This window comes from Lentibacillus sp. L22, from assembly GCF_040812445.1.
Lineage (GTDB): Bacteria > Bacillota > Bacilli > Bacillales > Amphibacillaceae > Lentibacillus_C > Lentibacillus_C daqui.
Genome location: NZ_JBFNXI010000030.1, coordinates 1 through 41,912, shown reverse-complemented (window position 1 = coordinate 41,912; position 41,912 = coordinate 1). Strand labels below are relative to the sequence as shown.

Below are 41,912 nucleotides of genomic sequence, written 5' to 3'. Positions count from 1 at the left end.
AGTGCAACCGTGAATTAGCATAGTTGCACCTAGTGTGTCAACCATTGATTTTGGTGAAGAGCCACTTTTGATGCAATTTTTTTGTAAAGAAATATTAATATAAATGAAACCTTTTCTTTTATTTTTCCATATGGTAATGTTGTAGACAAATAGAATTAGAAAGGTGGATAAATTTGAAAAAATGGTTTTTAATACTCGTAGCTGGAGTTATGGCACTAGTTCTAGCAGCATGTAATGAAACGGCCGAACCAACAGAAGGTGCGAGTAAGGAAAAAGAAAGCAAGCTGACAGCGGAGGAAGTATATCAAAAGGCTTTGGATGCCTCCGAGGACATGAAGAGTGCAGAAGTCACGATGGATTTGCAGCAACATATTGAAGCAAGTGGCGATGAGCCCGTTGCCATGGACACAAACAGCAATTATGATACAAAAATGACAATGGATCCTATGGCTATGTATATGAAAGGCGTAACCAAAATGGAAATGGATGGAACCGATGAAGAACTTCCGGACATGGATATGGAAATTTACATGGTTGACGACGGCATGTACCTATACAGTGATCAAATCGGTGACTGGGTTAAAATGGATGGTGCTTCCATGGATATGGTTGAACAAATGGCCGGCCAGCAGCCAGACCCGTCCGAGCAATTAAAAATGATAAAAGATTATACCGACGATATGTCATTTGAGCAAAACGATGATGCATTTATTTTAAAATTGGATGCGAACGGTGAGAAATTTAACGAATTAATGCAAAAGATGATCCAGGAAAACCTGCCAGAAGAATTGCAACAAGAATTAGGTGACGAAGGCCAGGAAGTTTTGGATAATATGAAGATTAACAGCATGGCGATGGAATACACCATTGATAAGGAATCATACGATATCAAATCACTCGATATGGATATGGATATGAGCATGAAAGCTGAAGACGAAGAAATGAATATCGTACAAAATGTCAAAGCTGACTACTCCAACATCAATAAAGTAGACCCAATCGAAGTACCAGATGACGTAAAAGATAAAGCAATTGAGCAATAATTGCAGTTGTGAAAATACATCTTCTTGTTGGGGTGTATTTTTTTGTTTGGTTTGGGTGATGGGAGATGCTGCGGGGCGCCAGGGGTACCTAAAATTTGGGGATCGCTGATATAAGCGCGAAAATCGCTGATAAAGGTGTGAAAACCGCTGATAGAATGACCAAGATCGCTGATAGAAGCGTGGAAACCCGCTGATACAATGACAGGAACCGCTGAAAAAATTTCACTGCTTGGAACATTTATGTAGTAAGATAGAAATAGACAATCAAAAGGATGTGACCGAATTGACTTCAAAACCCAATATCGAAACGGACTACCTTTCCAAGATATTAGCCTTGGACCGGCGAACATCCCCATTTCACCCGGTAAAACCTCGACTCCAAGATCAGATAAAAAAGGAGCGTACAGGTATCAAAGGTGAATCTGCATTAATCTTTCCCCTGAAATTTCTGCCCGGTGAAGACATTTCCATTTTCCATAATCCACGGTTGCCCGATGGAAATGATTATTTCGAAATTGACAAACTCCTTTTATCCAAACAATACATTCTGATGCTGGAAGTGAAAAATTGGTATGGCACCTTATACTTTGACGGAGATAGACAAGTCATCAGGGTTGGTGACGATGGTCGGGAAGAAGGCCTGCCAAATCCAATTATTCAAGTCAAATTGCAACGGCATCGACTGCAAAAGTGGCTTCGAATGTATAATTTTCCCCACGTACCAATACTATATTTTGTTGTAATCAGTTTTCCCAGCACCATCATCAAACCGCTTTTTCCACGAAGTACAGTTCCTAATGAAGTGATCTACAGTAAATCATTACCATTTCATATTCATGAACAAAATCACATATACACAAACCAGGTTTTAGACCAAAGAACATTTCAACAGATTTTTGATCGCATTCAAGCGGATCATACACCATCGAAAGCGGATGTTTTAAAGAAATTTGGCATTAGCAAAAACGAATTGATCAAGGGTGTATTTTGTCCTGAATGTGCTGCCAATCCGATGAAAAAGGAACATAATAAATGGCTTTGTCCGCAGTGTCATCACGCTTCAAGAAGTGCACATTTACAGGCACTTCATGATTACAAGCTATTAATCGGGGATACCATAACTAATCAGGATGCACGGGAATTTTTACGAATCGATTCATCTCATGTCATGAAACGTATCTTGCAAAAGGAGGGATTTCCGGTTAGTGGGAAAAACAGATGGCAAAAGTATACCCTAGATTTTGGGGATCGCTGATAGAATGGAAAAAATCGCTGATATAAGCATGAAAACCGCTGATACAAAGGTCAAAACCGCTGATAGAATGCCCAAAACCGCTGATACAAAGGCCAAAACCGCTGATACAAAACTCAAAGCCGCTGATAAACTGACTTTAAATTCGCTGTGCATAAGCAATTTCCAATTTGCGAGCATCAAAATCGCCGTATAAATGCTTATCCGCGCGGGGATCCCTATCTGAACTGCTGTCAGCGGAAATGGTAGGACAAATGCACCGCCCCTCTGTCCCGTCCCCCGTCTCACTCTTAGTTCCAAAACAATTTTGACCTGCCACCCTGAGTATAATATAATTAGACTGTTAATCTGAAAAGAGGTGGACGTGATGTTAGACCGTTTACAATCATTGGAAGATCGTTATAATAAATTGAATGAGTTATTGAGTGATCCAGAGGTTATAAATGATACAAAAAAATTGCGGGAGTACTCTAAGGAACAGTCTGATTTGCAGGAGGTTGTGGATACGTATCGCAACTATAAAGATATAACCTCCCAGCTAGAGGATGCCAAGGCAATGCTGGATGATAATCTGGATGAGGAAATGGCGGAGATGGTCAAGGCAGAAATTGCTGAACTGACCGATTCCAAAGAAGAGCTGGAAGAAAGATTAAAGGTATTGCTGTTACCAAAAGATCCGAATGATGATAAGAACGTTATTATGGAAATTCGTGGTGCTGCTGGTGGTGATGAGGCGGCATTATTTGCTGGCGATTTATACCGGATGTATTCGCGTTATGCGGAATCGCAAGGGTGGAAGACAGAGGTTCTAGAGGCACATACGACCGGGGTTGGCGGCTACAAAGAAATTATTTTTATGATCAATGGTACAGGTGCGTATTCTAAATTGAAATATGAAAATGGAGCCCATCGCGTGCAACGGGTGCCGGAAACCGAATCCGGCGGAAGAATCCATACATCAACGGCGACGGTAGCTGTTTTGCCGGAGACAGAAGAGGTAGAAGTGGAAATTAATGAAAAGGATATTCGCGTCGACACGTATGCATCCAGCGGCCCAGGGGGACAGAGCGTTAATACGACGATGTCCGCTGTCCGGTTAACCCATGAGCCGACGGGAATTGTTGTTTCCATTCAGGATGAAAAGTCACAAATTAAAAATAAGGAAAAGGCAATGAAAGTACTGCGCGCACGGATTTATGATAAATATCAACAGGAAGCACAGGCTGAATATGATGAATCGCGTAAATCGGCAGTTGGTACAGGAGACCGGTCGGAGCGGATCCGTACGTACAATTTTCCACAAAACCGAGTGACAGATCATCGAATTAATTTAACGATTCAAAAACTGGATCAAATCTTGACTGGAAAACTGGATGAAATTATCGATGCTTTGTTGATCGAGGAACAAACTAAAAAATTGGAACAGATTGGTGAATAAGATGGAACAGCCCATGAAACAATACGAAGTCCTAAAGCGGGCTTCGCTTTTTTTAGCAGATCATCAGCGAGAAGAACATGTTGCGCAAATTCTGTTGCAACATTATCTCGGTGTGTCAAGGACCAAATTTTTTGCCGACATGCAAGAGACGGTTCCGGAGCCAGTTGGAAAACAGTTTGAAAAAGCAGTTAAAGCTCACGCAGCAACCGGCATTCCTGTCCAGCATTTGCTTGGGTATGAAATGTTTTATGGCCGCAAATTTAAGGTTAATTCGGACGTGCTAATCCCCAGGCCGGAGACAGAAGAACTGGTACAGTATGTGATCGGTCAAATAAACAAACATGAAAAAAAGCCGTTAACGATTGCCGATATTGGTACCGGTAGTGGCGTTATTGCTTGCACATTAGCACTGGAGCTGCCACAAGCAACCGTGTATGCGACAGATATTTCCGAAGCAGCATTAACGGTTGCCAAACAAAATGCTGGGAACCTCCAGGCAAACATTACATTTTTACAGGGGGATTTTTTACAACCGCTGATCGACCAACAATTAAAAGCGGATATCATCGTCTCGAACCCGCCATATATCGCTGAATCCGAGAAAACAAGCATGTCTGATACGGTAAGACAATATGATCCGGCACTTGCTTTATTTGCAGCGGACAATGGGCTGGCAGCTTACCGTTCGATTGTAAAGTCACTGCCGAATGTACTAAAGGAACAGGCACTGGTGGCGTTCGAGATTGGTTATCAGCAGGGGAAAGCAGTTAAACAGCTGATTTTGCAACAGTTTCCAAAGAGTGAAGTAGCCATGATACCGGACATTAATGGTAAGGATCGAATCATTTCCACGAAAATCAGTTAGGGACAAGGCTCGCGTTTGGGCATGTAGTCTCCTGGATGGATAAATCAAATACCAATCTATTAACAAATAAAATTTTTACCAGAATACTAGTTTAAAAACATTTTTCTAAGCCCATACTGGTTGTAAATCCAATCGGAAAGGGCTGGAAATGATGAAGAAGCTAGTATTTTTTGTATTTGCTATTATAATTATTTTCTTATTGATGCCAACCAAAGGCATGCTTCAACAAGCAAGTAATGATCAGGGATATCAGGTCATTCCGGATGATGCCATTCGACTGCGGATTTTGGCAAATAGTGATGGCGATGGGGACCAGAAAGTTAAGCAGACAGTACGTGATGCGGTGAATAAATCAATTGCCGGATGGGTTGAGAACATTGCTGACATTGATGAAGCGCGGAAAGTGATACAAGGGAAACTGCCGGAAATTGAGCAGATCGTTGAAAACGTATTGGAAGCGGAAAATGCATCACAATCATTTCAAGTGGAATACGGGGAAAATGTATCGTTCCCGGCAAAATTATACGGCAATTATTTGTATCCTGCCGGGGAATATGAGGCCGTGTTAATTACCCTTGGGGAAGGGGAAGGTGCCAATTGGTGGTGTGTATTGTTCCCGCCGTTATGCTTTTTGGATTTTTCCAGTGGAACGACGGTTGCTGAGGCCTCCAGTGCGGATCAACAGGATGACAAAGTTGAAAAGAAACAACAGAAGGAAACAGATGACGATGAGGTCAAGGTGAAATTTTTCTTGTTTGAATGGCTTGGTTTGTCATAGATTCACGTTCTTTTGCATAAAATCATAGAAAAGAACCATGCAAAATCTATTACATTTAATAGAGGTGATAAACATGAATCTAGTAGCGGCAAAACATGTATCAATAGAAAAGGTGGAACATTTTTTACAACAAAACCGGGATGTTAATGGAAATGCATTAATGCAACATGGTTATGTGGTTGAAATCGAGCAACAAATTGAAGGTTGTTTTATTCTGGAACCGATGGAACCGGGTGTTTATTGGTTAAAACAGCTTCATGTTACGAAAAAGTGCGCCCCTTCACTTGCGGTACTGTTGGAATCAGTACTGGCCATTGCGAAACAGCGCCATGCCAAAAGTGTATATGTCCACAGCCATCAGCCGGTTGTTGATTTGTTGCTTGATGCATTACAGTTTCATCCACAGAAGAAAAATGAATTTGTGGATAGTCAACAAATGAAGGAAGGCAATTGGTGGGTATATAACGTATCAAAAATGAGTTATTCACAAGATCGCGTGGATAACACGAATATTAGTTGTTGATATTGTGCATAACTTAACATATTTACACCAAACCTGTGGATAACTTCCACAGGTTTTTCTTTTTCATGGATTAATTAAACCACCAAAATCGCACAATGTGGACAAAAATGGTATGATGATGAAATAGTTGAAACATACATAGGTGGGGATATTGTGGAACACATTGAAACATTAACTAAGGCTGATTTTGATGCTGTTTTGGCGCTGGACCAATTTGCATTTCAAAGTGAGCTGTCGGCGGATGAATTATCCGAAGAAAAAGAAAAAATAAAGCAGGACACCATTTAGGGATGGAAGGAAGATGGACAACTGGCGGCAAAAGTACATCAGATTCCATTATCCTGTTACATAAATGGAAAAGCGTTTGCGATGGGAGGTATTGCCGGAGTAGCGTCATGGCCCGAATATCGCAGGCGGGGCATGGTTAAACACTTGCTTTATCACGCGTTGGTAAAGATGAAGGAAAATGGACAAAGCATCTCCCTTCTTCATCCGTTTTCGTTTGCATTCTATCGCAAATATGGCTGGGAGCATGCATTTACGGACCAACATTATTCACTTCCGATGAAGCGGCTAAAGAAAAAATGGAACCTTTCCGGTGGTTATGTACGTCGCATTGGGCCGGATATTCCATTACTTCAGCAGATTTATTCCGAGTATGCCAGCACCTTTAATGGCATGCTTGTCCGGGATGAGGCATGGTGGAGGCAGCGGGTGTTGACAAAAAAATATCAAATTGCTGCTACCTTTAATCGTCAGGATGAGCCTGAGGGATATATTATTTATGATGTAACAAGCAACATTTTCACCATCAAAGAATGGGCATATGTCAATGTACAGGCACAAAAACAATTATTGCATTTTATTGCCAACCATGATTCCATGGCCGATAAGGTTGAACTGACCGTACCTGAACGGGATAACCTGCCATTATTGCTGGATGAGCCTCGATTTGAGCAGAAACTCACTCCTTATTTTATGGCGAGAATCGTTGATGTACAGCAATTTTTACAGGAATATCCATTTCAAGACGAGGGAGGACTCACACTTGTTGTCAGTGATGAATTTTTCCCGGAAAATAGTGGAACCTATCAACTGGATATAGCAGCTGGACAAACCACTGTAAATATGGATGAACAAGGGAACGATACACAGGCTATTCATTGCTCGATCCAGCTATTGACATGTATGCTGTTAAATTTCCGGCGCCCGAAAGACTACTATCAGGCAGAACTTATAACAGGAGAACTTGAAGCTATTGAACGACTGGAAAAACTAATCCCTAACAGGCAAACATTTCTGTCAGACTTTTTTTAAGAGATCATGGACATCACCTGTGTATAATGTGGATAAATTTTATTGCTTGTGGATAAGCATTTTGATAAAGAGAGATAGATTTGTGGAAAAGAGGTCGACATACGATGGAAACAAAACGTTGGAATACTGTAGATAGTGGCAATCAACAAGGGATCGATGAAGCGGCGGGACTGCTGCAAAACGGAGAGGCAGTGGCTTTTCCGACCGAGACAGTCTACGGGCTTGGCGCGGATGCAACAAGTGAAACAGCGGTAGCAAAGATTTTTGCAGCGAAAGGACGCCCGGCGGATAACCCGCTCATTGCCCATGTCGCAACCAAAGCGCAACTGCAACAATTAGTATCCACAGTCCCGACATTTGTGGATAAGTTGATTGATACATTTTCTCCCGGTCCGTTAACATATATTTTACCCAGCAACGGAACTTGTGCAACCAATGTAACAGCGGAACAATCCACAATTGGGGTAAGGATCCCGAGTCATCCGGTTGCCCAGCGGCTTTTGCGAAAATGTGATTTGCCAATTGCTGCGCCTAGTGCCAATCTCTCTGGCAAGCCGAGTCCGACAACAGCTGATCACGTGTGGCAGGATCTGAATGGAAAAATAGCCGGTTTGCTTGATGGTGGTCCGACAGGTGTTGGCGTGGAGTCGACGGTCATTGATTGCACCAGTGAAATTCCAATTATTCTGCGCCCCGGCGGTGTGACCAAGGAACAGCTGCAAGAAGTTATTGGCGATGTCATGGTTGATCCGGCACTGGCAAATGCGGTTGGCCGGCCGAAAGCTCCCGGCATGAAATATCGCCATTATGCACCAGAAGTTCCGATGTGGCTCATTGAAGGCCCGGCGGAAAAATTGGCTGAAGTTATTGGCGAGGAACGAGAGAATTACGCGAAGATTGGTGTGATAGCAAGTGAGGAAACGTCTGAACGACTATGTGCCGATCAAGTCATTTCCCTTGGCTCAAAGGAATCATTAACGGATATTGCTGCTCATATTTATGATGCATTACGTACCTTTAAAGAGGGGGATGTGGATTTGATTGTATGTGAAGCATTCCCGGAAAAAGGTATTGGTCTGGCAATCATGAACCGGTTGAAAAAAGCAGCAAGTGTTTACGTTCCGGCGTAATGATAAGATTGTGATTCAGGATAAGGAAAAGCGTTAGTGACAATTAGCCAAAAAACCTATCTCCAGCATAAACCACTTCGGACACGCATATTTATCTAATAGCATGTCCGAGGGGGGGTTGAGGATGGCGGTATATCATATCGGCCAAATTGTCTCATTAGTATTTATGTCATTTGCGCTGGGGATGGATGCATTTTCTGTAAGTTTAGGAATGGGAATGCAGCAACTAAGACTTAAGCGAATTGCCTTTATCGGACTTGTTGTCGGCATCTTTCATATGATCATGCCATTCTTAGGGATTATAGTCGGAAAAGCAATATCTGTGCAAATTGGCCAGCTGACCACCCTGATTGCCGGCATGCTGTTAATTGCGATTGGTTCACAGATGGTTTTCACCGCCTTTAACCACGAAGTCAAAAAAATTGTTAAGCCCGCGGGAATCGGGCTGCTATTTTTTTCTATAAGTGTGAGTATGGACAGTTTTTCCGTCGGGTTAAGTTTGGGAATGTCAGGTGTAAAGACAGTAATAGCTTTATTGCTCTTTGGGGCAGTTAGTATGGTATTAACCTGGATCGGTCTCATCGTTGGGAAAAAGGTTCACGGCTTGATCGGTGTGTATGGTGAAATATTAGGTGGCAGTATTTTATGCGGCTTTGGATTAAACCTGGTGTTTGGCTAGGTCAATAGTTGGCGTATTCTGGGTAGAGCTGGGATATGTGCTGATTTGAATCGTGCAATGTGTGGAAAAATGAACGGGTACCGGTGATGCAGTGGTACTCGTTTTTTTACTTCACTTTTTTCTGACATTTACTGCTTCATGTGTTATAGTTTGAGTAGAGATTAACTTTGCTAAATAATCTGGAAGTAAAATAAAAAACAGCTTTGTGGGTAACTTCTCCTCCTCGAACATCTAATGTTGCTGGATATCAGGTTGGGGCGGTAAAATGGAATATGTTTGGAATACCAATAACATCCTCAATAACGGAGGTTTCTTTTTGATGAAAATCTTGTTTGTCTGTACCGGAAATACGTGCCGCAGTCCAATGGCTGAAGCATTGCTGAAAGCTAAATACCCACGGGCAGAGGTGCAATCGGCCGGGGTTTTTGCGGGAAGAAATCAACGTGCTAATCAAACAGCGATAGATGCGCTAAAACTTCAGGGGATTTCGTTGGATCATCGTTCGCAGCCGGTTTCCGAAAAGCTGTTGAACTGGGCTGATTTAGTACTGACCATGACAATGCAGCATAAACAATCCCTCATATTACAGTACCCTGATTATCAGGATAAATATTTTACACTAAAGGAATACGTTTCAGATGCGGATAGGAAAATTTGGCAGGAATTAAAACGGGCATATGCAGATTATGAACAAAAGCGAATCATCTTCATGCAACAGAACCAGCACAAACTGGATAAGGAAACACTTGAGCAAGAAGTAATGAAACATTTGCAGGATGACCTTCGACGTATCCAGCAGATGGAGGCCAGCTTAATCAATTATGATATTTCCGATCCGTTTGGCGGAGACTTGCAAGTTTATCAAAACACCCTTCATGAACTAGATAAACATGTCGATCTATTAATTGGGAAAATAAAAAACGACTAATGATAGCATGTAAGGGAGATGCAAGAGATGAAGCCGAGCTATCGCTTTAGCCTAAGATGGAACCTTGTACTGTTTACAACGATTTTGGCGCTTATTACGTATTCTTTTACCGCAGTATTTATTTATGTTGTCTATGATTCTATCCGTCCGTACTGGTCAATTCCCCAGCAATGGTTTATCATTATGACATCATAGTTAATGCGTGCGTGATAAACAACGCAGGCAAAGAAAGAGGTGATAGCAATGAAGGTCATTTTAACTGCTGATCATGCGGGGATGACGATTCGCAATGAAGTAAAAGATTTATTGGATGAAATGGGAATTACCTATGAAGATACGGGCTGTGATTGTCAGGGATCCGTTGATTATCCGGATTATGCACTGCCTGCCGCTGAGCGTGTAGCAAAGGGTGAATTTGACCGTGGTATTTTTATTTGCGGAACTGGGATTGGTATGACGATCGCGGCTAATAAAGTAAGCGGTATTCGTTGTGCATTGGCCCATGATGTATACAGTGCCAAATTAACCAGACAGCACAATGATTCCAATGTTTTGGCAATGGGAGAACGCGTCATTGGACCAGGGCTTGCCAGGGAAATTGCCAAGGTATGGCTGGAGACGGATTTCGATGGCGGACGTCATGCCAACCGGATTGGTAAAATTACTGCGTACGAGGGATAAAACGGGTCCGATTAATCATTATCATCCGAACCATACAAATTTTAAAAGGAACAAATGGAGCCGAACTGACCCCATTTGGTTTACAGCTAAGTAAAACTAGCAAATATATACTTTCAAAAAGAGGCGGTGATCACAATTGGCTGATTTGCACCAGCAAGTTCATGACGATATGGAAGCTGTTGTTGATGAATGGTTAAATAACGGATATGTAAACGATGGGGATTTGTTTGTGATTGGCTGCTCCACAAGTGAAGTAATCGGTGAACATATCGGAACAGCTGGCAGTGAGGAGATCGCAGCAATTATTTTTGAGCAGTTGATAAGGCTCCAGCAGGATAAACAGTTGCAATTAGCGTTTCAATGTTGTGAGCATCTGAATCGGGCTTTGGTTGTGGAAAGAAGTACAATGAAAGCACACCGGCTGGAGGAAGTCTCGGTTATACCGCAGCCAAAAGCAGGTGGATCGATGGCCTCTTATGCGTATAAGCATATGCAAGATCCAGTAGTTGTTGAAATGGTTGAAGCAAATGCAGGTATCGATATTGGTGAAACAATGATTGGGATGCATCTGAAACGAGTAGCTGTACCATTACGTTTAAATCAGCGGCATGTCGCAAGTGCACATCTGTCAGCCGCCCGCACCCGTCCAAAATTAATTGGCGGTGAACGGGCTGTCTATAAATAATCATACCAGGGTGAAATGGAAGGGGAGTTATCTGAATTCCCACATATATCTGGTATAAAAATTCACACAGGGGGTTATCAAATGGAAACAACAACATCTGTAACGACATTGAAACAGACGGATCAGGAGCTTTATGAAGCAATCGAGAATGAGAAACAACGCCAACAACAAAAAATTGAATTAATTGCTTCGGAAAATTTTGTATCAGAAGCGGTTATGAAGGCAATGGGCTCTGTTTTAACTAATAAATATGCGGAAGGCTACCCTGGTAAACGGTACTATGGCGGCTGTGAGTTTGTAGATGTGGCCGAGAATTTAGCCCGTGATCGTGCCAAAGAATTATTTGGTGCCGAGCATGCGAATGTTCAGCCACACTCCGGGGCGCAAGCGAATATGGCAGTATACTTCTCTGTTTTGGATCCGGGTGATACCATCCTGGGCATGAACTTGAATCATGGTGGTCATTTAACCCATGGCAGCCCGGTGAATTTTAGCGGGAAGTTATATAATGTCGTTGATTATGGCGTGGACAAAGAAACGGAGAAGCTTGATTATGATGCCGTTTTAGCCAAAGCAAAAGAGGTGCAGCCAAAATTGATCGTTGCTGGTGCCAGTGCTTACTCCCGGACGATTGATTTTGTTAAATTCAGGGAAATAGCTGATGCCGTTGATGCTTATTTGATGGTCGATATGGCTCATATTGCCGGATTAGTTGCAGCTGGGTTGCATCCAAATCCAGTTCCACACGCACACTTTGTGACAACCACTACACACAAAACGTTGCGTGGTCCACGTGGCGGTATGATTTTATGCAAAGAGGAATTTGCCAAAAAGATTGATAAAACCGTGTTCCCGGGTATTCAAGGTGGCCCATTGATGCACGTTATCGCCGCCAAAGCCGTATCGTTTAAAGAAGCATTATCTGATGATTTCAAAGCATATGCCAACCAAATTATTAAAAATGCCAAAGTTCTTGGTGAGGCATTGACAAATGAAGGCATCCGTATTGTCTCCGGTGGTACCGATAACCATTTATTATTACTTGATGTGACACCGCTCAAACTAACCGGAAAAGTAGCGGAGAAGGTACTGGATGATATTGGTATTACCACCAATAAAAATACCATTCCGTTTGATACAGAAAGCCCGTTTGTTACCAGTGGACTTCGGATTGGTACAGCTGCCGTAACCACTCGTGGCTTTGCAGAAGAAGAAATGAAAGAGATTGCTGCCATTATTTCACTTACATTAAAACACCATGAAGATGAGGCAAAGCAAAAAGAAGCAGCAAAACGCGTTAAAGCATTGACAGATAAGTTTCCGTTATATGCTTAGTAAAAAGGGTGCTCTGATTAGAGCACCCTTTTTATCACGGTGATTTTTATAGATGTCGATAATGTCGGATGAAATGTTAATTCGCAAATAAACAACGGCCTTTGCCATGCGGAATACACATTGGTGTACCAAACCTTGGGTCATATGTTACGTCACATTTCATTTGGAAAACCTCATGTACTAGATTACAAGTTATTATTTCTTCCGGCTTGCCCTGATCAAAAATCTTTTTATCTTTGATTGCTACTGCATGATGTGCATATCTGCTGGCAAGGTTTAAATCATGCAGTACCATAACAATGGTGCGTCCGTCCCGCTCGTTTAAATCAAACAATAAATCCAACACATCAATTTGATGGGTCATATCCAAATAAGTCGTCGGTTCATCCAGCAAAATAGTATCTGTCTGCTGGGCTAGTGTCATAGCTATCCATGCACGTTGACGTTGCCCGCCCGATAATGAATCAACGGTTCTGTTTTTAAGTTCTATGGTATTTGTCGACTGAAGTGCCTGATGAACAGCATCTTCATCTGTTTTAGACCACTGTTTTAAAAATCCGCGATGTGGGTGTCTGCCAAGTTTAACAAGTTCGTAAACTGTTAGTCCTTCTGGCGTTACCGGGCCTTGCGGTAAAATTGCCATGTTTTTGGCGACCTCTTTTGTCCCAAGTTTGGCAATGTCTTCACCGTCTAATATGACATTACCTCCCTTTGGCTTTAATAAACGTGCTAAAGAACGCAATAATGTAGACTTCCCGCAACCATTACCGCCAATGAACACGGTGATTTTCCCTTTAGGTATGCTTATATTTAAATTTTCAATGATGATATTGTCACCATAGCCCAGCGTTAGATCCTCTGCGTTCAACGTTTGCATTTGGAATCGCTCCTTTTTATAGTGCATAAGGATAAAGGGGACCACATTTTTATCAGTTTTTGAACAAAAAGGATACATTCATGCGTTATTCCGCGTACACCTTTGTTCAATCCCTTACACACATATATCTAATATATATGTTTCGTAAACCAGATTTCATTACCTTAAGTTTATTGGCTTTTTGGACGTTAGTCAATGGAACCAACCTAGAGGGAACTTGAATTCGCCAACGCTAAAGGATCCTAGTAATAATTGTTATTTTTCCTTTAGGGCTTTGACGATGTCATCTATTGTTTTTTCTGATGCCAATAATCCTTGATTAGTCCAATTGCTTGGGTCTTGAAGGTGGTAAACATTCCCTTTTTTAACGGCCGGAGTGCTTTGCCAGACAGTGCTTTTATTTAGCGTTTCTACTCCCGATTCTCCTTTTTCCGCTAGCAAAAATACATGATCGGCATCCAGTTCAGAGAGTTTTTCAATGGACATTGGGTTCCATGCTGTTTCCGCATCGCCTAGTTCTTCAATTAGTGCCGGAACCTTTACACCTAATTCAGAATATAACACTTCTGCACTGTGGCGGTTATGTTCAAACACAAAATATTCATCGCCTGATACCCAAATAACTGCAGCCGTCTCATCTCCAATGGCATCCTTTACTTCTTCGCTTGCCTTGGCTACCTTATCTTTATATTGTTTCAACACTTCTTTCGCCTTATCTTCCTTGCCAAATAATTTGCCAAAGGTTTCTAATTGCTTTTGCCAGTTATCTGTCGTTTCCTTGTTCATGACATACGTTGGGGCAATTTTGTTATAATCTTCGTAAGAACCCTTATAACTATCCAGGTTATTTTCTAAAATAATCAAATCCGGATCTTGATTTAGTACTTGTTCCAAAGGAAGATTCCATTCGATGGACGGTACATCCTTTAGCTCCGGTTCCAGGTAGCCTTGTACACTTTTTCCTATTGCCCACTTGGCAACAGGTGTGATACCTAGCGCAAGTAATGTATCCTCATGATATGGCGCAATAACGTGTTTCGCTTCCTTAGGCATGGTTACTTCGCCCTTTTCGGAATCTAGCGTTACTTCGGAACTTGTATCTTTATCCTGTTTATCGGGAGCTTCGGATGATTCTTTGTTTCCACAGGCAGAAATAATGAATAACAAACCAATTGTCACACAGAGAAAAAGCAATCGGTATTTATCATTTAATTTCATATGTAGTCCTCCAATATGTTATGATAATTTCATGTTCACAATGGTAATGATAATCATTTTCAATTGTTAAGTCAATTTTTAACTGCCAGTAAAACTTCTACTGATTGAAGTTTCATTTTATCTGTCATATTACACCTTTAAGCGTGACTTATTTTTGGCTCGATTCATCACTCTCGATAGAAATAGGGGAGGAATATGTTTTCTATAATTCAACAATCCAATATGATAAGAATCTTCATCAACCTAATCGCATTAGTAGCTATGCTATTTTCTATAGGTCTGTCTGTTTCATACGGAGCAATTGATATAAAGTTGATGACAGTCTGGCAGGCTGTTTTTGACTTTCAACCAGATTTGTCAACCCATCAGGTTATTCAGGAACTCCGTTTGCCCCGTGCAATTGCTGCAGCACTAATCGGTGCTTTTTTGGCAGTTGCCGGTTCGGTTATGCAGGGAATGACACGAAATCCTTTAGCTTCCCCATCCATTTTGGGGGTTACTGATGGAGCTGCCTTTGCTCTTGTTATTTCTTTGGCTTTCTTCTCCAACATATCGAATTTGGGAATGAACCTGGCCTCATGGATTGGGGCAGGAATTGCTGTTGTACTCATATTTATGGTCGGGTCTTTTTCAAAAGATGGTTTAACCCCGGTCAAACTTGCTCTTGCAGGGGTTGCTATCGGGATGATGCTTCGTTCTGTTTCATCGATGATTGCTTTGCATTTTCAATTGGAAAAACAGATGGGATTTTGGTTGGCGGGCGGTCTGGAAGGAACAAACTGGTCTTCTGTTAAAATGCTATTCATTTCCGGTATTATTGGTTTTCTTCCGGCAATTGCTATATCCAAATCGATTACCGTGCTAAGCCTTGGAGAAGACATTGCAACGGGACTTGGGCAACGAAATATTGTTATTAAGGTAATTGGCATTCTTTCCGTGCTTATCCTGACGGGAGCAGCTGTTTCTGTTGCTGGTGTTGTTGGTTTTGTCGGACTTATTGTGCCACATATCACACGTTTTATTATGGGAACGGATTACCGATGGATCATCCCTTCAGCTGCTATTTTTGGTGCCTTATTGCTCGTCCTGTCCGATGTCGTAGCGAGGGTGGTCAATGCACCATTTGAAACACCGGTTGGCGCAATCACTTCACTTATTGGTGTGCCTTTTTTCCTTTACCTGGCTCGCGGTAATGGAGGTGGAAAATCATGAACACGACGGAAGCGGGGAAACAAAGAAAATTTCTACTTATTATGATGCTGCTCATCGCTTTACTGATTATCTTGTTTTTTATTAGTTTAAATACCGGTGTTATCCGTATTTCACCGGGTGATGTACTAAGAACATTGTTACATAATGGAACAGCACGGCAGCAATTAATCCTGTTTGATTTTCGTCTGCCGGGAATTTTGCTTGCTTTGCTTATTGGGGCAGGTCTCGCAGTATCTGGTGTTATTTTGCAAGGGGTGACCCAAAATGAACTTGCTGATCCGGGGATTTTGGGAATCAATACCGGCGCTGGACTTGCCGTCATACTGTTTCTATTCTTTTCCCAAAATCGTCTCGATACATCGGGTACTTTTTCTATTTTCATGATGCCTTTATTTGCTTTACTGGGAGCTCTTGGTGCAGCCATATTAATCTATGGATTAGCATGGAAAAAGGGTGTAAACCCAATTAGGCTGGTATTGGTTGGGATCGGGGTTAATGCTGGTTTTAGTGCATTACTGGTCATTTTTCAATTGAAGATGGATCCGCAAAATTTCCGACAGGCTACCGTCTGGCTATCCGGAGACATATGGAATGCGAATTGGAGCTTTGTATTGGCGCTGTTACCCTGGATGCTTATTCTTATCCCATTGGCACTGTTCAAAGCCAATGCATTAAATGCTATGAATCTTGGTGATGGTATTGCATCGGGACTTGGAGTATCTGTCGAAAAAAACCGGGTAATTCTGCTGTTCATTGCTGTAGCTCTTGCCGGCGCTGCAGTTGCGGCCGGAGGGGCAATTGCCTTCTTAGGTCTGGTTGTCCCGCACATAGCCAGAAAGATCATTGGTCCATTACATCAATACATTATTCCGATTTCAACTTTGATTGGGGCATTGTTGTTAATGATTGCTGATACGGTTGGCAAAAACATTCTGGCACCTGCTCAAGTACCTGTTGGAATCATTGTTGCGATTATAAGCGCACCTTATTTTATTTACCTGCTTATGAAAGCGAAGTAATTGATTGGAGGAAGCTTCATATGACAAAACAACAAGAACTTTATGATATAACCATTATTGGAGGAGGCCCCATCGGACTATTTACAGCTTTCTATAGCGGAATGCGGGAAATGAAAACAAAAATTATTGAATATCTACCGTTTTTGGGCGGGAAGGTTTCCTATTTTTATCCGGAAAAAATAATTAGGGATGTTGGTGGAATTCCTGCCAAATCCGGGGAACAATTTACTGAGGATTTGATAAACCAGGCCAAAACATTCCATCCAGACATTGTCCTAAAGCAACAGATCACGGGGATGGAAAAGCAAGTGGATGGGACGTTTATCTTAACGAGCAGCAACGGGGAAAAGCACTTCACTAAGACTGTTGTGTTGGCCACCGGATTTGGCATATTAAGCTCCACAAAATTAAATCTTCCCCATGCTGAAGAATTTGAAAAAACAAACCTTGACTATTGTTTCAGCAAGATGGAAAATTACCGTGAAAAAAACGTTCTTATTTCAGGTGGAGGAAACTCAGCAGTCGATTGGGCAAATGTGCTGGAGCCAATCGCCAAAAAAGTTATTGTTGTTCATCGCAAGCCAACATTTACCGGGATGGAAAGCAGTGTAACAAAAATGCTGAATTCTACTGTGGAGGTATTAACGCCTTATGAATTGTCCGAGTTAAAAGGCTCAAACGGCCAGTTATCCAGTGTTGTCTTGAAGCATGTTGAGAATCAGGAAGTTAAAGAAGTCTTGGTTGATCGTGTTATTGTCAATCATGGATTTCAGATTGCACTAGGTCCGATAGCAAATTGGGGCATGGACATGGATAACGGGACAATTCAGGTAGACCATACGATGGCCACATCCATTCCGGGAATATTTGCAGTTGGAGATATCGCGGCTTATCCCGGCAAACTAAACTTGATCGCCGGAGGGTTTAACGAAGGTCCAATTGCGGTCAATCATGCCAAGCAGTTTATAGCACCGAAAGCAAACCTTGCTACCATTTTCTCGACCAACTATGCACCGTTATTGGACAATGATTAATACAGGTTACTTCTTACAACACACTTGAAACATGGTCCGTTTTTCAGTACAATTTTAAGGATAACTAATATAGGAGTTGAGTTCAAAAAGGAGGATAAAAAGGACCGAGAAGTTCAAGGCGGCGCAGCTTTGAGCACCGGAGTGTACATAAAAAGGTACATGAGGAGCGGAAAAGCAAGCCAACGAAGAAATTCGAAGTGTCATTTTTACCGGACTTTTTGAACATCCACTACAAAGGAGTGATCCGGCTTTATGGGAAATATACATGTACTTGATCATCCGTTAATTCAACATAAATTAACGTACATACGAGATAAAGAAACAGGGACAAAGGAATTTCGCGAGCTTGTTGATGAAGTGTCGATGTTGATGGCATTCGAAATTACCCGTAATCTTCCACTGCAAGAAATTGAGACGAACACTCCGGTGACTACAGCAAAAACAAAGGTGTTGGCAGGTAAGAAAATCGGCCTGATTCCAATTTTGCGTGCAGGCCTTGGGATGACCGATGGAATGCTCAATTTGATTCCGGCTGCCAAGGTTGGTCATGTCGGGCTTTATCGTGACCCGGAAACACTTAAACCTGTCGAATATTATATTAAATTACCATCCGACATTTCCGAACGTGAGCTTATCGTGATTGACCCAATGCTTGCTACTGGCGGTTCGGCAAATGATGCCATCCATTCGTTGAAAAAGCGTGGCGCAAAACAAATCCGGCTGATGTGTTTGGTTGCCGCTCCAGAAGGCGTGAAAAAGATTCAGGAAGAGCATCCGGACGTGGATATTTATTTGGCAGCACTGGATGAAGGACTGGATGACCATGGCTATATTGTTCCGGGACTTGGTGATGCCGGTGACCGGTTGTTTGGTACGAAATAGGTTGGAGTGAGGAACTTGACAAAACATGGCAATGTAATGGCGACCCAACAGCTTGAGCCGATTCCAGGGCTAAACAACGACCTGACAAAGCGTATTAAAGTCATGACCATTTTCGGGACAAGGCCGGAAGCAATTAAGATGGCTCCGCTTGTTTTGGAGTTGGAAAAACGAACAGAGCAGTTTGAATCTATTGTAACTGTTACAGCACAACATCGGGAAATGCTTGATCAGGTATTGGAGATTTTTGCTATCACTCCGGACTATGATTTAAATATTATGCAGCAAAAACAGACCCTCGCCCAGATTACCACCCGGGCATTGGAGGGTTTGGATCAAGTAATGAAGGAAACATCGCCGGATATCGTCCTTGTTCATGGAGACACAACGACTACATTCGTCGCGTCCATTGCCGCTTACTACAACCAGATCGCGGTAGGTCATGTGGAGGCTGGGCTAAGGACGTGGGATAAATATTCTCCATACCCCGAGGAAATGAATCGGCAGTTAACCGGTGTGATGGCCGATTTACACTTTGCTCCAACGGAAAAGGCAAAACAAAATCTGCTGAACGAAAATAAACCGGTGGAGCGTATTTTTGTCACTGGAAACACAGCCATTGATGCGTTGAAAACTACGGTTGATAAAGCATATAGCAGTCCGATTTTGGATCAGCTCGGTAATAAACGGTTGGTGTTGGTGACGGCACATCGCCGGGAAAACCTTGGGGAAAACATGCAGCACATGTTCCGTGCAATCAAGCGGTTGGTGGAAACACATGAAGATATCCATGTGATTTACCCAGTTCACTTAAACCCGATTGTCCAGCAAACAGCTGCTGACATTCTCGGAAATGATGACCGGATTACCTTGATTGAACCATTAAGTGTTGTTGATTTCCATAATTTCGCTGCCCGCGCACACTTAATCATGACAGACTCAGGCGGTGTGCAGGAGGAAGCGCCATCGTTGGGTGTTCCTGTACTTGTACTGCGTGATACCACCGAGCGCCCAGAAGGAATTGCAGCAGGCACGTTAAAATTAGCAGGTACGGATGAAAATAATATTTTTACCCTGGCAAATGAACTGCTTTCCGATAGGGATGCTCATGACCGAATGGCTAAAGCAGCAAACCCGTATGGAGACGGACATGCTGCCAGCAGAATCGCCGAAGCAATGGTACGCTATTTTTCTCAAACAAAGGATGGATCCAGTTGATTGGCTGGGTTCATTTTGCGTTATAAGGGGAGCTTCAGTCCGGCTTCAGCTCGGTTTTAGCCCCGGGTGCCCCTCCAAACGCGTGATCATCTATGATAAAAAATATACCGCAAAACAATTTTCTTCAAACCATGCATGATTTCCCCACTTATTCCAAAAAATAAGGTGAAAAAGGGGACTTCTTCATGCACAAACTATTTGCCATCCTGACGATTATGTTCATCTTCATGGTGTCCTGGCAAACCAATGTACCGGCACATCCTGGTAATGAACATGATGAAAAATCACGCTTTCACGATCATGATGATGATAAAACATCAATCATTATCGAAGTGAACGGGGATGCGGCTAAACACAAAAAGTATATTGAAACATATTATCCTTCCGTTGAAGTGGTTGCTACATATAAGAAGCTTTTTCATGGATTGGCACTCCGAGCTGATCCGAAAAAGCTTTCGAAAATGAATTCACTTGATTTTATAAAAGCGGTTCATCCGGTTACGACATACGAGACGAATGATTTATCAGTGAAAAATCACTCGGAAAAACATGTATCATTAAAAGATAGATTTTTGAATTTTAGCAAGAAGCCTGACCATGATAAAGATAATCAGAACATAAATGATGACACATTAAAAAATATCGATACAAATGCTGTTCTGCCTGGTGACCTTAACGATACATCTTATACAGGTAAAGGAGTGACGGTCGGTATTATTGATACAGGGATAGACTACCATCATCCAGATTTAAAAAGTAATTATAAAAAAGGGTACGACATGGTTGATTTGGATGATGATCCCATGGAGACGATTCCTTCACAGGGGATGCCAACTTTTCATGGAACGCATGTTGCTGGGATTATTGCAGCGGATGGCGAATTAAAAGGAGTGGCGCCGGATGCTGAGATTCATGCGTACCGGGCATTGGGACCAGGTGGACAAGGGACCTCGATTCAGGTAATTGCGGCACTGGAACAGGCGGTGGATGATGGAGTAGACATTGTCAATTTATCATTGGGAAACACGGTAAATGGTCCGGATTATCCGACGAGCATTGCTGTTAATCGCGCTGTTGAACATGGGGTTGCAGTTGTGATTGCAAATGGTAACAGCGGCCCGGATCATTGGACAGTCGGATCTCCGGCAACCGCTAGCAAAGCACTGTCTGTCGGTGCGTTGTCTATGCCGCAATCATTGCCATTTTTGTATGAACCAACGGAAGATCAATCATTGTCGATGATGCCGATGCTTGGCTCACCAACATGGGGTTTGGATACTGATTATCCGGTTGCTCTGATGACGGGGAAAGACGATAACGTTCGGGGCAAAATCGCCTTGATGAAACGTGGCAAGATTCCATTTTACAAAAAAGCAAAAATGGCTGAAGAAGCGGGGGCTGAAGCAGTCATCATTTATAATAATGAAAAAGGGTCTTTCCAAGGTTCGGTGGAAAATGACCAAGACCCGGTAGGTATTCCGGTTGCTACTGTTACACAACAGACAGGAGAATGGTTACGGTCTAAAATGCCAAAAGATCGGCTGTATCTGGAAACGAAATATCAAGAAACCGGGGAAATGGTCGCTGATTTTAGTTCGCGTGGGCCGGTAACTGTTGATTGGGATATTAAACCGGAAGTCATCGCCCCGGGCGCAAATATTTTAAGCACAGTACCGGATGGGTATCGTGAATTACAGGGGACGAGCATGGCAGCACCACATGTGACCGGTGCGCTTGCCCTATTGAAGGAAGCACATCCTGATTGGTCGGTTGCCAAATTGGAAGGAGCACTGAAGACAACCGCCCTGCCACTGGAACAAAAAGATAAATTAGCTGATCCAATCGAACAGGGAATGGGACAAATTCAGCCCGATCAAGCCATTAACACGGGTACTATTATTGATAATCCGTTATTGTCGTTTGGGAAAATAACCGGTCAGAGCCGGGATAAGACGGTTAATCTTGTTATCGAAAACACGACAGATCAAGAGCAAAGTTATTCGTTTGATATCCCCAAGGCGGAAAAAGGACTGCATTTTCAACTGCCGCAAACGTTTGCCGTTCAACCGCACGACCGCAAAAAGGTGCAGGTGAAATTGGGTGTTACAAGTCATTTGCTGGACAAAGGTGTCTATCAAGGCTGGCTAACGTTGCGTCAAGGAAAACAAGCTTATCATCTGCCATATCTTTTCGTGAATCAATCGGCTGATTATCCAAAAGCAATGGGATTTGATTTAACGTTGAAGCCACTTTCGGAGGATAGTTACAAGTATCAATTGTATGTCACTGATCCGGCGAAACGGGTGGAGGTACAGCTATATGATGCTGGAACATTGTTATACGATCGCCCCTTTATCACTATTGATGAACCTAAAGTAGGGGTAAATGAAGGCGAAATGACCAAGCGCGATCTTGGTAAACCAGGGACATATAAAGCGTTAATCACCGTAGAAATGGAAAATGGCGAATATGAAAGCTATGAGACGGAATTGGAAATTGGAGAAAAATGAAGGGTTATTCGCCCTTCATTTTTTGATAGGGAGAGAATATAATTTTTCCCTTGTTCACAAAACTGTCATAAAAACGCGCCAAAATGTCCTTTATATCCTTTATAATGAAAATAAATCAACTGGTTGCTCCCGGAATGATTGCGAAATGACTGCTTCAACTTTGGTTAAAATCGACAAATAAACAGCGAAAAGGAAAAATTACTACTAAATATTTTTTCTCCCTTGAACTGATTGACAATAAGATATGGCTATTGTACACTGCATAGTGTGGCGTGGTAGGGTTTACACTTATATTGTGAAAGAAGTAACTTTATGTTTGTCTGTTATGTTCAATTTTCACAGGAATCATCCATATGAATGTCAATTTTTAACGCTGTATATTGGACATGAATCACAACAGTATAAAGGAACTTTTCAGCAAAATCAGTGATCTTTCTTACATATTACTGAATAAGGGCATCTGGAATGAAGTTTACCCATGTAAATAAATTTCATAACAGGCAAAATACTCTGCTGGTTCTATTAAAAATGCCGGTTAAAAAGCATGCCATTTAACAGATATGATAATGGGAGAAGAAAAAATGTCACAATATCAAAAGATGATAGCCAGAGAACGAAAATGGATGTTTTATCTTCTCGCCATCTGGGTGCTGGGAGCTGGATTCACACCAATCCCCAGGGTTTTTCTCGGTCTTCTTTTAGGGAGTGCAGTGAGTTTGTATAACCTATGGCTCTTACAAAGAAGAATGGATGCAATTGGTGAGGCCATTGTCAAGAAGCAAAAAATAAGGGATATAAGTTTTTTGTCCAGACTTGCTGCTGTGGGAATCGCAATAATGATTGCACTTCACTATGATGCATATTTCAACATTATTGCAGTGATCATTGGAATAATGACATCTTATATTGTCATTATGATAGATTTTTTTGTTTCCGAATTTGGGAAGTAACTTGTACGAAAGAGGGGTGAAAAAGGTGGATCATGAAGCACCGATAGTAGAGAATGTATTTGGAATATCCTGGCTTGATTTTAATTTATCTAATGTAATGACGATCATTATAGCATCGGCGATTACGTTTATTGTCTTTACGCTTGCTGCAAGAAACTTAAAAATGAAACCAACAAAAGTGCAGAATTTTATTGAATGGATTGTTGATTTTGTTAAGGGTATGGTCACCGATACAATGGATTGGAAAACAGGAAAGACATTCTTACCACTTGCTTTGACATTAATTACTTATATTTTTGTCAGTAACATAATGGGAGTTGCTACCATGATGACATTTGGACATGACCTATGGTGGAAATCACCTACTTCAGATGCAGGGGTAACACTTACATTATCCGTAATGATTATCTTGCTGACAAACTTCTATGGAATAAAGGTTCGGGGTGGAAAAGAGTATGCAAGTGACTTCTTTAAACCGTTTCCGATATTCTTCCCAATTAAGTTAATAGAAGAATTTGCGAACTCCCTTACATTAGGACTTCGTTTGTTTGGAAACATTTATGCTGGTGAGGTTCTATTAGCCCTCTTGGCCGGGCTCATGACAACAGGTGTTGGAGGAGCAATTCTTGGCATTATACCGATGCTCGCATGGCAAGGATTTAGTATATTTGTCGGGGGTATCCAGGCGTTCATTTTTACATTATTAACGCTAGTTTACATGTCCCATAAAGTAACTAGTGAACATTAAATTTTTTGCTAATGTTAGTTGGCTGGTTAAACAATTCGTTTAAACGGTGCATCATAAAAATTATATTTTTCTAGGAGGAATTTAACATGAGTTTAGGTGTTTTAGCAGCTGCACTTGCAGTAGGATTAGCCGCAATCGGTGCTGGTATTGGTAACGGTCTTATCTTTAGTCGTACAGTAGAAGGAATTGCACGTCAACCGGAACTAAGAGGTCAACTGCAAACTACGGCATTTATTGGTGCTGGTTTGGTTGAGGTTGTACCGATCCTGGCAGTGGTTATCGCATTTATCGTAATGGGTCAATAGAACTGAACAATGGCGGAGCATCTCTTCCAAAGAATCTTCGCCTTTATTTATAAGAAAAGCGTAAATTCGTGTTTAGCGTGTCCGACTTACGTATGAGATCCAAACAAATATCGGAATCATTTCTAGCAATGCGAAAGGAGTGAATTGTGTGCAAGCATTCACTGGGGTTTCTACCATTCATGCGGCAATCGGCGGATTAAATGTTGGCGATATGATTGTGCAATTAGTGGCTTTTATTATTTTACTCCTATTACTGCGCAAGTTTGCTTGGAGACCATTAATGAACATCATGCAAAAGCGTGAAGAATATGTGGTATCTGAAATTGAAGCTGCTGAGAAGAGTCGTGCCGAGGCAGAACGTGCACAAGAAGAAGCAACCAAACAGTTGAAACAAACCAAGCAAGAGGCACAATCGATCATTGAAGATGCAAAAAAGCTTGGCTCAAAACAAGAACAAGAGATTATCGATACTGCTAAACAAGAGGCAGAGCGAATCAAACAAGCTGCACAAGAAGAAATTCAAAACGAGAAAGAAAAGGCCATCCAGGCACTGCAAGATAAAGTGGCATCATTATCAGTACTGATTGCAAGTAAGGTAATTGAAAAGGAAATTAGTGAAAGCGACCAGGAGAAACTGATCAATGACTATATCAAAGAGGCAGGAGAAGAGCGATGAGTGAGTCAGTAGTGGCTAAAAGATATGCAGATGCTCTTTTTCAACTCGGAAACGAAAAGAAAGTACTGGATAAACTAGTGGATGAATTTCTTGTTGTGAAAGAAGTTTTTCAGGCAAATAAAAAGTTGGTTACATTCCTGGAGCATCCTCGCGTTGATAATGCGAAAAAGAAACAATTCCTGGGCGAAGTGTTTCAAGGTCTGTCAAACGATGTTGTAAACACATTGAAAATGCTGGTTGAGCGTCATCGTATAGAGATCATTCCATCCGTTATTGATCATTTAAGCCAGTTGGCAAATGATGTGAAAGGAATTGCAGTAGCGAATGTCTATTCCGTTCGTGCATTATCAGATGCCGAATTGAAACAACTTGAACAAACATTTGCCAAGCGATTAAATAAAACAGCTGTCAAACTTGAAAATAAAGTAGATCCTTCCCTGATCGGAGGCATAAAAATCCGGATGGGGAACACGATTTTTGATGGTTCCGTCAGTGGAAAACTGAAACGCATCGAACGGCGTATTGTAACTGCAAACAAATGATGATAGGGGTGAAATGGTATGAGCATCAAGGCTGAAGAAATCAGTACACTGATCAAACAGCAAATTGAAGATTTCGACGCACAAATTGAAGTAAGTGATGTCGGAACCGTCATTGAAATTGGGGACGGGATTGCCCGGGCTCACGGACTGGATAATTGTATGGCCGGAGAGCTGATTGAATTCTCCAATGGTGTCATGGGTATGGCACAAAACCTGGAAGAAGGTAATGTCGGGATTGTTATCCTGGGTCCATATTCAGATATTAAAGAAGGCGATGAGGTTCGTCGTACAGGCAGAATTATGCAAGTACCGGTTGGAGAGGAATTGTTGGGACGCGTGGTGAATCCATTAGGTCAACCAATAGATGGTAAAGGATCGGTGGGAACAACCAAAACCCGCCCAATTGAATCACCGGCGCCGGGGGTAATGGCACGTAAATCTGTTGATGAGCCTTTACAAACAGGGATTAAGGCAATTGACGCACTGGTACCGATCGGACGCGGGCAGCGTGAATTGATTATCGGCGACCGGCAAACAGGTAAAACAACGATTGCGGTTGATACGATTATTAATCAAAAAGATGAAGACATGATTTGTATTTATGTTGCAATTGGACAAAAAGAATCGACAGTTCGTGGAACAGTTGAAACATTCCGCCGCTATGGTGTGTTGGATAAAACTATTGTCGTTTCTGCAGGGGCAGCAGAGCCCGCTCCACTACTATACCTTGCTCCGTATGCGGGTGTATCCATGGGTGAAGAATTTATGTATAACGGCAAGCATGTATTGGTCGTATACGATGACCTTACCAAACAGGCAGCTGCATATCGTGAACTGTCACTGCTTTTACGTCGTCCACCAGGCCGTGAAGCATTCCCAGGGGATGTATTCTACCTGCATTCCCGCTTACTGGAACGCGCCGCCAAATTAAATGACGATCTGGGTGGCGGATCGTTAACAGCATTGCCGTTTGTAGAAACACAGGCAGGGGATATTGGTGCATATATTCCAACCAACGTGATCTCAATTACGGACGGCCAAATCTTCTTGCAATCTGATTTGTTCTTCTCAGGTGTACGACCAGCTATCAACCCTGGACTTTCGGTATCTCGTGTTGGTGGTTCCGCACAAATTAAAGCAATGAAAAAAGTTGCTGGTACATTGCGTTTGGACTTGGCCTCGTTCCGTGAACTTGAATCATTTGCCCAATTTGGGTCAGATTTGGATAAAGCAACGAAAGCGAAGTTGGATCGTGGGGAACGGACGGTTGAAGTTCTGAAGCAAGGATTGCATAAACCATTGGCTGTTGAAAAACAGGTAATGATCATTTATGCATTAACAAAAGGTTTCCTTGATGATATTCCAGTGGAGGATGTCACCCGTTTTGAAGAAGAGTTCCATTTATGGCTGGATGAAAACCGCAAAGAATTACTGTCAGCAATTCATGACACTGGAAAACAACAAGATACAGAGGCTATGAATGATGCGGTTGAATCATTTAAGAAAACATTTTTACCTAGCGATAAATAGATAAGACATATGGGGACATGAATGTCGAAATTAGGGGAACCGAATTTCGGCACAAGTCCCATGTCTTGTACTCTGTTACGAAAGGCGGTGAACAAGCTTGGCATCACTTAGAGATATTAAACATCGGATTGATTCCACGAAGAACATGAATAAAATTACCGGGGCAATGGAAATGGTATCCGCCTCTAAATTGACCCGTGCCGAACAAAATGCACGCTCGTTTGTACCTTATAGTGAAAAGATTCAGGAAGTCGTAGCTAGTATTGCAACAAACAACACAAGTGTAGAGCATCCGATGTTGCAATCGCGCGATGTAAAAAAGACCGGGTACCTTGTTATTACGTCGGACCGTGGGCTGGCAGGTGCATATAACAGTAATGTTTTACGGGAGTTACATCAAACAATTGCCAAACGTCATCAATCGGAGGATGAATATGCGATTATCGTTGCCGGACGCATTGGCTACGATTTTTTCAAAAACCGGAACATTCCGGTGGTAAAAAGTATTCTCGGGCTTGCTGATCAGCCGAATTTTGCTGACATTAAGGCATTGGCAAGTGAGACGGTTAACATGTTTATCGACGGGGAAATCGATGAATTGAATTTATTTTACAATCATTTTGTCAGCAGAATCTCTCAGCAGGTGACAGCGAAGAAGCTTTTACCATTAACGGATATCCAATCAGAATCGCAAATAAAAAGCGCTTATGAATACGAACCAAGTGAAGAAGCAATTTTAGATGTGCTTTTGCCACAGTATGCAGAAAGCCTGATTTATGGTGCATTATTGGATGGAAAAGCTAGTGAACATGCTGCAAGGATGAATGCAATGCGGAATGCAAAAGATAACGCAAAAGATATTATTGATGATTTATCATTAACTTATAACCGTGCACGCCAGGCAGCCATCACACAGGAAATCACGGAAATTGTCGGCGGTGCAGCTGCTTTGGAATAGTGCTTTAGCGGTTGAAAGTTAGATAGGAGGGAAACAAATGTCGAAAGGTTACGTTACACAAGTCATGGGACCAGTTGTCGATGTACGCTTTGATGACGACAATCTCCCTGATATTTTAAATGCGTTGCAGATCGATTATAAAGCTGAAGACGATTCACATGTAAGTATCGATCTTACATTGGAAGTGGCGCTTCATCTTGGTGACAATGCAGTAAGAACCATTGCCATGTCATCAACAGACGGTGTCATGCGTGGTATGGAAGTACAAGATTTGGGCGGTCCAATATCGGTGCCGGTTGGGGATGCTACCCTTGGCCGTGTATTTAATGTACTTGGTGATCATATCGACTTGGATGAGCCATTGGATAAAGGGATTCGCAGGGATCCGATCCACCGGGATTCACCAAAATTTGAAGATCTTGCAACAGATACAGAAATTTTGGAAACGGGAATTAAAGTTGTAGACCTGCTTGCACCATATATCAAGGGTGGTAAAATCGGCTTGTTTGGTGGTGCCGGTGTAGGGAAAACGGTATTAATCCAGGAGTTAATTAATAACATTGCCCAAGAGCATGGTGGTATTTCCGTATTTGCCGGTGTTGGTGAACGGACACGTGAAGGGAACGACCTTTACTATGAAATGAAAGATTCTGGTGTTATCGCAAAAACTGCGATGGTATTCGGACAAATGAACGAGCCACCTGGAGCACGGATGCGGGTGGCATTGACCGGATTGACCATGGCGGAATATTTCCGTGATGAGCAAGGTCAGGACGTGCTATTATTTATCGATAATATTTTCCGTTTTACCCAAGCAGGATCTGAAGTTTCCGCATTGCTTGGCCGGATGCCATCTGCGGTTGGTTATCAGCCAACACTGGCAACAGAAATGGGTCAATTGCAGGAACGGATTACTTCGACAAATAAAGGATCGGTAACCTCGATCCAAGCCATTTATGTACCAGCAGATGACTATACTGACCCGGCACCTGCGACAACATTTGCACACTTGGATGCGACGACCAACCTTGATCGTGGGTTATCCGAGCAAGGTATTTACCCGGCAGTGGATCCATTAGCATCTACATCACGTGCATTGGATCCGGATATTGTCGGAAACGAACATTACGAAGTTGCTCGTGAAGTTCAACAAACACTGCAACGTTATAAAGAATTGCAAGATATTATTGCTATTCTTGGTATGGATGAACTTTCTGATGAAGATAAATTGACAGTAGCACGCGCACGTCGTATTCAATTCTTCTTATCACAAAACTTCCATGTTGCGGAACAGTTTACGGGACAGAAAGGCTCATATGTTCCAGTTAAAGAAACAGTCAAAGACTTCCGTGAAATCCTGGATGGAAAATATGATGACTTGCCTGAAGATGCGTTCCGTTTGGTTGGACGAATTGAAGAGGTAGTTGAAAAAGCGAAAGCAATGGAACAATAAGCAGACCTTTGTGGGCAGCAGTTTTACCAGTAGCTATATGGGCTAAAAACCAATGCTGTCTCAAGAGTCTTAAGAAAGGCGAAATCGTCCGGGTAGCGGCGTATGGACTGGACTAAGCCGTAGGAGATAAAGGAAACATGCCCTGCAAAAGGGGTATGCCGACGCCTGAGCGCAAGCCCGTTCTTAGTCGGCCTTCCTTTGCCCCCGAGCCGATGTTGACTTATCGTACGAAGGCGAAGGAAGTCCACTAGCCGCTGGGCGATGGAGCTAGACAAGGAGGGGTTACATTGAAAACACTAACGGTGAGTGTTGTTACTCCTGATGGTCCAGTTTTGGAAGATAGTTATGAGATGGTTAGCTGTAAAGCTGAAAACGGAGAACTTGGTATTTTAGCGGGCCATATTCCATTAGTCGCTCCGTTGACGATCAGTGCAGTACGCTTGAAAAACGGCAATAATGTAGAACGATTGGCGGTTAATGGCGGTTTTTTAGAGGTTCGTCCGGATCGGGTGACCATTCTTGCCCAGTCTGCCGAGCGACCTTCTGATATCGATGTCGAACGCGCTGAACGTGCCAAAACACGAGCAGAGCAACGTCTTCAGTCCAAACAGGATGAAATTGACTTCCAACGGGCAGAATTAGCACTCAAACGAGCATCCAACCGATTGAGCATTGCTCGTTAAAAGGTAGAAAGTCTCTCACAATTGTGGGGGCTTTTTTCGCTTTTTGGAAGAAACGCTGCCTGATTTTAGCAGATTTTTTGAACATCCTCCTAAAAGCGACAAACACCAATGTGGAATTGATGCGGTAAGAGGTTAAACGGTTTGTAGCTTGGGTTTAGGGAGCTACCCAAATCATGTCGATATTTCCCGGGAAATGAAATATTTCTTCTCCGCCACGAACTGTTTTTCGACAGGTATTTCATAAAGAGCATTTGACATTCAACGATGTACATGGCAAAGTATTGAATAGTAATTTCCCTGACACTACATTTGCACTTGTTGTGGTTCTTTGTCTTGACCACGTATGAAATAAGTCCTGCATGTTATGTGCATATGCATACCAATATTAGTTAATGGGGAAAAGCACAATAACTAATTACGTAGAATAAGGTGTGAACGAAATGTTTTCAATTGGACAACTCGCGGTAGTCAGCATTATATCGCATTTGATTTTTATCTTTATCACGTGGAAGGTTGTACAGACGATAAATTTTGATCCGCTGGTTCGCAAAGGAAAAGTCACAGAGGCAAGAGTGTTACTATTATTCATAACAATTGTCATTGGTACTGGAGTCAGCCGCTTCTTCCTGGAGATTCTTCAGTGGTCACAAGATCTATTGTACCTCTTTTAACCAAAAGCGCTCTTTTGAAAAAAGGAGGTCAATATAAATCTGGTAAACTATTAAATATGTCGAAATTTGTGCAGTATTATTTCTATTCCTCTTGTTCATACTGATGATAGTTTTTGAACAGGAGGAATCGACATGAAGAAAACTGGACTCTTGCTTGTTTTATTACTAGCACTAATAACCAAAGCTACGATTGGATATACACAAGCCGCAGACGATGAAATGATAGATTTGGCAACCATTGTTACGAAGCACGATTTAACCGTAGAAAACTGGCAGGTAACGGTCAGAGAACAGATGGACCGGAAAAATGTGAACAAATTAGTAAAACAATTAAAAAATAGGTATTTAGTCTCTACAGAAAAAGGCGAAAACGTTATAAAATATTCATTTAGTGGTGCTCATAAAGTAGGGGAGATGACCGAATCGTTTAAAGTGATTGTACCGACTAATACAAGGTATCATTCCGAGGTAATAGCGGAAATTAGCGGGGATCACTGGGATCGGACAATCAAACAAGGTTACATAAGGAGAATGAATACACTCCCTGAGAATATGTTCACAAAAAATGCACAGGTATTTACTTGTCTTACAACAGAAAATAATGGTACAATAAGTAGTGATTATTTTTTAAAGGAATTAGCGAAGGACTTAAACATTCGTCAAATTTCGACACAAACGGATTCCATTAAACATTCGACGGTTAATAAAATTATTTACGGGTATACACCATTATGGGACCGGAACATCAAAATAATGGATGAAAAAGTGAATGTTCAAGTGGCAATCAACAACAATAACGAAAAGCCGAAATTAACGATTGGAACACCTATCTTGATAACTGAATATTAATATAGAGAAATCGCAACTGAAGGAGATTGAAACATGGAAAAAATCATCGTTCGCGGCGGTAGACCATTAAATGGTGCCGTAAAGGTTGAAGGTGCTAAGAATGCAGTGCTTCCAGTAATCGCTGCAAGTATCATTGCAAGTGAAGGAAAAAGCGTTTTGCACGATGTTCCGGTTTTAGCTGATGTTTATACGATAAACGAAGTCATTCGCAATATGAATGCAAATGTACATTTTGAAAACAATACGATTACGATTGATGCATCAAGGGACTTATTAACGGAAGCCCCATTTGAGTATGTTCGTAAAATGCGGGCATCTGTGTTGGTATTGGGGCCCTTATTAGCTCGTTATGGTCATGCTAAAGTTGCTATGCCTGGTGGTTGTGCTATTGGTTCAAGACCAATCGATTTACATTTAAAAGGATTTGAAGCAATGGGTGCCGAAGTCCATGTCGGTAACGGCTTTGTTGAGGCAAAAGCGGATGGCAGACTTCAAGGTGCAAAAATTTACCTGGATGTCCCAAGTGTTGGTGCAACGGAAAACATTATGATGGCTGCTGCACTTGCTGAAGGCAAAACAGTGATTGAAAATTGCGCCAAAGAGCCGGAAATCGTAGACTTGGCAAATTTCCTTAATAAAATGGGTGCGTGCGTTGTTGGTGCTGGTACTGAAACCATTTGGATCGAGGGTGTAGAAAGGTTGCGTGGCGCTGAACATGCGATTATTCCTGACAGGGTCGAGGCAGGTACATTCATGGTCGCCGCTGCCATTACAGGAGGAAATATTCTCATTGAGAATGCGGTACGTGAACATTTGCGTTCTGTGATTTCGAAACTCGAGGAAATGAATGTAACTGTTAAAGATGAACAAGGCGGGTTACGGGTGATCGGCCCGAAACATTTAAGTGCAACTGATATTAAGACATTGCCACATCCAGGATTTCCAACCGATATGCAGTCACAAATGATGGCTTTGATGCTGTTTGCAAAAGGTACAAGTGTCATTACGGAAACCGTGTTTGAGAATCGTTTTATGCATGTAGAGGAATTCCGTCGCATGAATGCAAAAATGAAAATCGAAGGACGCAGTGTGATCATCAACGGTAATACTGATTTGCAAGGTGCAGAGGTTGCTGCCACTGATTTACGTGCAGCTGCAGCTCTTATTCTTGCCGGATTACGTGCAGAAGGGTATACACGTGTTACCGAGTTGAAACATTTGGATCGCGGTTATGTTGATTTTGCTGGTAAATTAGCGGCACTTGGTGCAGATATTGAACGTGTTAATGACCAGAAGGAACCAGTCAAAATAAAAAAAGAAACATCACAGACGGATGCAGAATATCGTCTTAATAGTCTTGTAGCAAAGTTTTCTTAAATATTTATATTTAATATGAAGCAGAAATCCTTTTGTTTGGGTTTCTGCTTTTTTGCGTTGTTTTCAGGCAGCCGTACAGTTTACAATATGCATACTTTGTCTGTTCCAGGTATTCGGGTAATTTGTACAAATAAGTCTTTCCAATTTAGTTGATATATGATAAAATTGTTAAAAAATTAGTAATTATATAAGTGGGGAACTTAGTGCTTTAGTATGGGTGGATCGGGGAAATGGTGATGTATAGCATGATGATCGATAGACAGTTACTTTACTATCAAACTATTGAAACCGTTTACCAAAGGGCTTTTAACCTAAAAATACATATCCTTTTTCAGCCTTTCCACTACTTTTGACAGTAGCAGTAATTAAGAGATTATAGCAGACATGATAGCGAGGTGACAAAATGGCACGATTTATTTTAAAACGGTTCCTCCTGATGGTTGTTACCATTTGGATCATCGTTACCCTGACTTTTGTCTTAATGGTCACCATCCCGGGTTCGCCTTTTAATGAGGAGCGGGGAACGAATGAGACAGTACAGGCGAATCTGGAGAAGCATTATAATCTGGATAAACCGTACTATATCCAGTATGTGCTCTATTTAAAGTCAATTGTCACGTTTGATTTTGGTCCTTCTATCAAACAGCCGACTGAGACTGTGAACGATTTGCTTGGGCGAGGCTTTCCGATTTCTTTTGAATTGGGATTTGCTACGATCATTGTCGCACTGATTTCCGGAATTGTCTTGGGAATTCTTGCAGCATTAAAACATAACAAAGTGATTGATTATGCCGCCATGAGCTTTGCGGTCTTAGGTATCTCGATTCCCAACTTTGTACTGGCAACATTGCTGATTCAGGAATTGGCGGTGAACATTAAATTATTCCCCCCGGCAACATGGTCGAGTCCTGCCCATATGGTCCTGCCGATCATTGCACTGGCAACCGGGCCGATGGCGATTATTGCCAGGTTAACCCGGTCGACCATGCTGGAGGTGTTGACGCAGGATTATATTAAAATGGCCCGGGCAAAAGGCCTTAGTCCATGGAAAATTATCATCAAGCATGCACTGAAAAATGCGCTGATGCCAGTGGTAACCATATTGGGGACATTGCTTGCCAGTATTTTAACCGGTACCTTTGTGATTGAGAAGATCTTCGCTATACCAGGAATGGGAAAATATTTTGTGGAAAGTATCAATCAGCGTGATTATCCGGTGATTATGGGAACCACTGTGTTCTATAGCGCGTTTCTGATCTTCATGTTATTCCTTGTCGATATCGCTTACGGACTGCTGGATCCTCGCATTAAACTACACAAAAAGGGAGGGGAATGAGATGGAACCATTATCAGAACAAACCAGCCATTCTCCTTACAAACAGGTGCCAGACGAGTGGTTTCACTGGAAGGAAAAAGATTTACATGCTGCCGAAAAGGTTTCCAGGCCTTCGTTATCTTATTGGCAAGATGCATGGCGACGATTGGTGAAAAATAAACTGGCTATGACCGGACTCATTTTTTTAATTCTGTTAACTGTTATGGCAATTATTGGTCCGATGTTGTCCCCTTACTCGGTTAGAGAAGGTAGCTTATCTGAGCAATTTATGCCGCCAACCGCAGATCATTGGTTTGGTACTGATTCATTAGGGCGTGATGTATTTACCAGAACATGGTATGGAGCCAGGATTTCCTTATTTGTTGGATTGATGGCAGCACTGATAGATCTATTTATTGGTGTTGTTTACGGAGGGATTTCCGGTTATAAGGGTGGGCGAGCGGATAATATCATGATGCGGATTATTGAAGTGTTATATGGACTGCCATATCTGCTTGTCGTGATTTTATTTTTAGTTGTGATTGGTCCCAGTTTGACAACTATTATTCTGGCACTGACGGTAACCGGCTGGGTCGGGATGGCTAGAATTGTCCGTGGGCAGGTGCTGCAAATTAAAAACTATGAATTTGTGCTTGCCTCCAAATCGTTTGGCACAAAAACGGGGCGGATCATCAATAAAAATTTGCTTCCTAATACAATGGGACCAATTATCGTACAAATGACCTTAACAGTACCCAGTGCCATTTTTGCCGAGGCGTTCCTCAGTTTTCTGGGACTGGGGATTCAATCGCCATATGCAAGCTGGGGAACGATGGCAAACGATGCATTAGGAGCCATCCTTTCAGGTAATTGGTGGACATTATTTTTCCCGGCATTTTTCATCTCGTTTACGATGTTTGCTTTTAATGTTTTAGGCGATGGCTTGCAAGATGCGCTTGATCCGAAGCTAAGAAAGTAGGGGATAGAATTGGAAAAAATTCTGGAAGTGAACAATCTGCATGTGACTTTTTCAACCTATGGTGGTACGGTCAAGGCTGTACGCGGGGTAAACTTTGATTTGTATAAAGGCGAAACATTGGCTATTGTTGGCGAGTCTGGCTGTGGTAAAAGTGTGACAACGAATGCGATTATGCGGCTCATCCCTGATCCCCCGGGCAAAATAGCTGACGGTTCGATCATGTTTCGCGGGCAGGAATTGACAATGTTATCGAATAAAGAAATAAGCAAAATTCGTGGTGTTGATATATCCATGATTTTTCAAGATCCAATGACCGCACTTAATCCAACATTAACGATTGGTAATCAGCTGATGGAAGGGTTAAAGCAGCACCAGGATATTTCACACACACATGCCAAAAAGAAAGCACTGGAAATGATGGAGCTAGTAGGGATACCGAATCCGAAAGTTCGTTTGAAACAATATCCGCATCAATTTAGTGGTGGAATGCGGCAACGGATTGTGATTGCCATGGCACTGATCTGCGAGCCGGAGCTGTTGATTGCAGATGAACCGACAACCGCGCTTGATGTCACAATCCAGGCGCAAATACTGGAACTGTTTGAAAAAATTCAGAGCCGGACAGGGGTTTCGATTATTTTAATTACGCATGACTTGGGGGTTGTTGCCAAAATCGCGGATCGGATTGCTGTCATGTATGCCGGTAAAATTATTGAAGTCGGCACCAAGCGGGAAATCTTTTATCAGCCGCAGCACCCTTATACAAGAGGACTGCTTCAATCGGTGCCAAGGCTCGATTTAAAAGGGGCAAATTTAACCCCGATTGATGGTACACCACCTGATTTATTCTCACCTCCTCAAGGATGTCCGTTTACAGCGCGATGTCCAATGGCGATGGAGGTGTGTGATAAAGTTTATCCGTTTCAATCGAAGCTGTCAGCTACCCACCATGTGGACTGCTGGCTGCAAGATGAGAGGGCTAAACAGCTGTTGGCTCAAGCGGCCACAAAATAAAGGGGATTACCCATAATTCAAAGGGGGAAAGGTTCATGAAGAAGGGCTTTTTAGCAGGGTTATTCGCGTTATTGCTGACTGTTTTGGTTGCGTGTACAGCCAATGAAGATGCTGGCAAGGACAAAGATGACGACAGTGGTGGTGGGGGCACGGCGCAGACAGAAGAAAAAGTATTGCTCATGAATAACGGAGAGGAACCGACATCATTAAACCCGCCAGAGGGCTTTGACGCAGTGTCATGGAATGTCTTGAACAATTTGATGGAAGGCATGACACGGCTGGGAAAGGATAATGAACCAGAAGCGGCGATGGCTGAAAACTGGGATATATCTGATGATCAAAAAACATACACTTTCCACATTCGTGATGATGCCAACTGGTCGAATGGGGATCCGGTAACAGCCGGTGATTTTGAATTTGCCTGGAAACAGTTGCTTGATCCAGAGACCGGTTCACCAGCGGCCTTTTTAGGTTATTTTATTGAAGGCGGGGAGGAATTTAATAATGGAGATGGCAGTGCAGATGATGTCAAAGTGACTGCCAAAGATGATAAGACTTTGGAGGTTACACTGACAGCACCAACTGGGTTTTTCCTGAATATCATTTCCAACCCGGCGTTTTTCCCAGTCAATGAGGAGGTCGCCAAAGATGATCCGAAATGGTATGGGGAAGCAGATTCATTTGTAGCCAATGGTCCGTTCAAAATGGAGAAGTGGAATCATGACAAAAAAATTGAAATGGTGAAAAATGATCAATACTGGGATAAAGATACCGTGAAGCTGAATAAAGTTGATTGGGCAATGGTTCCAGAAACAAACACAGAATATCAAATGTTCCAAAGCGATGAGCTGGATATGACAGAGATCCCATCTGATATGGCTGAGCAGCTGATTGAAGGCGATGATGTGGTCATTGAAGATCAGGCAGGGCTTTATTTCTATCGGTTTAACGTTAACGAGGAGCCATTCCAAAATGAAAAAATCCGTAAAGCATTTGCGATGGCCGTCAATCAGGATGACATTGTTGATTTTGTGACGAAAAATAAGGAAGAAGCGGCCCATGCATTTGTTTCACCAGGATTTAAGGATCCATCCGGTGCCGATTTTCGAGAGGCGAATGGAGATCTGGTAAAATTTAATCCGGATAAAGCCAAGGAACTGTTGAAAGAGGGCATGGAGGAAGAAGACTATGATGAATTGCCTCCTGTTACATTATCATACAGTACAAATGAGAATCATAAAGCAATTGCGGAAACCTTGCAAAATATGTTCAGTGACAATCTGGGTGTTGATGTCACCTTGGAAAATGCCGAGTGGAACGTATTTTTAGATGATCAAAAGGCCTTAAAGCATCAACTATCACAGAGTTCGTTCCTATTTGATTATGGTGACCCTATCAATTTCCTGGAAAGCTTTATTACCGATTCGACGATGAACCGGACAGGATGGTCAAATAAGAAGTATGATGAACTAATCAAACAGGCGAGATCAGAAAAGGATGAGCAGAAACGTTGGGATGAGATGTATGAGGCGGAAAAAATGTTGGCCGATGAAATGCCGTTTTTTCCAATTCACTACTATAATCAAGTGTACATTTACAAAGATAACATTTCCGACATTGTTCGCCATCCGGTTGGGTATTTGGAATTGAAATGGGCGGATAAGCAGTAAAAGTAGATTGGAGCGTATCCTGGATTCGGGGACGTATCACGATAATGGGAGCGTACTGTACGAATTCGGGAAAGCGCATCTCCCGGATCATGAAAGAAATGGCCCGCTTAAAGTTTAGGTGGGCCGCATCTTTCTATACATAATTGTAAAGGGAAAGAGGTTTTATCATGATACAGCCGGAGCGTCTGCAGCAGGGGGATACGATTGGAATCATCGCACCAGCCGGCCCAATCAATGAGCATGAATTAAACTGCGGGATACCTTTTTTTGAGAAGATGGGACTAAACGTTAAATTAGGCAACTATGTGCATCAGGTATATGGGTATTTGGCCGGGACAGATGAGGAGCGCATGGCTGATATCCATATGATGTTTGCGGATCCAGCCGTAAAAGCTATTTTTTGTGCGCGAGGTGGCTATGGAACAGGCAGATTGGCAGCCAATTTGGACTATGACTTGATTCAGCACAATCCGAAAGTTTTTTGGGGATATAGCGATATCACATTCCTGCATACAGCGATTAGACAGGTAACGGGACTCGTTACTTTTCATGGCCCGATGGTGGCATCAGATATTGCCAAGGATACATTTGATACATTATCTGCAAACCTGTTTCAGCAGCTGTTTGCACCTGCCAAACTTTGTTATTCGGGCACATTATCACCACTGCACGTTTATGTATCAGGGGAAGCTGGTGGTGAATTGGTCGGTGGAAATCTATCATTATTAATTAGTACGCTGGGGACACAGTTTGAAATTGAAACTGCCAATAAGTTGTTATTGATCGAGGATATTGGTGAGGAGCCATACCGAGTTGATGGCATGCTAAATCAGTTAAAAATGGCTGGTAAACTGGATCATTTGGCAGGGTTATTGATCGGGGATTTCGCTCTCTCCAAGTCAAAAAGTGAAAAGCCTTCATTTCGGTTAGACGATGTCTTCCAACAGTATTTCAGCGAATTATCTTGTCCGGTGATGGCCGGCTTTCAAATTGGTCATTGCACACCGAATTTTGCTGTACCATTTGGTGTATATGCGACACTATCAACGTATACGAAAACCTTGATCATCGAGCCAGGGGTAAAGTAGAGGGGGTGCCAAGCAGTTGTTTGATCAAACTTCAGATCAATGTTGGGTGACAGCGGTTCAGGTTGCAACGGTCTGGACAAATCCAGAGTCTGCAAGGGAGATAGATCAACCGGCAATAAGTAACCCGACTGATATCGATCAATGGATTGCCAGCCAGAATTATTTAAGAAAGGTAGCTTTATGTGATGAAAATCGGGTGCAAACGCAGCTGTTGTATGGAGAAAAAGTGATGGTAATCGATGAGCGGGATGGTTGGTGCCATATTGTTATTCCAACCCAACCATCGCATAAGGATGAACGTGGCTATCCCGGGTGGGTTCCATTCCAGCAGCTGAAAAAAGTATCAGTTCAGGATTGGTCAAGCAAATGGATGATTACAGTTACCGATAAATTCGCCTGGTTGGAAAAGATGTCTGGAGAGCGTGTGTTAAAAATCAGCTATCAAACCAGGCTGCCGTTAAAACGTGATCATGGTGATCGGGTCGAAGTGGTGGCACCCCATGGTTTATTGTTTTTGCCAAAGGCGTCGGTCAGCAAATTTTTAACTGCGAAGGGGCCAAGGAAGCAACCCGGAAATAAGCTCATTGAAACGGCAGAGCAATTTATTGGGTTGGAATACTTTTGGGGTGGTATGAGTGCGTTTGGTTTTGATTGTTCAGGATTTACTTATGTGATGCATCAAGCGAACGGATACCAAATACCACGGGATGCCGGAGATCAGGCAAAACAAGGAGTGCCGATTCCTTTTGATCGATTATTACCGGGTGATTTACTATTTTTTGCACATAAAGATGGAGCGGGCAGAATCCATCATGTCGGTATGTATTGCGGTGACGGCAGCATGATTCACGCACCAAAAACAGGTAAATCAATTGAAATGATTAAACTTGAAGGTACGTTTTATAAACGGGAGCTATGCGCAGCCAGACGATATTGGCAAGGAGCGGATGATGATGGTTGATAAAATTTTGCAGGTGAATCAGCTAAAGAAATACTTTGATATGGGAAAAGGTCAGCTACTAAAGGCCGTCAATGATGTTAGCTTCCATGTTAATAGAGGGGAAACGTTTGGGTTGGTTGGTGAATCAGGTTGTGGGAAGTCAACGATTGGGCGTACTATCATGGGACTCTATGAAAAAACGGCTGGTGATGTGGTTTATGATGGAAAAAATGTACATGAGTTGGACGGTAAGGAAAAGTTTCATTTTTACCGACAGATGCAAATGATTTTTCAAGATCCGTATGCTTCATTAAATCCGCGCTCAACGGTCAGGGAAGTGATCGCCGAGCCATTGGAAGTCCATGGTATATTTTCGCGTAGGAAGGAACAGCTAAAACGAATCTATGAACTATTGGAAGAGGTGGGTTTGAATCGTGATCATGCCAACCGTTATCCACATGAATTCAGCGGCGGGCAGCGGCAACGGATTGGGATTGCCCGGGCATTGGCATTGGATCCGGAATTTATTATTGCCGATGAACCGATCTCGGCCCTTGATGTATCCGTGCAGGCTCAGGTTGTGAATTTATTGAAGGAATTGCAACAGACCAAGGGGTTAACGTTCTTATTTATTGCCCATGATTTATCGATGGTGAAGCAAATTTCCGATCGAATTGGTGTGATGTATCTGGGGAATATGGTGGAATTAACAACAAGTGATACCCTTTACGAAAACCCGCTGCATCCTTATACACAAGCATTATTGTCGGCCATACCGATACCGGATCCTGATATTGAGGAAAGCCGGGAGCGAATTATTTTACAAGGAGAACTGCCCAGTCCCATCAACCCGCCAAGCGGCTGCGTGTTCCGCACCCGCTTCCCCATGGCAATGGACATCTGCGCCCACCAAAAACCAACCTGGCAAGAAATCGAACAACATCACTATGTTGCCTGCCATCTTTACACAGAGGTGGGACAGAGTGACAGGCAACGCGTCCCGGCAATAAATGTAAATCCTAAGGCATGAGTAATTAGTGAGAAGCGGATAGCTTGAATAAAGGAAAGTTGATTGAGCAAGAAGTAAAATCGATTGGGTAAGTGAGAAAACTAATCAGTAGGCTGCAACAACGCAAAACAATCTGCTTAAATAAAGCTATCTTTCGGGCGAGACAAATGAACCATCCCTTTGTCACGCCCGAAACTGGAGCAGAGGAGCTACCCCCTGCTCTTACCAAGCAGGGATGGCAGATCCGTCGAAGTTTTCCTCAACGAATTCTTTTATTTCATCGGATTGATACAGATCGATGATTTTTTTGAGGGCTTCATTATCTTTGTTTTCCTTTCGAACGGCAATCAGGTTAGCAATAGGGTTCCAAAACAGTTTAATCTAAATTATTTAAAATTAATTACTTTTTAGCAGGATTCTCGCATTTTATGTCGAACTTTGTTATGTAGAAAAATAAGGAGGATCGCTAACATGTATACCATCGATGAAGCATCCAGCATACTTGGTGTTCATCCCACTACATTAAGAAGGTGG

The 41,912-nt window shown here is 42.4% G+C and carries 44 protein-coding genes and 1 pseudogene; 42 read left to right on the top strand and 3 right to left on the bottom strand.

The window, feature by feature from the left end; all coding sequences use genetic code 11:
• Nucleotides 1-173 precede the first annotated feature (173 nt).
• The 17 genes and pseudogenes from ABRT01_RS12835 (at nucleotide 174) to ABRT01_RS12755 (ending at nucleotide 12,654) form a co-directional block, all read left to right on the top strand.
• Entirely contained in the window at nucleotides 174-1,043 is an 870-nt protein-coding gene (locus tag ABRT01_RS12835) for a DUF6612 family protein (RefSeq protein ID WP_367747659.1), read from the top strand.
• Between the two features lie 283 nt (nucleotides 1,044-1,326).
• On the top strand, nucleotides 1,327-2,298 hold the full coding sequence (locus ABRT01_RS12830; protein ID WP_367747656.1) for a nuclease-related domain-containing protein: 972 nt from the start codon (nucleotides 1,327-1,329) through the stop codon (nucleotides 2,296-2,298).
• 4 nt (nucleotides 2,299-2,302) lie between these two features.
• Nucleotides 2,303-2,491 (top strand): hypothetical protein, encoded by a 189-nt coding sequence (locus ABRT01_RS12825; RefSeq protein ID WP_367747653.1) that lies wholly within the window; start codon nucleotides 2,303-2,305, stop codon nucleotides 2,489-2,491.
• 171 nt (nucleotides 2,492-2,662) lie between these two features.
• A complete protein-coding gene (gene prfA / locus ABRT01_RS12820) occupies nucleotides 2,663-3,733 on the top strand; it encodes a peptide chain release factor 1 (protein WP_269410497.1) in 1,071 nt (356 codons plus the stop codon).
• 13 nt (nucleotides 3,734-3,746) lie between these two features.
• Nucleotides 3,747-4,598, top strand: a complete 852-nt coding sequence (gene prmC, locus ABRT01_RS12815; RefSeq protein ID WP_367747649.1) for a peptide chain release factor N(5)-glutamine methyltransferase — start codon at nucleotides 3,747-3,749, stop codon at nucleotides 4,596-4,598.
• Between the two features lie 151 nt (nucleotides 4,599-4,749).
• On the top strand, nucleotides 4,750-5,376 hold the full coding sequence (spoIIR, locus tag ABRT01_RS12810; RefSeq protein ID WP_367747646.1) for a stage II sporulation protein R: 627 nt from the start codon (nucleotides 4,750-4,752) through the stop codon (nucleotides 5,374-5,376).
• Nucleotides 5,377-5,449: 73 nt separating this feature from the next.
• Nucleotides 5,450-5,899 carry a GNAT family N-acetyltransferase gene (locus ABRT01_RS12805; RefSeq protein WP_367747643.1) on the top strand — a complete coding sequence of 150 codons (450 nt, stop codon included), beginning with the start codon at nucleotides 5,450-5,452 and terminating at the stop codon, nucleotides 5,897-5,899.
• A gap of 153 nt (nucleotides 5,900-6,052) precedes the next feature.
• Nucleotides 6,053-6,187, top strand: a complete 135-nt coding sequence (locus ABRT01_RS12800; protein ID WP_367747640.1) for a hypothetical protein — start codon at nucleotides 6,053-6,055, stop codon at nucleotides 6,185-6,187.
• Nucleotides 6,188-6,199: 12 nt separating this feature from the next.
• Nucleotides 6,200-6,424, top strand: a pseudogene (locus tag ABRT01_RS12795) (GNAT family N-acetyltransferase); the annotation flags it as partial.
• Nucleotides 6,425-6,463: 39 nt separating this feature from the next.
• Nucleotides 6,464-7,216 (top strand): GNAT family N-acetyltransferase, encoded by a 753-nt coding sequence (locus ABRT01_RS12790; RefSeq protein WP_367747665.1) that lies wholly within the window; start codon nucleotides 6,464-6,466, stop codon nucleotides 7,214-7,216.
• A 104-nt stretch (nucleotides 7,217-7,320) separates the two neighbouring features.
• Entirely contained in the window at nucleotides 7,321-8,346 is a 1,026-nt protein-coding gene (locus tag ABRT01_RS12785; protein ID WP_367747637.1) for an L-threonylcarbamoyladenylate synthase, read from the top strand.
• A 124-nt stretch (nucleotides 8,347-8,470) separates the two neighbouring features.
• On the top strand, nucleotides 8,471-9,025 hold the full coding sequence (locus tag ABRT01_RS12780) for a manganese efflux pump MntP (RefSeq protein WP_367747634.1): 555 nt from the start codon (nucleotides 8,471-8,473) through the stop codon (nucleotides 9,023-9,025).
• Nucleotides 9,026-9,344: 319 nt separating this feature from the next.
• A complete protein-coding gene (locus ABRT01_RS12775) occupies nucleotides 9,345-9,953 on the top strand; it encodes a low molecular weight protein arginine phosphatase (protein WP_269412629.1) in 609 nt (202 codons plus the stop codon).
• A gap of 27 nt (nucleotides 9,954-9,980) precedes the next feature.
• Nucleotides 9,981-10,148 carry a hypothetical protein gene (locus ABRT01_RS12770; RefSeq protein ID WP_269410491.1) on the top strand — a complete coding sequence of 56 codons (168 nt, stop codon included), beginning with the start codon at nucleotides 9,981-9,983 and terminating at the stop codon, nucleotides 10,146-10,148.
• 48 nt (nucleotides 10,149-10,196) lie between these two features.
• Nucleotides 10,197-10,634: a ribose 5-phosphate isomerase B gene (gene rpiB / locus ABRT01_RS12765; protein WP_269410490.1), complete on the top strand. Its 438-nt coding sequence runs from the start codon at nucleotides 10,197-10,199 to the stop codon at nucleotides 10,632-10,634.
• 136 nt (nucleotides 10,635-10,770) lie between these two features.
• Entirely contained in the window at nucleotides 10,771-11,319 is a 549-nt protein-coding gene (locus ABRT01_RS12760; RefSeq protein WP_439649418.1) for a TIGR01440 family protein, read from the top strand.
• A gap of 81 nt (nucleotides 11,320-11,400) precedes the next feature.
• The gene (locus tag ABRT01_RS12755; RefSeq protein ID WP_367747630.1) at nucleotides 11,401-12,654 is read left to right on the top strand and encodes a serine hydroxymethyltransferase; all 1,254 of its coding nucleotides are present in this window, start codon (nucleotides 11,401-11,403) and stop codon (nucleotides 12,652-12,654) included.
• A 76-nt stretch (nucleotides 12,655-12,730) separates the two neighbouring features.
• Here ABRT01_RS12755 and ABRT01_RS12750 read toward each other — a convergent pair whose 3' ends face one another.
• A complete protein-coding gene (locus ABRT01_RS12750; protein WP_269410488.1) occupies nucleotides 12,731-13,531 on the bottom strand; it encodes an ABC transporter ATP-binding protein in 801 nt (266 codons plus the stop codon).
• Between the two features lie 255 nt (nucleotides 13,532-13,786).
• The gene (locus tag ABRT01_RS12745) at nucleotides 13,787-14,749 is read right to left on the bottom strand and encodes an iron-hydroxamate ABC transporter substrate-binding protein (RefSeq protein ID WP_269410487.1); all 963 of its coding nucleotides are present in this window, start codon (nucleotides 14,747-14,749) and stop codon (nucleotides 13,787-13,789) included.
• A gap of 195 nt (nucleotides 14,750-14,944) precedes the next feature.
• On the opposite strand from ABRT01_RS12745, the gene ABRT01_RS12740 reads away from it, so the two are divergent.
• The 25 genes from ABRT01_RS12740 to ABRT01_RS12620 all read left to right on the top strand — a co-directional run bounded on the left by ABRT01_RS12740 (nucleotide 14,945) and on the right by ABRT01_RS12620 (nucleotide 41,399).
• Nucleotides 14,945-15,961 (top strand): FecCD family ABC transporter permease, encoded by a 1,017-nt coding sequence (locus ABRT01_RS12740; protein ID WP_367747627.1) that lies wholly within the window; start codon nucleotides 14,945-14,947, stop codon nucleotides 15,959-15,961.
• Nucleotides 15,958-16,980, top strand: coding sequence for a FecCD family ABC transporter permease (locus ABRT01_RS12735; protein ID WP_269410485.1), 1,023 nt, complete (start codon nucleotides 15,958-15,960; stop codon nucleotides 16,978-16,980). Before ABRT01_RS12740 ends, ABRT01_RS12735 begins: the two co-directional genes overlap by 4 nt.
• Nucleotides 16,981-17,000: 20 nt before the next feature.
• Complete coding sequence (locus ABRT01_RS12730) at nucleotides 17,001-18,014, top strand: NAD(P)/FAD-dependent oxidoreductase (RefSeq protein WP_269410484.1); 1,014 nt, start codon at nucleotides 17,001-17,003, stop codon at nucleotides 18,012-18,014.
• Between the two features lie 252 nt (nucleotides 18,015-18,266).
• The gene (gene upp, locus ABRT01_RS12725; protein WP_269410483.1) at nucleotides 18,267-18,896 is read left to right on the top strand and encodes a uracil phosphoribosyltransferase; all 630 of its coding nucleotides are present in this window, start codon (nucleotides 18,267-18,269) and stop codon (nucleotides 18,894-18,896) included.
• A gap of 81 nt (nucleotides 18,897-18,977) precedes the next feature.
• Nucleotides 18,978-20,111, top strand: a complete 1,134-nt coding sequence (wecB, locus tag ABRT01_RS12720; RefSeq protein ID WP_269412627.1) for a non-hydrolyzing UDP-N-acetylglucosamine 2-epimerase — start codon at nucleotides 18,978-18,980, stop codon at nucleotides 20,109-20,111.
• A 185-nt stretch (nucleotides 20,112-20,296) separates the two neighbouring features.
• Nucleotides 20,297-22,621 carry a S8 family serine peptidase gene (locus tag ABRT01_RS12715; protein WP_269410482.1) on the top strand — a complete coding sequence of 775 codons (2,325 nt, stop codon included), beginning with the start codon at nucleotides 20,297-20,299 and terminating at the stop codon, nucleotides 22,619-22,621.
• A gap of 581 nt (nucleotides 22,622-23,202) precedes the next feature.
• A complete protein-coding gene (locus ABRT01_RS12710; protein WP_269410481.1) occupies nucleotides 23,203-23,571 on the top strand; it encodes an ATP synthase subunit I in 369 nt (122 codons plus the stop codon).
• A 25-nt stretch (nucleotides 23,572-23,596) separates the two neighbouring features.
• A complete protein-coding gene (gene atpB, locus ABRT01_RS12705; protein WP_269410480.1) occupies nucleotides 23,597-24,319 on the top strand; it encodes a F0F1 ATP synthase subunit A in 723 nt (240 codons plus the stop codon).
• 86 nt (nucleotides 24,320-24,405) lie between these two features.
• Nucleotides 24,406-24,624: a F0F1 ATP synthase subunit C gene (gene atpE, locus ABRT01_RS12700; protein ID WP_269410479.1), complete on the top strand. Its 219-nt coding sequence runs from the start codon at nucleotides 24,406-24,408 to the stop codon at nucleotides 24,622-24,624.
• Nucleotides 24,625-24,772: 148 nt separating this feature from the next.
• The gene (gene atpF, locus ABRT01_RS12695; protein ID WP_269410478.1) at nucleotides 24,773-25,300 is read left to right on the top strand and encodes a F0F1 ATP synthase subunit B; all 528 of its coding nucleotides are present in this window, start codon (nucleotides 24,773-24,775) and stop codon (nucleotides 25,298-25,300) included.
• Nucleotides 25,297-25,842, top strand: coding sequence for a F0F1 ATP synthase subunit delta (locus ABRT01_RS12690; protein ID WP_269410477.1), 546 nt, complete (start codon nucleotides 25,297-25,299; stop codon nucleotides 25,840-25,842). The genes atpF and ABRT01_RS12690 overlap by 4 nt, the downstream gene beginning before the upstream one ends.
• A gap of 18 nt (nucleotides 25,843-25,860) precedes the next feature.
• Entirely contained in the window at nucleotides 25,861-27,372 is a 1,512-nt protein-coding gene (gene atpA, locus ABRT01_RS12685; RefSeq protein ID WP_269410476.1) for a F0F1 ATP synthase subunit alpha, read from the top strand.
• A 97-nt stretch (nucleotides 27,373-27,469) separates the two neighbouring features.
• Entirely contained in the window at nucleotides 27,470-28,330 is an 861-nt protein-coding gene (gene atpG, locus ABRT01_RS12680) for an ATP synthase F1 subunit gamma (protein WP_269410475.1), read from the top strand.
• Nucleotides 28,331-28,367: 37 nt separating this feature from the next.
• Nucleotides 28,368-29,783, top strand: a complete 1,416-nt coding sequence (gene atpD / locus ABRT01_RS12675; RefSeq protein WP_269410474.1) for a F0F1 ATP synthase subunit beta — start codon at nucleotides 28,368-28,370, stop codon at nucleotides 29,781-29,783.
• Between the two features lie 287 nt (nucleotides 29,784-30,070).
• Entirely contained in the window at nucleotides 30,071-30,466 is a 396-nt protein-coding gene (locus ABRT01_RS12670) for a F0F1 ATP synthase subunit epsilon (protein WP_269410473.1), read from the top strand.
• 440 nt (nucleotides 30,467-30,906) lie between these two features.
• Entirely contained in the window at nucleotides 30,907-31,137 is a 231-nt protein-coding gene (locus ABRT01_RS12665) for a DUF1146 family protein (RefSeq protein WP_367747619.1), read from the top strand.
• 132 nt (nucleotides 31,138-31,269) lie between these two features.
• Nucleotides 31,270-31,986, top strand: coding sequence for a YwmB family TATA-box binding protein (locus tag ABRT01_RS12660; RefSeq protein WP_367747616.1), 717 nt, complete (start codon nucleotides 31,270-31,272; stop codon nucleotides 31,984-31,986).
• A gap of 33 nt (nucleotides 31,987-32,019) precedes the next feature.
• A complete protein-coding gene (gene murA / locus ABRT01_RS12655) occupies nucleotides 32,020-33,363 on the top strand; it encodes a UDP-N-acetylglucosamine 1-carboxyvinyltransferase (protein ID WP_367747613.1) in 1,344 nt (447 codons plus the stop codon).
• 403 nt (nucleotides 33,364-33,766) lie between these two features.
• The gene (locus tag ABRT01_RS12650) at nucleotides 33,767-34,699 is read left to right on the top strand and encodes an ABC transporter permease (RefSeq protein WP_269410469.1); all 933 of its coding nucleotides are present in this window, start codon (nucleotides 33,767-33,769) and stop codon (nucleotides 34,697-34,699) included.
• 1 nt (nucleotide 34,700) lies between these two features.
• Nucleotides 34,701-35,657: an ABC transporter permease gene (locus ABRT01_RS12645; RefSeq protein WP_269410468.1), complete on the top strand. Its 957-nt coding sequence runs from the start codon at nucleotides 34,701-34,703 to the stop codon at nucleotides 35,655-35,657.
• Between the two features lie 9 nt (nucleotides 35,658-35,666).
• On the top strand, nucleotides 35,667-36,671 hold the full coding sequence (locus tag ABRT01_RS12640; protein ID WP_367747609.1) for an ABC transporter ATP-binding protein: 1,005 nt from the start codon (nucleotides 35,667-35,669) through the stop codon (nucleotides 36,669-36,671).
• 35 nt (nucleotides 36,672-36,706) lie between these two features.
• A complete protein-coding gene (locus tag ABRT01_RS12635; protein ID WP_367747606.1) occupies nucleotides 36,707-38,341 on the top strand; it encodes a peptide ABC transporter substrate-binding protein in 1,635 nt (544 codons plus the stop codon).
• Nucleotides 38,342-38,508: 167 nt separating this feature from the next.
• Nucleotides 38,509-39,429: a S66 peptidase family protein gene (locus ABRT01_RS12630; protein WP_269410465.1), complete on the top strand. Its 921-nt coding sequence runs from the start codon at nucleotides 38,509-38,511 to the stop codon at nucleotides 39,427-39,429.
• A gap of 16 nt (nucleotides 39,430-39,445) precedes the next feature.
• Nucleotides 39,446-40,390 carry a C40 family peptidase gene (locus tag ABRT01_RS12625; protein WP_269410464.1) on the top strand — a complete coding sequence of 315 codons (945 nt, stop codon included), beginning with the start codon at nucleotides 39,446-39,448 and terminating at the stop codon, nucleotides 40,388-40,390.
• Nucleotides 40,383-41,399, top strand: coding sequence for an ABC transporter ATP-binding protein (locus ABRT01_RS12620; protein ID WP_367747602.1), 1,017 nt, complete (start codon nucleotides 40,383-40,385; stop codon nucleotides 41,397-41,399). Before ABRT01_RS12625 ends, ABRT01_RS12620 begins: the two co-directional genes overlap by 8 nt.
• A 201-nt stretch (nucleotides 41,400-41,600) precedes the next feature.
• Here the strand turns inward: ABRT01_RS12620 and ABRT01_RS12615 are convergent, their stop codons facing one another.
• Complete coding sequence (locus ABRT01_RS12615) at nucleotides 41,601-41,738, bottom strand: MetQ/NlpA family ABC transporter substrate-binding protein (protein ID WP_269412625.1); 138 nt, start codon at nucleotides 41,736-41,738, stop codon at nucleotides 41,601-41,603.
• Between the last annotated feature and the right edge of the window lie 174 nt (nucleotides 41,739-41,912).

Bases quoted from the DNA above. Each gene is read 5' to 3' on its own strand.
- ABRT01_RS12780 (WP_367747634.1), top strand. From the start codon at position 8,471: ATGGCGGTATATCATATCGGCCAAATTGTCTCATTAGTATTTATGTCA.
- ABRT01_RS12785 (WP_367747637.1), top strand. From the start codon at position 7,321: ATGGAAACAAAACGTTGGAATACTGTAGATAGTGGCAATCAACAAGGG.
- upp (WP_269410483.1), top strand. From the start codon at position 18,267: ATGGGAAATATACATGTACTTGATCATCCGTTAATTCAACATAAATTA.
- ABRT01_RS12755 (WP_367747630.1), top strand. From the start codon at position 11,401: ATGGAAACAACAACATCTGTAACGACATTGAAACAGACGGATCAGGAG.
- prfA (WP_269410497.1), top strand. From the start codon at position 2,663: ATGTTAGACCGTTTACAATCATTGGAAGATCGTTATAATAAATTGAAT.
- ABRT01_RS12790 (WP_367747665.1), top strand. From the start codon at position 6,464: ATGAAGCGGCTAAAGAAAAAATGGAACCTTTCCGGTGGTTATGTACGT.
- atpD (WP_269410474.1), top strand. From the start codon at position 28,368: ATGTCGAAAGGTTACGTTACACAAGTCATGGGACCAGTTGTCGATGTA.
- ABRT01_RS12735 (WP_269410485.1), top strand. From the start codon at position 15,958: ATGAACACGACGGAAGCGGGGAAACAAAGAAAATTTCTACTTATTATG.
- ABRT01_RS12730 (WP_269410484.1), top strand. From the start codon at position 17,001: ATGACAAAACAACAAGAACTTTATGATATAACCATTATTGGAGGAGGC.
- ABRT01_RS12750 (WP_269410488.1), bottom strand. From the start codon at position 13,531: ATGCAAACGTTGAACGCAGAGGATCTAACGCTGGGCTATGGTGACAAT.
- ABRT01_RS12745 (WP_269410487.1), bottom strand. From the start codon at position 14,749: ATGAAATTAAATGATAAATACCGATTGCTTTTTCTCTGTGTGACAATT.
- ABRT01_RS12710 (WP_269410481.1), top strand. From the start codon at position 23,203: ATGTCACAATATCAAAAGATGATAGCCAGAGAACGAAAATGGATGTTT.
- ABRT01_RS12665 (WP_367747619.1), top strand. From the start codon at position 30,907: ATGTTTTCAATTGGACAACTCGCGGTAGTCAGCATTATATCGCATTTG.
- ABRT01_RS12775 (WP_269412629.1), top strand. From the start codon at position 9,345: ATGAAAATCTTGTTTGTCTGTACCGGAAATACGTGCCGCAGTCCAATG.
- murA (WP_367747613.1), top strand. From the start codon at position 32,020: ATGGAAAAAATCATCGTTCGCGGCGGTAGACCATTAAATGGTGCCGTA.
- ABRT01_RS12740 (WP_367747627.1), top strand. From the start codon at position 14,945: ATGTTTTCTATAATTCAACAATCCAATATGATAAGAATCTTCATCAAC.
- ABRT01_RS12635 (WP_367747606.1), top strand. From the start codon at position 36,707: ATGAAGAAGGGCTTTTTAGCAGGGTTATTCGCGTTATTGCTGACTGTT.
- ABRT01_RS12645 (WP_269410468.1), top strand. From the start codon at position 34,701: ATGGAACCATTATCAGAACAAACCAGCCATTCTCCTTACAAACAGGTG.
- ABRT01_RS12620 (WP_367747602.1), top strand. From the start codon at position 40,383: ATGGTTGATAAAATTTTGCAGGTGAATCAGCTAAAGAAATACTTTGAT.
- ABRT01_RS12715 (WP_269410482.1), top strand. From the start codon at position 20,297: ATGCACAAACTATTTGCCATCCTGACGATTATGTTCATCTTCATGGTG.
- ABRT01_RS12770 (WP_269410491.1), top strand. From the start codon at position 9,981: ATGAAGCCGAGCTATCGCTTTAGCCTAAGATGGAACCTTGTACTGTTT.
- ABRT01_RS12630 (WP_269410465.1), top strand. From the start codon at position 38,509: ATGATACAGCCGGAGCGTCTGCAGCAGGGGGATACGATTGGAATCATC.
- ABRT01_RS12650 (WP_269410469.1), top strand. From the start codon at position 33,767: ATGGCACGATTTATTTTAAAACGGTTCCTCCTGATGGTTGTTACCATT.
- ABRT01_RS12690 (WP_269410477.1), top strand. From the start codon at position 25,297: ATGAGTGAGTCAGTAGTGGCTAAAAGATATGCAGATGCTCTTTTTCAA.
- rpiB (WP_269410490.1), top strand. From the start codon at position 10,197: ATGAAGGTCATTTTAACTGCTGATCATGCGGGGATGACGATTCGCAAT.
- ABRT01_RS12660 (WP_367747616.1), top strand. From the start codon at position 31,270: ATGAAGAAAACTGGACTCTTGCTTGTTTTATTACTAGCACTAATAACC.
- spoIIR (WP_367747646.1), top strand. From the start codon at position 4,750: ATGAAGAAGCTAGTATTTTTTGTATTTGCTATTATAATTATTTTCTTA.
- ABRT01_RS12825 (WP_367747653.1), top strand. From the start codon at position 2,303: ATGGAAAAAATCGCTGATATAAGCATGAAAACCGCTGATACAAAGGTC.
- atpA (WP_269410476.1), top strand. From the start codon at position 25,861: ATGAGCATCAAGGCTGAAGAAATCAGTACACTGATCAAACAGCAAATT.
- atpE (WP_269410479.1), top strand. From the start codon at position 24,406: ATGAGTTTAGGTGTTTTAGCAGCTGCACTTGCAGTAGGATTAGCCGCA.
- prmC (WP_367747649.1), top strand. From the start codon at position 3,747: ATGAAACAATACGAAGTCCTAAAGCGGGCTTCGCTTTTTTTAGCAGAT.
- ABRT01_RS12805 (WP_367747643.1), top strand. From the start codon at position 5,450: ATGAATCTAGTAGCGGCAAAACATGTATCAATAGAAAAGGTGGAACAT.